Origin of the sequence: Caloramator sp. ALD01 (genome assembly GCF_000472625.1) — a bacterium.
Classification (GTDB): domain Bacteria; phylum Bacillota; class Clostridia; order Clostridiales; family Caloramatoraceae; genus Thermobrachium; species Thermobrachium proteoclasticum.
Genome location: NZ_AXAA01000016.1, coordinates 1 through 57671, shown reverse-complemented (window position 1 = coordinate 57671; position 57671 = coordinate 1). Strand labels below are relative to the sequence as shown.

Sequence of the window (57671 nt, the reverse complement as noted above, 5' to 3'; positions counted from 1 at the left end):
AGTTCTTAAATTCTTTAGAAGTGGTTTTATTTTTATATGTTCTTTATATTTTATGTCAAGGAATTTCTTCTGTTTTAAGGGATAGAGGACTTTTAAAAATAGAAAAATCCATAAATAATGCATTTAGAACATTTTTTATATTTTCAGTTTTAGTTATATTTTTTGATCCATTTTCCTTAAATCTTCCTTTGGAATTTGGGTATATTGCCATTATTTCTGCAATTGTATGTTGTATTATAGGGCTGTATTTAGGGTATCTTTTTAAAAAGATTGGAGATGCGATATAAGAATAAATTGAAATTTTAAAATAATTAGTGATAGATGTTTCTTAACTTTAGTAAGTGATTGTTAAACTATAATTAGTAAGTAACATAAAATTTATTTAGTCTATTATTAAATATATAGGTGGTTTGATTTTAAAAAAGCCCCATGAAAGGATTTCAATAGGCTTTTTCATGAGCTTTAGCAATTCTTAGCTTTTCGGCTTTGAAAAGTCCGTAATTCGGCACAGGACGTGCCGAGCCGAGCGGCCATCAGGACGATGGCATCGCGAGGGTAGGACTTTTTCAAACAAAGAAAAACTTAGAATTGCTTAGCGAAATGAATGAATGCCTTAAAATCCTTCATGGGGCTAATCAATATATAACTTTTTCAACAATCTATAATTTATATATAAATTATAGCATATCTATTTACCCATAATTTTATATATTGCATCAAGGGTATATTTTACCTCTTCTTCTGTATTCATATGGCCAAAGCTAAACCTTACTGTTCCCTTTGGGAATGTGTTTAGTGTCTTATGGGCAGATGGTGCACAGTGTAGCCCAACCCTTGTCATAATTCCATAATCTCTATCTAATAAAAAGGCAACCTCTGAATTGTCTATATCTTCAAAGCAGAGTGAGACAACAGGAGCCCTATTTTTAATATCTTCGTATCCAATTAGCTTTATTCCATCTATGTTCTTTACCCCATCTATAAATAATTTAGTTAAATAAAGTTCTTTTTCTCTAATTGCCTTTGTTGTTTCCTTCTGTATGTATTTTAATGATGCATTAAGTCCATATATTGCAGGAAGGCAAAGGGTTCCTGCCTCAAATTTATCGGGAAGATATTCAGGTTGCTCTTCGGATTCAGAGAGGCTTCCTGTTCCACCTTCAATTAATGGGGTTATTTTTGATGCAAATTCGTTTGTTATAATAAAACCTCCTATTCCTTGAGGTCCAAGAAGTCCCTTGTGACCTGTAAAACATAATGCACTTAGATTTGCTTTTTTAAAGTCTATGTCAAATACTCCTGCAGTTTGAGCACTATCTAAAACAAAATGAATATTATATTTTTTAAAAATAGAGCCAAGTTTTTCTATATCCTGCATTGTACCACAAACATTTGAGGCGTGGGATATTACTGCCATCTTTGTATTTGGCTTGATTAAGCCTTCAACCACATCATAGTCTATTTGACCAAATACATCACAGGGTATTTTCGTGAATTCAATTCCTAATTTTTTAAGGCTATTAAGTGGCCTCATTACTGCGTTGTGTTCCATAGAAGATACCAGAATATGGTCACCAGGTTTTAAAAATCCCTTTAAAAGCATATTTAAACTTTGGGTTATGTTCATAGTAAAGACTGTGGATAGAGGATTGTTAAATTTAAATAGGTTGCATAGAAGTTCCCTTGTTTCATATACTATCTGTGCCGCAGAGTAGGAATTTTGATAGCTTCCACGTCCAACGTTACTTCCTATATTTTCTATAAAATCACATACAGCTTTTGAAACACATTCTGGTTTTGGGTATGTGGTAGCAGCATTATCTAAGTATACTCTTTTCACTGTATCACTCCTTTAGGTAAATGTGTCAATTATATTTTAACATATTATTAATATTAATTTGTAATTTTTTATATAATGTTATAAAATAAAAATAAAAAGGGGTTGATAAGATGAGCAAGCCGCTAATAGGGATAACTTGTGACTATATGATTTCAGATAAGGATTTATCTTTAGGGCAGGAGAGAAATTATGTTGCAAAGGACTTTATTGATGTAGTTATGGAGGCTGGAGGAGTACCAGTTTTAATTCCTATTATAAACAGTGAAGAGGATTTATTAAAGATAATGGATACATTAGATGGAATTATATTATCTGGTGGTTCAGATGTAAATCCAATATACTATGGAGAAGAGCCATCCCTTCATGTTGGTTTTACATATACTCCAAGGGATTTGTGTGAACTTTTTATAGTAAAGGCGGCAATAGAGAAGGATATGCCTATACTTGGAATTAGCAGAGGTCAACAGATAATAACTGTTGCCTTTGGAGGAAAGCTATATCAAGATATAAGTGATGTTGAGGGAACATATATTAATCACTTTCAAAGGGCAGGGATACACGATATAGGCCATTATGTTGATATAAAGAAGGGTACAAAGCTTTATGAGGTGTTTGATACTGAGAGGATATTAGTAAATAGTTTCCACCATCAATCTGCAAAGGTAGTGCCGAAGAATTTTATAGTATCTGCCTATTCATCAGATGGGGTAATTGAGGCTATAGAGCATGAAAGTAAACCTATTATGGCAGTCCAATGGCATCCAGAGCTTATGGCAAAGAAGCATCCAGTTATGACAAGGTTATTTGAGTATTTTGTAAAGCAGTGTGTATAAAAAAGAAGACACAAGGCGATACGTGCCTTGTCAATCTGTTGAAAAAGTTATTTATTGATTAGCCCCATGAAGGATTTTAAGGCATTCGTTCATTTCGCTGAGCAATTCTAAACTTTTCTTTGTTTAAAAAAGTCCTACCTTCGCGATGCCATCGTCCTGATGGCCGCTCGGCTCGGCACGTCCTGTGCCGAATTTAGGACTTTTTTAAAGTCGAAAAGCTAAGAATTGCTAAAGCTCATGAAAGAGCCCAATAAAATCCTTTCATGGGGCTTCTTCATACTTTAGCTAACAAGTGGGTTTGTCAACAATCTCACAAGGTGATGGGCACCTTATTATGCGTTAGTTGGAGGAGTAAATACTCTTGTGGAAAGTTGCTCGTCGACAGAATAAAGAGCACTTACATCATTTCCTATTCTTTCAAGCTTTTTAATTAGTGAATTAACGGTAGCTTCTTCCTCAACCTGTTCGTCAATAAACCACTTTAAGAGGCTCATTGTTGCGTGTTCTCTCTCTTCAAGTGCAATATCCATTAGTTCATATATTCTCTTAGTTACCTTCTTTTCGTGTTCAAGGGCTGCCTTTAGAGCATCAAGGGCAGAACTATATTCATTTTCTACATCTGGTATTCCTTTGAAGAAAATTCTTCCCTCCATTTCGTTTATGTAAGAATAGAACTTCATTGCGTGGAACTTTTCTTCTTCTGCTTGAACTCTAAAGAAGTTTGCAAATCCAGGTAAATCAATTGATTCAAAATATGCTGACATAGCAAGATAAATATGTGATGAATAGAATTCAAAGTTCATTTGGTCGTTTAGTTTTTCGAATAATCTTTGTGATACCATAATAGTACCTCCTTTGTAAAAATAATTTATGGATAATAATTATATAATAACATTAATTTTCTAAAAAGTACAGTTGCTTAGTTAATAAATTATAATATTACATATTATTCAGATTGTTGACAAACTTGTTTGGTAGCTAAAACCTGAAAAAGCCCCATGAAAGGATTTCAAAAGGGCATATTTCATGAGCTTTAGCAATTATTGCTTTTCGACTTTGAAAAAGTCCNNAATTCGGCACAGGACGTGCCGAGCCGAGCGGCCATCAGGACGATGGCATCGCGAGGGTAGGACTTTTTCAAACAAAGAAAAGCTTAGAATTGCTTAGCGAAATGAATCGATGCCCCAAAATCCTTCATGGGGCTAATCAATATATAACTTTTTCAACAGCCTGTATAATATTACATATTATTGTAAGCACAGAGGGTAGAGGTTTTAGTTTAATTATAAAATTGTGTTTGAAAGTATTATTAATGAAATTGGCTGAACTTCTATTGATGATTGGAAGCTTTTCTGTGGAGTATCGTATATATTGTTTTTATCTACATATAAGTACCAATTGCCTTCAGGAAGATTAAGCTTTACTGTATTATTGTTTGCATTGTAAATTATAATTATATCCTTAAAACTATCATAATTAGCATAGTCCTTTAGCATAAACATAACAGTATTTTTAGGTGTTTCAAAAAATTCAATGTGTTTTTCTATAAGTTCTCTATCCTTCATTCTTATGGCAGGGTGTTTTTTTCTAAAATTAACAAGTCCCTTTAGATAATTGTAAACATCAATGTTTTTAACCTTAAGACTCCAATCCACCTTATTTATTTCATCCTTTGCGTTGTAGCTATTTTCAACACCTTTTTTGGTTCTTAAAAATTCATCTCCAGAATGAATAAAGGGTACACCCTGTGATGTTAAAACAATGGAGTAGGCCAATTTATGCATACTTTTTAAATCTTCAAAACTATCCTTTGCATTAGATATATTAAGTTTATCCCATAAAGTATGGTTGTCGTGGCAGGATATGTAGTTTATGTTTTGGCAAGGTGTTACATAAAGATTAGGAAGTCCCTTTACACATTCCTTTATTGTATCTTCAAGATCTGAGGCTCCGCTTACAAACCCCTTTTCCTTATATTCAAATACACTACCACGAACGGAATTTCTTATTGTATCATTGAAGAATCCTATTCCTAAAAGTTTACTTGAGTTTTTCTGTATAGCTCTTTTTTCTTCTTCTATTCCTGTTGGTATATTCCAGCCCTCTCCATATATCATTGCATATGGATTTATTTTTAATACTTCATCTCTTACACGGTTCATCGTTTCTACATCGTGAAGCCCCATTAAGTCAAATCTATATCCATCTATATGATATTCTTTAGTCCAATATTTTACAGAGTCTACTATAAATCTTCGCATCATATAATTTTCAGATGCTGTGTCATTTCCACAACCGCTTCCATTTATAAAGCTTCCATCAAGATTTTTTCTGAAATAATAACCTGGTACTAATCCTTCAAAATGTGTCTGCTGTGCTTCATACATATGGTTATATACAACGTCCATATTAATTCCAATTCCAATGCTATGTAGTTTTTGAATTAATTTTTTTAGTTCTATTATCCTACTCTTTGGTGAAAATGGGTTTATTGAATAGGAACCTTCTGGACAGTTGTAGTTTTGAGGATCATACCCCCAATTATATTTATCAAGAGGGTATTTTTCATCAACACTTTTATAGCTAAAATCATACATAGGCATTATTTGTACGTGGGTTATACCAAAATCCTTTATATGGGAAAGGGCTGTTTGTACTCCCTCAAAGGCTGTATTTTCTTCTGTTAGGCCTAAAAACTTTCCTTTAAGATTTACACTACTTGTAGAATCAATTGTAAAATCCCTTATACTGAGCTCATAAACTATTGCGTCAACGTTTGCATTTAATTTAATATACCTATCTTCCTCAAACCCTTCAGGATTTGTTGATTTTAAATCAACTACTGCACCTCTTAGTCCATTTACTCCAACTGCATAGGCATATGGGTCAACTACAATGTTTCTTTTCCCAAATACAAAGGCTTCATAATTATAAAAAATTCCATCCAAATCACCGTTGACTTTTGTGTAATAAACCCCCTTATCTAATTTTTTCATTTCATATACTTCGGGTTCTTCATCTATAGTTGGGTCAAAATTTTTATAAAGTAGAAGGTTTATTTTTTCTGCCACAGGTGACCAAACATAAAACTCTGTAAATTCTTTATTATAAATATATCCCAGCGGACCATCATAGGCATAAATAAGATTAAATTCATCTGTTTTAAATAGAGGAGAGTAATTTACGTTAAGCAAATATCCTTCTATTAAAATATGGCATTGCTTTTTAATATCAATATGACCTTTTATGTTTATACATATGTCGTCTCCACAAAGGTTAATTCTTTGTATTTCGTGGTTTATGTCCTTTTGAAATATTTTTATTCTGGTATTCTTGTTTATTCTTATTTTATTTTCTTTGATTCCGTGTACTACTATTTGGCTAAAGCTCTTTAGGTATGAAAATAACATATTTATTTCTCCCTTCAAAATATAGTGTCTTTTACTATTTTATATTTTTTTTATAAAAAAAGGAATATACAAAGTTAATAACTTTTTGGCTGTTTAAAAAGTTATATATTGATTAACCCCATAAAGGACTTCTTGGGCATCCATTCTGCGGCTTTAGCAATTCTAAGCTTTTTTGTTAGAAATAGTTCTATATTGCAGTGTCAATGTCTCCCCCCTATTTTTTATACTAATATCAACAAATATTTGTTAAATTAAATTAATATAAAATATAAATACAATAAAAAATAATGCGAAAAATTAAAATTAGAGGTAAAATATTTATGGTGTGTTAACTATTTAACAAGTATTTAGGGGGGATTATATGATAAACCTAACCATTGATGGAGTTAAAATTTCAGTTGAAGAAGGAACGACCATACTTGAAGCTGCAAGATTGCTTGGGAAAGATATTCCAACTCTATGTCACGATGAAAGATTAAAGCCCCACGGTGCTTGCAGAATATGTGTTGTTGAGGTTGAAGGAGCAAAAAGCCTTTTGGCATCCTGTTCAACTCCTGTTCAGGAGGGGATGGTAGTACATACTGAGTCAAAGAGTGTTATTGAGGCAAGAAAAACTGTGTTGGAACTTTTAATTTCAAACCATCCATTAGATTGTTTAACCTGTGAAAAGGCTGGAGACTGCAAATTACAGGATTACTGCTATAGATATGACATAAAAGAGGACAAGTATGGTGGAGAAAAAATAAAATATGAATTGGATGATAGCAATGAATTTTATATTTGTGATCAAAATAAATGTATACTTTGTGGAAAGTGTGTTAGGGTATGTAATGAACTTCAATGTACTGGTGCCATAGGTTTTGCAAAACGTGGATTTTATACTCATATAGCAGTTCCATTTGATAGAAAATTATATGAGTCTGACTGTGTATCCTGTGGTAACTGCGTTGCAGTATGTCCAGTTGGAGCTCTAACTGTTAAAAAGAGGGACAAGTATAGAGCTTGGGAGGTTAAAAAGGTTAGAACAACCTGTTCCTACTGTGGTGTTGGATGTCAGATGTATCTACTTGTAAAGGATGACAAGGTTGTGGGAGTAGAACCTTGTTTTTCAGAGCCTAATAAAGGGCTTATGTGTGTAAAGGGAAGATTTGCATACAATTTCATAAACCATAGGGATAGATTGAAGAAGCCACTTATAAAGAAAAATGGAGAATTTGTTGAAGTTGAGTGGGATGAGGCATTAGATTATGTTGCATCAAGGCTTAAAAAGATTAAGGATGAGTATGGTTCAGATAGTATTGCAGGATTTGCTTCTGCAAGATGTACAAATGAAGATAACTATATGTTTCAAAAGTTTATGAGGGCTGTGATTGGAACGAATAATGTAGACCACTGTGCAAGACTTTGCCACGCTACAACGGTTACAGGTCTTGCGACAACCTTTGGAAGCGGTGCTATGACAAACAGTATAGGAGAACTTGAGAAGGCAGACTGTATATTTATAATAGGTTCAAATACTACTGAAACACATCCTGTTACAGCAACCTATATAAAAAGAGCAAAATTAAATGGAGCAAAGATTATTGTAGCAGACCTAAGAGAAATAGAATTAACAAAGGGTGCAGATGTGTTTATGCAGCTAAAACCTGGAACTAATGTCGTGCTACTTAATGCTATGATGAATGTAATAATTGAAGAGGGTCTTCAGGATAAAAAGTTTATTGAAGAAAGATGTGAAAATTTTGATGAACTTGTAGAGATAGTAAAGCAATATACTCCAGAGAAGGTAGAAGAGATAACAGGAGTGAAGGCCGAGCTTATAAAAGAAGCAGCACGACTTTATGCAATGAGCGAAAAATCAAGTATAGTATATTCAATGGGAATAACTCAACATTCATCAGGAGTAGAACACGTTTATTCAGTTGCAAACCTTGCAATGCTTTGTGGTAAGATTGGTAAGGAAGGCTGTGGAGTAAATCCTCTTCGTGGACAAAATAATGTTCAGGGAGCTTGTGATATGGGATGTCTACCAGATGTCTTCCCTGGTTACCAAAAAGTATTTGTAAAGGAAAACCTTGAAAAATTCGAAGAGGCTTGGGGAGTTAAACTTTCAGATAAGGTTGGATTGACTGTTCCTGAAGTATTCAAAGCTGCACACGATGGAAAAGTAAAGGCTCTTTATATTATGGGAGAAAATCCAATGGTTTCAGACCCAGATATAAAGCACGTAGAGGAAGCATTAAAATCTTTAGAATTCCTTGTTGTTCAGGATATATTTTTAACAGATACTGCAAAACTTGCTGATGTTGTTCTACCTGCTGCAAGCTTTGCTGAAAAGGATGGAACATTTACAAATTCAGAAAGAAGAGTGCAAAGGGTTAGAAGGGCAATAAATAGCGTAGGAGAAGCAAGAGAGGACTGGAGAATTATTAAGGAATTGATGATAAGATTAGGGTATGAATGCAGCCTAAATTCATCTAAGGATGTAATGGAGGAGATTTCAAAGCTTACTCCACAATATAGAGGTATAGACTATGAAAGAATTGAGGAAAAGGGACTACAGTGGCCTGTTTTAGATAAGAATCATAGTGGAACACCAATACTTCACGTAGAAAAATTTGCAAGGGGTAAGGGATTGTTTAAACCAGCCCATTATAAAGCGGCGGCAGAAACACCAGATTCTGAATATCCTTTGATACTTACAACTGGTAGAGTTCTATATCATTATCATACTATGACAATGACAGGCAAGAATGAAGGTTTAATGAATATAGTTGGTGAGCCATTTGTGGAAATAAACCCAATGAACGCCTCAAAGCTTGGAATTAAAGATGGAGAGATGGTTGAGGTAACATCAAGAAGAGGAAGTGTAAAGGTTAGAGCAAAGGTTACAGAGAGAATAGAAGAGGATGTAGTATTTATGCCATTCCACTTTAAGGAAGCAAATACTTTAACTAATACAGCATTGGATGAAGTTACAAAGGAACCGGAATTAAAGGTTTGCACTGTAAGAATAAATAGGTTATAATAAGGGAGGTTCTCTCCCTTGTTATAATTTTATCAATAGAAAGGAGATGCTGTATGGAAAAAAGAATGTTAGTACCAAATGAAATTGTTGATGAAACAATTGCTGCTGGTGTAAAAAAATCAAAGCTTAAGACTTTGCAAATGATTATTTTAGGAATTATTGGTGGTGCTTTTATTGCACTTGGTGGTTATTCTTCTGCTGTTGCCAGCCATTCAATAGAAAACTTTGGTGTAGCAAAGCTGGTAGCAGGTACGGTTTTCCCAGTTGGACTTATGATGATACTACTTGGGGGAGGAGAACTTTTTACAAGCAACACAATGATGTTAATTGGTGTTGTTGATGGTAAAGTAGAGCTTAAAAAGATGTTTAAGAATTGGTTTTTTGTTTATTTTGCCAATCTAATAGGTTCAATAATAATAGCATATTTGATATTTGCTTCAGGTGGACTTGATGTAAACGGAGGAAAACTTGGGGCCTATGCATTAAAGGTTGCAGCCTATAAGGGAAGTTTACCCTTTTATAGAGCCTTTACAAGTGGTATACTATGTAATATATTAGTGTGCATAGCAGTATGGATGTCTTATGGTGCAAAGGATATTATACATAAGATATTTGCTGTGTGGTTTCCTATTATGGCCTTTGTTGTTGCAGGATATGAACACTGTGTTGCCAATATGTATTATTTTTCAATAGGCCTATTTGCAAAGACTAACCCAGCCTATGCAGAAGTAGGGCATTTTACAGCTGAAAAATTATCCCATATATCAATTGGTTCAATGATACAAAATTTAATTCCTGCAACTTTAGGTAACATTGTTGGCGGGGCAGTATGTATTGGTCTTATGTATTATTTAGCATTAAAGAGAATACCAGCAAAAGTTGAAGTAAGTAAAGGATTAAAAATGTAATGATAATTTAAATTTTTAATGAGTGCCATGAAAAAATAGGTGTTTTTCATGGCACTTTGGTTAAGGGGTGGTTTTTTGAAAAAGGTTTCTACAGCAGCTATTCTCTGTGGTGGCAAAAGTTCAAGAATGGGTTTTGATAAAAGTAAAATAGTAATTAATGATAAGTTATTAATAGAACATATTGCAGAAAGGCTAAATACAGTATTTGATGATATTGTTTTAGTAACAAATGATAAAAATAAATTTAATACAAAATTTAGAGTTGTTGAGGATGTTATAATGGATTGTGGCCCAATTGGTGCAATTTATACAGCTCTTTTAAACTCTAAGTCACAGTATGTTTTTGTTATTGGATGTGATATGCCCTATGTTAACTTAGATTATATAAAATATTTGATTGAGGTTATAAATACAAGGGAGGTTGAATGTTTAATAACTCAAAAGGGTGGATACTTTGAACCTTTATACTCCTTTTACTCTATTGATATTAAGGAAAGATTAAGGGAGGCAATAGATAGAGGAAGGTTTAAGATAATGGATGTAGTAAAGGATTGTAGTGTTTTATATACAAACGATGAAGAGGTTGAAAAATATATATCTAATGAGGATATGTTTACCAACTTAAACTACAGGGAGGATTTAGAAAAACTAAAAAGCGGGGGAATTTTTGATGGATGTTATAAGCTATAAAAAAATATGTATTTTTAAAGACGGAGAAAAAATTGAAAAGGAAGATGGCATAATTGTTGAAAAGCCTATAAATTTATATATAAATAACTATTATTATGTTACACTTATGTGTCTACCTCAAAATCTTAAGGAGCTTTCTGTAGGATTTATAAAGACTGATGGAGTCATTGAGAAGTTTGATGAAATAGAAAGTATAAGTGTATTAAATGAAGGTGTTTATATAAATCTTGCAGATAAAAATAGAGAAATAAAAAGAAAAGAGAGTGCATTAACTTCAGGATGTGGAAGGGGAAGTGTTCATATAAGTTTAATGCATAGTGAAAATTTAAAAAAAGTAGAGAGCAATAAAAAGTTTTTATCAGGGGATATATTAAGTAATGTTAATAAATTTAATAAAGAGAGCAGCTTGTTTTTAGAGACAGGTGGAGTACATAGTGCCGCTTTATGTGGGAATAATATAATTGTTAGAATGGACGATATAGGTCGTCATAATGCTGTTGATAAAGTTATAGGCTATGGACTTGAAAAGGGAATTGAGTTTTATGATAAATATATAATCACATCTGGAAGGATATCATCGGATATGGTAATTAAGGCGTCAAGAATAAACCTTCCATTAATTGTTTCACATTCTGCACCAACATCTTTGGCAGTTGATTTGGCTAAGATGTGTAATATAACACTTATAGGTTTTGCAAGGGGAAATAGATTAAATGTTTATACTGGATTTGAAAGAATTGTGTAATGAATTTTATGTATCTTGTATAAATTTCTTGTATTTTAAAATTTTTTTGTATGCAATCGATTGCATTTTTTAAAAGTATGTTGTATAATAACCAATGTAAGATTAATTAAACGTTTAAGGAGGATAAGAAATGAGCAAGAAGTTACCAACTGCAGCATATTTCTGTATGGAATACGGTCTTGATACAAACTTTAAGATTTACTCAGGCGGACTTGGGATATTAGCAGGAGATATTATAAAGGCAGCAAAGGACTTAGAAGTTCCTATGGTTGCTATAGGTATTAAGTGGAAGCAAGGTTATGTTGATCAATACATAGGAGAAGACGGAAAGACTGTTGACACTTATCGTGTTTATGAATACGACTTCTTAGAAGATACAGGAGTTAAAGTGCCAGTTGAAATAAGAGATAGAAAGGTATGGCTAAAGGTTTGGAAGTGTGAAAAGTTTGGAAACATTCCATTATACCTACTTGATGCAGATTTAGATGAAAACTCAGATAGACTACTTACTGCACAACTATATGGATGGTTTGCAGAAGAAAGAGTTGCTCAAGAAATAATACTTGGTGTAGGTGGAGTTAGAGCATTAAGAGAGCTTGGAATAGACGTTGATGTATATCACTTCAACGACAACCACCCAGTATTTGCAGGACTTGAGCTTATAAGAGAAAAGATGGAAGAAGGAATGAGCTTCAATGAAGCATTAGAAGCAACAAGAGAAGAAATAGTATTTACAACTCATACTCCTGTTCCAGCAGGAAACGAAGTTCATCCACATAGATTACTTGAATATATGGGAGCTTATCTACATTTAGATTATTGGCAAATGAAGAAGCTTGGTGGAGACCCATTCAATATGACAGTTGCAGCACTTAGAATGGCAAGAATAGCAAATGGTGTTGCTCAACTTCATAAGGAAACAGCAAATGAAATGTGGTCATTTGTTGAAGGAAGACCAGAGATACTTGGTATCACAAACGGAGTACACAATGGTACATGGCAAGATGCAAGAATAAGAAGGGCATATGAAGAAGGTGAAGATCTACTTAAGGTTCACCAAGAAATTAAAAAGGAACTTATTGCATTTGTTGAAAAGAGAACAGGTGTTAAGCTTGATGCAGATAAGTTATTAATTGGTTTCTCAAGAAGAGCTGCTCCATATAAGAGAAGCAACCTTATATTCACTGATGAAACATTAATTGCTCCATATTTAGAAAGTGGAAAGATACAAATAATATTTGCTGGTAAGGCACATCCAAACGACTACACAGGAAAGGGTATTATAGCTGATATAGTTAAGTATGCTAAGAAGTATCCAAACAGCGTTGTATTCTTAGAAAACTATGATATGGAAATAGGTGCAATGCTAACAAGAGGATGCGACATATGGCTAAATAACCCAAGAAGACCACAAGAAGCATCAGGTACATCAGGTATGAAGGCTGCTATGAACGGTGTTCTAAACTGCAGTATATTAGATGGATGGTGGCCAGAAGCTTGCAACCATGGAGTAAACGGATGGCAATTTGGTGATGGTAAGGGAGTTGACGACTTCGAAACACTTGAAGAATTAGATGCACATGATGCTAAGTGCCTATACAATGTTCTTCTAAATGAAGTTGTTCCAACTTACTATGAAAACAAGGCTAAGTGGGCAGAAATGATGAGAGAAAGCATTAAGTCAACTCAAGAAAAGTTCTCAGCTGCAAGAATGGTTAAGGAATACTATGATTTAATGTATATAAAGAAATAAGGCCAATAGGCCTTATTTCTTTTTGTTGAAAAAGTTATATAATGATTAGCCCCATAAAGGATTTCTTTGGCATTCGTTCATTTCGCAAAGCAATTCTAAGCTTTTCTTTGTTTGAAAAAGTCCTACCCTCGCGATGCCATCGTCCTGATGGCCGCTCGGCTCGGCACGTCCTGTGCCGAATTACGGACTTTTTCAAAGTCGAAAAGCTAAGAATTGCTAATGCTCATGAAAGAGCCTATTGAAATCCTTTCATGGGGCTTTTTCATACTTTAGCTAACAAGTAGGTTTGTAAAACAATCTGAATAAGGTCAATAGGCCTTATTTCTTTATTTTAGTTTACCAACTGGTGTGAGTTTTGATAGGATAGCTTCTTTATTATCGTGGCAGCTATTTATCTCGTCTGTCAAATCGCGTCCTGCCACAAGTCCAAAATGCACCCCATCAAGCCAAGTTTTATTTTTTGTAACGTCATAAATAATTCCATCTATTGCAACATAAGCAGGGTTTCCATTTGAACCATCAAATTTCAATAATTCATCCTTTGTTAAAATTAGCTCGGCTCTTTCATCTTTAATTATTTCCTTAATTAAATTACATTTTATATTTATAAGTTTAGTTACTAATTTCTTTGTGTTGTCATCTTCTCCGCTTAAAATTTCTGTGTAACTATTAATGTCATCAATTAGGGTAATAATAGCTTCTTCTTTGCTTCTCCTTTCATAATGAGGTTCATCTATTTCTATGTTTATATCATATTGTGAGAGTAACTTTGCTAAGTTAAGTAGAATATAACTGTGTTCTATAGATATGTTTTTCATATCTATTCCCCTTTTGTCCATTGTAAAGAGGATATTTGAAGTATTTTTTTCTCTATTTATTATGTTAATTAGTGAGGATATTTTTTGTATATCCATACTACACCTCCAATAAAACTTCTATCATATTAAAATATGAAAAAAATATTGAAAATAGAATAGTAATATTCTTTTTGGTTGAAAACTATTAATATATTGTGATATTATTAGATTTGTGCTAATTGGAGGTGTGACAGGTGATAAAGGTAGCAGTTGAAAGTTTAGACTTAGTAAATAGAATAGAAAATGTTTTAAAGGGAAGAAAAAATCTAATGTTCTATGATGGGAGAAGAGATGGGCTTGATGAGAATGTAGCCTTTAAATATTTTTATTCAAGTCCTAAGAATGCACTGGACTTTATAAATGTTGATATATTTGAAAGTCCTAAGGACAGTCTTTTTGGTGTAATAAATGTAATAATGGATTATGATGGTGGTTACGAAGAATGTAGCAGTGATTATGGAAATATCACAGTAGAAAAACTACAAATTAGAGGCGTTGATAAAATAAAAGTAGAGCTTTTATTAAATAAATATGGCGTTTCAAACATAGAGAATGCAATAGAGTTTTTTGAAGGATACATATTCAATAAGACTTTGATATAAAAAAAGCCTTGGGAAATCAAGGCTCAGGCTGATGAAAAGTTATATATTGATTAGCCCCATGAAGGATTTTAAGGCATCGGTTCATTTCGCAAAGCAATTCTAAGCTTTTCTTTGTTTGAAAAAGTCCTACCCACGCGATGCCATCGTCCTGATGGCCGCTCGGCTCGGCACGTTCTGTGCCGAATTACGGACTTTTACAAAGTCGAAAACCTAAGAATTGCTAATGCTCATGAAAGAACCTATTGAAATCCTTTCATGGGGCTTTTCAGATTTTAGCTAACAAACAGGTTTGTCAATAATCTGAGCTTTGAGTTATCAAGGCTTTTTTTATACTGGCATAAACACAAGTCCAATAAGTCCTGGGCCTGAGTGAACTAAAAGAGCAGGGCTTATTTGACTGATTATTATATCCTCAATATTTCCAAGAGATTTTATCTTTTCTGCATATTTTAAAGCTTCCTCTTTAACACATCCGTGGGGTATTCCAACTAAATATTTTCCATTATCTATAACTGCCTTAAGTTCATCCAACATCCTATCAAGTGCTTGATTCTTGCCGCGGGCCTTATTAAAGGTAAAATATTTACCATTTTCATCAACAGATATAATGGGCTTTATATTTAAAAGGCTCCCAATTGCTGCTGTAACACGTCCTATTCTTCCACCCTTTTTAAGGTATTCAAGGGTATCTACTATAAAATATCCTTTAACCTGTTCTCTTACGGAGTATAATTTATCTATAATTTCATTAAAGGATAGTTTTTGCTGTATCAATTTTGCAGCCTGTAGAACTATAAATCCAAGTCCTAAAGAGAGTATCTTTGAATCAAAAACTTCAACTACCATATCCTGAATTTCACTTGTAATCATTTTAAACATATTGTAAGTTCCGCTAAGGCCAGATGATATTGTAATTATTATGCAGTGAGTATATCCTTCCTTCTTTAGGGATTCTATTTTATTTAAAACATCACTTGGTGATGGCATAGATGTTTTTGGGATTTCCACATCAAGATTTTTTGCCACTTCTTCCGGTGTAATATCTATACCGTCCTTGTATTCACGATTTGCATATATAACATTAAGAGGAATGACCTCAATGTTATTTTTAATCAGTATTTCCTTTGGTAAATCACATGAGCTGTCTGTGATCAGAGCAATCTTTTCCATAACATACCTCCAAATTAGGTTTATGACTTTATTATATATCGTTTTTAATTTTTTAACAATTAATTTTAGTTAATTTTTGCTATAAATCAAGCCTAAATATCTGCTTTTATAGTATTATTTACAATTATTTTGGAAATAATGTAATTAAAAATGTTTAGGGTGGTGAAAAAAGTGACTGATAAGGAAAAGTTAATTGCCTTTGAAAAATATATGAGGGATAAGGGATTAGAGGAAGAAACAATTGAATTTAATCTTCTTGTGGTTAAGCTTTTGATAAATAGGGTATTAGTGTATTTTAATGAAACTTTAGAGACAATAGATTCCTTCACATTTGAAGAGTTTACTGATATGGTGAGTGTTATAAATAGTGAGCTTGGAGGAAGAGATGGCATACCAAGGATGCTTGATGCAATGCTTGAGCTTACCGAGTTTTTAAAGATTAATAAATTTATTAAGGGTGGCAAAATTGCCCACTATAAACGTATGTTTAATAATGCTGAATACTATTTAGAGAAATATGACAGATTGATGGGCAAGAGGGATGATACAAAGGATTTTATAAAGGAAATTACAACAAATAACTTTAGCAAGTTTGTTATAAGAAACTGTGAATACGTAAACAACTATGACTTTAAAACAATGATTTTATTGGAGAAGATATTAAATGATATACCCCTTGAGAGCTATGAAAAAAACGAAGAAACAGATATTTTTATTAAATTTTTAATTCAAAACAATTTGGTTTTTTATGATAAAAATATCATCGAGGTAACAAAGAAGGGAAGAGCTCTTTCAAGATTAGATATAGACGAAAGATATGCAGGAATTCTATACCTTATGCTCTTTAAAACAAACTGGGGGAATATTGTAGACAATTCCAATTTTGACATATTAAAAATTAGAGACATTTTAATAAGTATTTTTAATAAAAATAATGAAATTAAGATAAATGTAAATGAGATGATTAAGATAGATGAAAAAAATAGTCTAATAGAAATTGCAAGCGAAAGATTTAGACTTGCCAGCATTGAAGCAATGACAAAGGGAGGATGTATATTAGATTTATGTTTTGTTAATATGGGACTTATAGAAATTAGGGCAAATAATGGCTGTTTAATATATAAAGTCACAGAGCTTGGTAAGCAGGTATTAGGTAATTTATATAAGGATATGGTATATCAAATGAAGAGTAGAATTGAATCAATAAATATTGCAATAAGGGATAAAAAATATGAGAGGGCAGAAAAGAAGATATTTGAGTTTTTAATGATTTATGGTGGAAATAATATCGTTTGGGACTATTTAGGCCAGCTTCTTATCTTTAATAAAAAATATGAAGAGGCGTATACTGTTTTAAAAAATGCCTATGAGAGTTCATCTAAAAGAGGTAATGCAGTAAAAACCGTACTTTATCATTTAGTGTTGGTTGCAAGGAAATTAAAGCTCAAGGATGAGGTGCAAATTTATGAGACAAAGCTAAGTAGTTTAGATAGAGTTAAGTAGCAGGAGAAATGATTAGAGATATAAAGAAATAAACAAAATATTATGAAAATTTAAAAATAATATAAATTGTTAATGTTGTTATTTTTTTATATTATATAATTAGAATGGGGGTTATGGAGGTGGCGTATGAACAAGATTAAAAAGATTGATGAGGTTATGGAGCTAATTAAAGATGGTCAAACTATTATGTTTGGCGGTTTTTTAGGAGTAGGAACAGCAGAGACTATTGTAGATGCAATCGTAAAAAAAGGTGTAAAGGATTTGACTATTATTTGTAACGATACTGCCTTTGTAGATAAGGGTGTTGGAAAGCTTGTTGCAAATAGACAGGTGAAAAGGGCAATAGTATCTCATATTGGAACAAATCCTGAAACGGGAAGACAGATGAACTGTGGTGAAATGGAAGTTGAGCTTGTGCCACAGGGGACACTGGTGGAAAGGATTAGAGCCTATGGTGCAGGACTTGGCGGAGTTTTAACACCAACTGGTATTGGGACAGTAGTAGAGGAAGGAAAGACTGTACTTGAAATTGATGGCAAAAAGTATATATTAGAAAAACCCCTAAGGGCAGATATTGCAATACTAAAGGGCAGTAGGGTTGATAAAAAGGGTAACATATGGTATTCAAAGACTACAAGGAATTTTAACCCTATAATGGCAATGGCGGCTGATATAGTTATTGTTGAGGCAGAAAAGATTGTGGAGGTTGGGGAAATAGAGCCAGAAAATGTAGTAACTCCCCATATATTAGTTGATTATATTGTTGAGGGGGGAGAAAGATGATAGATAAGGAAAGAGTTAGAGAGGTTATAGCAAAGAGGGTTGCAAAGGAATTTAAGGATGGAGATGTTGTAAACTTAGGTATTGGTCTTCCAACGGAGGTTGCAAATTACATAGATAAGGATGTAGAGGTAATCCTTCAATCAGAAAATGGATTCATAGGGCTTGGGCCAGCACCAGAGGAGGGTAAAGAGGATAAAGACCTTGTTAATGCAGGAGCAAAATTTGTAACTATAAAAGAGGGTGGTGCCTGCTTTGACAGTGCAATGTCCTTTGCTATTATTAGAGGAGGGCACGTTGATGCAACTGTACTTGGAGCACTTCAGGTTGATGAAGAGGGAAACCTTGCAAACTGGATGATTCCAGGTAAGATGGTGCCTGGAATGGGTGGAGCTATGGATTTGGTTGTTGGTGCTAAAAAGGTAATTATTGCAATGGAACACACTGCAAAGGGTGCACCAAAAATTCTAAAAAAGTGTACACTACCATTAACAGCAGCTAAAGAGGTTAATCTAATAGTAACTGAGATGGGAGTTATTGAGGTTACTGAAAAGGGGCTTTTGCTAAAGGAGATTGCACCTGATACAACAGTTGAGGAGGTTATTAGAGCTACAGAGGCAAATTTAATAATTTCTCCTGAACTTAAGGTTATGGAGGTATAATTTAATGGCAGTCATATCACTTATAACTTATTAAAGGGTGATATGATTGCTATTTTATTTTTTATAATAAAATTGTTATATTTGGTAAAAATAAATTGGGGTGATGTTAATGATTAGGAAAAAGAGACTTGAGAGTAACATAGTTGGTATTGGAAAAAATCCTGATGAAAAGGCAGCACTGAGGGAGGCACTTGGTTATCTTCCAATCCAAAGCTTAGTAGATAATACAACTACAGTAACTATAATTGCAAACCTTGTAAATATAAACCCTCCAAATAAAGGAGTTGTTGTTGGAGGAGAAACGTTAAGGGAACTTATACGATACATTAAGTCCAAAAATCCAAAGAGGCTTGTAGTTGCAGGGGGAGCAGGAGGTGCCAATACGCTTGATGTACTAAAGTCCAATGGCTATGATGTTATTTTAAACCAAGAGCAGGTGGAGTTTATTGACTTAAACTTTGGAGAATATTTTGATTTAGAGCTACAGCACAGCATAGTAAAAAGCACCAAGATTAATAAAATAATAAAGGAATCAGATGTTTTAATCTCCTTTACGCAGCTTAAAGTACACGAAGAGGCAACAATGTCTGCATCAATAAAGAATATGGCACTATCACTTCCACCAGCTGAAATACACGGTTATCCTAAAAAATCCCTTGGAATACACGAGGATTTGCACGGGTTTATATATGCAATGGCAAAGGAGATACCAATTGATTTGGCAATTGTAAGCCTAAGTCCTGCTATGATTGGTACAGGGCCCTCAAAGGGTGTTGCAGTACATACCGATATGCTAATTGCTGGATTAGATGCAGTTGCTGTAGATACTATTTGTGCAAGGCTTCTTGGTTTTAGACCACAGGCGGTAAACTATCTTTTTAGGCTGATTAAAGATGGAATAGGACAGGCGAATTTTGATAATATAGATATAAAGGGTGTAAAGCTTATTGATGCAGAAAAGGCCTTCTCTAAGATTGCCTATGGAAGCGAGTTCTCTGTAGATGAATAATACAAAAAGTGCCACCCAAGTGAAATGTGACATTTTCTATTTAGAACCATAAAAGTAATTTGCCTTTAAAGCAAATGTATGTTTGCTTAATTTTTAAATAGCCCTATGAAGGGATTTTATAAAATCCCTTCATAGGGCTTATCAATTATCACTTCTAAGCAATATATATCAAAACCCATTATGGGGTAAATTTGATTGTTTTTTATTTATAATTTTTGGTATATTTATTTAACAGTCTCTGCTTTAATCCCCAAACCTTAGTTGAAAGGTCTACATAGTATCTATGAGGATTTTCAAATCTTAGAACCTCATCCCAAAGTGTATCAAGTTCCCTTTGGGCATAGCTTCTTATTTCATTTACTGAAGGTGAAGTGTATACAAGGTCTCCCTTGTCAAATATTTTAGTTAACAGTGGTCTTGCATAAAAGTTAGTTACTGTTTTTCGCTTCCAAGTAAAAATAGGGTCGAATATTTCAAGTGGTTTATCTTCATCAATTACCTCGTCGTGGAAGGTTATAAGGTCTGCTATGGCTTTGTTTGTTTCCTTATCAAAAAGTCTATAAATTTGTTTAAACCCTGGGTTTGTTATTTTTTCTTCGTTTTCACTTATTTTAATCTTAGGCACTATCTTGCCATTGTCCTCTACTGCAACAAGTTTATAAACGCCTCCAAATACAGGTTCAGATTTTGCTGTAATTAATCTTTCGCCAACTCCAAATCCATCTATTTTTGCACCTTGTCTTAATACATCCTTTATTATATATTCATCAAGGGAATTTGAAACAATAATTTGGCAGTCTGGATATCCAGCCTCATCAAGCATTTTCCTTGCCTTTTCAGTTAAATACTTTATATCTCCACTGTCTATTCTTATACCCTTTGGTCTTATTCCGCGAGGTAGTAGTTCTTCGTTAAATACCTTTATGGCATTTGGTACACCAGATTTTAATACATTATAGGTATCAACTAACAATAGACAGTTTTCAGGATATGTTCTTGCCCAAGCTCTAAAGGCCTCAAGTTCTGAATCAAAAAGTTGAACCCAGCTGTGGGCCATTGTTCCAACGGCAGGTATGCCAAATTGTTTTTCTGCAATGGTACAGGCAGTAGCATTACTTCCTCCAATATAGGCAGCACGGGCACCAAATATAGCACCATCATACCCCTGGGCTCTTCTTGAACCAAATTCTAAAACAGTTCTCCCTTCTGCAGCTCTCACAATTCTGTTAGCCTTTGTTGCGATAAGTGTCTGATGGTTTATAGTTAAAAGAACCATTGTTTCAATAAACTGAGCCTGCATAATAGGGCCTCTAACAACAAGTAGAGGTTCATTTGGAAAAACCGGAGTTCCCTCTTTTATAGCATATACGTCGCAGGTAAATTTAAAGTTTTTAAGGTAATTTATAAATTCTTCGTTGAATATATTTTTACTTTTTAAGAATTCTATGTCATCATCACTAAATTTAAGATTCTTAAGATACTCAATTAGCTGTTGTAGCCCTGCTACGATACAATATCCCCCGTTATCAGGAACCCTTCTAAAATACATATCAAAATATGCTATTTTTTCACCAACACCATTTTTAAAATACCCGTTTGCCATTGTTAGTTCATAAAAATCAACCAACAAAGATAGATTTCTATCTTCCTTCCAATCGAATGTTAAGGACATTTACCTTGCTCCTTTCAACAAAATGTAGTAAAATCTTTACGCTAATATAATTTTATTACTTTAAGTAAATAAGTACAAGTATAATAAATTTAATATTTAGGATGGTGATTTTGTTGGCTTCAATTTCAGATGTAAAGAGAAGGCTTCCAGAGGAATTTATAGATTACATATACGAAGAGTTTTCAGTAGGAACAGCAGATAAAATGCTCTATTCCTTTATGGGAGATAGGTATACAACCCTTAGGGTTAATACTCTAAAGTATGATATAAGTAGCCTAATGGAGTATTTTAAAAGCATAAATATAAAATTTGATAGGGTTCAGTGGTATAAGGATGCACTTATAATAAAAAATGCAGATGAGAAGTCCCTTGAAAAGCTTGATATTTATAAGAATGGATATATTTATATACAGAGCCTCCCAAGTATGATTCCTCCACTTGTATTAGATCCTCAAAGGGGTGAAAAAATATTAGATATGACTGCAGCACCAGGAAGTAAAACAACACAGATGGCTGCAATGATGAATAATGAGGGATATATTTTAGCAAATGAACTTGATAAGATAAGATGTGAAAGGTTAAAATATAATGTAGAGCTTCAGGGGGCAAGTATAGTAGAGGTTGTAAACGGTAGGGGAGAGCAGCTTGGGGATAAGTATCCTGAGGAGTTTGACAGGGTTTTGCTTGATGCACCCTGTAGTGGAGAAGGAAGATTTAATATAAAAGATGTTAAGACATATAGATTCTGGTCACATAGGGAGGTAAATAGGCTGTCTAATCTTCAAAGAAAGCTTTTTTTAAGTGCATATAAGGCATTAAAAAAGGGTGGAATAATGGTCTATTCAACCTGTACATTAAATAGAAAAGAGAATGAAGAGGTTTTAGATTGGGCATTAAACAATCTTGATATAGAAATACTTAATATTGATCTTAAAATAAATGGTGTTGTGGAGGCATTTACTGATAGGTATGATAAAAGTATAAGTAAGGCAATAAGAGTATTGCCTTCTAAAGAACTTGAGGGTTTTTTTGTATGCAAAATAAAAAAGAATTAGATGGAGGAGATAAATGTTAAATAAAGTACAGGTTCTTGATGTATCAGCAAAGAGGGATGGTTTGTATAATTTTTTAAAGGAAAATAATTATATTTCACATATAGTTATTGATGATTTGATTATGCTCTTAGATACTATTGATGAGATATCTAAAAACAAAAGTATAGTAAAAAATGAAAAGCTGATTATAGATTTGGTAGCAAAACACTTTAAAAGAAGTTCAGCATATATAAAACTTTTATTAGATTTTTTAAAAATTCAGGGTATATTAAGTGATGGTGAAGATTTTAATCTTACTTCAAAGGAACTTTTAATAAGAAATATAGATAGATATTATTTAACTGCGGAGATAATAAGATTTTTACTTTTGAATGTAGATTGGAATACATATCTTAAATCTAAAGATATATATTTATCTTTAGAATCAAGAATGTATATATTTGCACTACTTTCACAGACAACAAAAAAATTAATAGAAGAAACAGATACCTTAAGGGAGAACGGAATTTACAAAATTTCCTATTTTGGTTCTATAAATAAGCTAAATTCAAGTTTAGCCTTTAAGAGAATTTCAGAAGAGGTGTTAGAAAGGTTAAATTTAGGTAGTGTTCAAAATGAAAGCTTTATCCCTAATGACATTGGAAGGAGAATATTTGAATATTTGGCAAAGGATTTACTTGAACAATATGATAAGCTCTTAGATGAGTGCTGGGATTATTATGATAAAGGAAATTTTGAACAGGCCTTTGATATTGCAAAGAGCATTATTAAAGTTTTATCCTTTGTACCAGAAGCCTATAATGTTTTAGGATGTGTATACATTAAAATGGGGGATATTGAAAGGGCCAGGGATATGTTTAATTTTGCAATAGATGTTTATGAAAAAACTTCCCTTGGAGATTTTGAGGTAGATTCCTATATATCCCTATACTATAATTTAGGATTATCCTACTACTATATGAATGAGTATTTTAGAGCTCTTAGTATTTTTAAGAGCTTAAAAAAGACAATCCCCTATGAAATAGACAACTTAGATGAATTAATTGAAGGTATAAAACATATGACAATAGTTGGGCCAATAAACTAATAGATTGTTAGTTTATTGGCCCATAAATTATATCCTAAAATTATTCATTTGTTCTTTTAGTTTGTCAGCTATTTTTTCAAGTTCCTTTGCATATTCGTGTATAACATTTATAGCATCAGATTGTGATAATGTTGTTGAAGCTACCTCATCTGTCGTCTTTACTGTTTCTTCTATTGATTGACTTATAGTATTTATAACTGCAGACATCTGTTGTGCAGATGCAGATTGTTCTTCTGCAGCAGCCGCAACTTCTTCTATATGCTTATTTAAGGTATTTATTTGTTTTTGTATAGTTGATAGTGCAGCCTTTAATTCCTCTGTTGCTCTGCTTCCTTCCTCAACAAGTTCTATTTCAGTTTTAGTTGTTGTAACGGCTGCTTCAACCTTTATCTGTATGTTTTCTATAAGTTTGCCGATATTTTTAGCAGCATTACTACTTCCTTCTGCAAGCTTTCTAACCTCATCAGCAACAACTGCAAAGCCACGACCAGCTTCTCCAGCACGTGCAGCCTCTATTGCAGCATTTAGAGCAAGAAGATTTGTTTGTGATGCTATATCTGTAATGGTATTTACTATTATATCTATTTGCTTTGAAGCTTCATATAGTTCAGTTACAACCTCCATAACTTCAGTTGCAGAGTGCTTAATCTTTTCCATCGCGTAAGTTGTATTTTCTACTGTTTGATAGCTGCTATTTGCCGCATTAACGGCCTCTTCGCTATTATCCTTAACCTTTGATACAGACTCTGCAACAAGTTGAGCATTTGATGCAATCTCTTCAATACCAGCATTTGCTTCCTCTATACTTGCAGCATTAGTTTGTGTTGATGATGCAATGCTTTCCATAGATTTTGTTATTACATTAATTGCCTTTACGCTGCTATCTGTAGAACTATTTATGTCGCTTGAAGCACCAAGAAGTTGTGAGCTTGTTGCTACAATTTCAGAAACTATTTGTCTTTGGTTTTTAACAAGTTGAGATAGGCTATTTTGTATTATTCCTATTTCATCATCTCTATCTATTTTAATATCAACAGTTAAGTCACCATCTGAAATTGATTTTATATTTTCAACTAAAATGTTTATTGGGTTTGTTATATATCTTACTATTAGTATTCCTATAACTATTGCTACAACTATGATTATAGCTATCAAAATAAGGGTTGTTATTAATGTGCTCTTATATGCTCTTGCGTATTCATCCTGTGATAGAGTTGCAACAAGTATCCATCCAGTCTTTTGAGAGTTTGCAATACCCATTATTTTATCTAAACCATTGAAATGATACTTTATATTTCCCTTTTTTTGTTCAATTATCCTTTTACCCCAGTCATATTTTTCGGCAAGGTTTAATCCAATGAGGGAGGTATCTGGGTGAACAAGAATTGAACCGTTAGGAAGAATTATTGAAGCATATCCCTTTTCTCCAACCTTTGTTTTTGACACAACCTCTGCAAGGGATGTCATATTTATGTCCTCTGCTACAACAGCAGTTTTACCATTATTTAGCTTTAAAGCCTTTGCAACTGTTACAACAAGTTGTCCACTTGCCGCATCTTTATAGGGTTCTGTAACAATGATTTTTCCAAAATTTGATTCTGCCTCTTTATACCAAGGACGAGAAGTTGGGTCATAACCTGCAGGGAATTCAACCTTTGGATAAATAAACATCTGCTTATCCTGTGTTCCCATATAAGAATAAAGGACAGTTGAGTCAGATTCCTTTGTTGATTGCAGTGTTGCATTTAGAGTTTCCTCATTAATATTTAAAGTGGCGGGATTTTTAATTATAGCTTCAATCTGTTTTTCATATTTTTCTATAAATTGGTCAACATATGCGGCCTTTTCTGTTGCAATCTGTGATGTCAGCTCATTTACCTTTCCCTCAATTACACCACCAAATTTTAGTATTGTAAAGGAGGAGGTTATAATTATAGGCAATATAGCCATAAGTAGAATGATTGGGATAAGTTTGAAACTTAGCTTTTTAGTTTTTTTCATATCAAACACCTCTCGACTTATTTTTAAAATTTTCGACAGTTTATACAAAAACTTGAGTGTTAATACAAAAATTTAATATTTAAATTATTTATAGTGAAAAATATTGTGGAATTTAGTAAAATATAAATAGCAAATAATTGGGAGGGAAATTAATGCAAATTATTGAAAGAATAAATAGGGCAGATTATACAGTTAACAACAAGGCTATAGATAAAAAATCATATATGCAGCAACTTAGCTTTAGATATTATGAAACTTTATATAAAATATTAAAGAATAAAAGAAGTACAATATATGTTGATGAAAATGGTGAAGTTAATTTTATAATAAAGCTTAATAAAATAGTTGATATAAAGGAAATACTTTATTATAAAAAATCATTGGATGTTAAGATGGATTTAGAAGGCCCAATAATGGAACTTATAGTAGATGGGCTTGATGGTTTTGATTTTCTTTTTAGCCTAAATGACAAAATGAGCATACTGGCCCTAAAGTATTTGTTCCTTAATAATTCTGTAAATGTTCATTTTGTTGTTGAATTGGCTGGAATACTACAAAAATTTTATTCTTCGTCTATGCCTATAGATGAAAGGGTAATAGAAAGAGTTGAGTATGTCTTAAAGTGCTTAGATGATTACTCATATCCTAAAATTGAGGAGGATATAACAAATAAAGAATCTATTTTATTTGAAGTAGAGTCAGGCTTTGAACTTTTAGAGGATTTAATACATATAGTTGATAATTTAAGAAAATGGAATAGTAAAGATAGTTTTTCTATTGTTGTAGATAGGGAGGATAATTTTAAAGTCCATTTTGTTGGACATCTTTTAAATAAAAACTATATAAAGGAGGAACTTAAGAAAAAATACAGTCTGCAAGAATCAAGTTCTATTTCAGAGGGAAAAGGATTCTTAAAATATGATAGAGGAATGCTCTATTTTTACAATTAGTTTTAATATGCCCCTTACTTAATATAAAGTTAATAGCTGATTGTTGATAAATCTACTTGTTATCTAAAGTATGAAAGCCCCATAAAAGGATTTTATTTGGCTCTTTCATGAGCTTTAGCAATTATTGCTTTTCGACTTTTTAAACAAAGAAAAGCTTAGAATTGCTTAGCGAAATGAAGGAATGCCAAAGAAATCCTTTATGGGGCTAATCAATATTTAACTTTTTCAACAATCTGCCCTTAATATAAAATTAAGGGGCATAATTAACATAACTTAAATTTATTGAAGAATATAATCAATCTCTTCTTCGTAAATAGTTTCTTTTTCTAACAATTCATTTGACAGCCTATGAAGTTTTTCAATGTTTTCATTTAACATATCTAAAACTTCATTATACAGCTTTTTAACAATATCATTTGCTGCATCTACTATCTGTTTCATATCAATATATGAATTTTCTTGTATCACAGAATAGCTCAGAAGTCCTGATACTTCAAACATACCAAAGTCCTTAATCATACTTATGATTATTTCTGTTACCTTTTTTATGTCGTTTGAAGCACCTGTTGTTATATTATCCTTACCAAATATGATTTCTTCAGCAGCTCTTCCCGCAAGATATATTTTTATAGTGTCAAGGAGCATTTTTTTAGTCTGATAGTTTGTATCCTTTGGCACTGTTAAAGTATATCCACCTGCACCCTTTGTGCTGGGTATAATCGTTATTTTTCTTACGCTTGAGTTTCCTGTAATTTTTGAAATAAGAGCATGTCCTGCTTCGTGATATGCTGTTATTTTTCTATCAAGCTCTGAAATTACATCTTTATTCTTCTTTTCAGCACCAGCAATTACAATTGATAGTGCACGATCAAGGTGTTCCATTGTAATATTTGGTGAGTTTTCCTTTGCAGCAATTATAGCAGCTTCATTAACAAGATTTTCAAGTTTAGCACCTGAAAAATATACTGTAGTTTTGGCGATTTTACTTATATCTACATCTTCAGCAAGTGGCTTGTCCTTTAAATATAGATTCAATATCTTTTCCCTATCCTTAACATCAGGTAGGTTTACCTCGATATGTCTATCAAATCTTCCAGGTCTTAAAAGAGCCTCATCTAAAGTATCAAGCCTATTAGTTGCAGCTATAACAACAATGCCATCACTGCTGTTAAAACCTGACATTTCAGATAGAAGTGCATTTAAAGTTTGGTCTCTTTCATCAGAACCGCTATCTGCCCTCATTGAACGCTTTTTACCTATTGCATCAATTTCATCAATAAATATTACTGCCTTTCCCTTTTCCTTTGCCTTTTTAAATAGGTCTCTGATTCTTCCTGCACCAACACCTACATATATTTGAACAAAATCAGAACCATTTACAGCAAAGAAGGGAACATTAGCTTCCGATGCAAGTGCCTTAGCAATTAATGTCTTACCTGTTCCAGGAGGACCATATAGTATAACTCCACGAGGCATTCTTGCTTTAAATTTTGCATATTTTTCTGGAGTTTTTATAAAGTCAACTAATTCCTTTATGCTCTCCTTTGCTTCTTCATTTCCTGCGATATTGTCAAAGGTAATTCCTGTTTCTGTTACTGCCTCTGTTTCTATCTTGGATAGCCTAAAGGCTCCCCCTTTACTTTTTGAATTTTTTGTTGTTAAATAAATAAAAGCAGAAATTAGAGAAACTACGATGGTTGCGAGTATTATTGTTTCTAAACTTTGATTTATGCTTTTTTCATAAACCTTAACACCACTTATTAGTAGATTTTCCTTTAGGGTTAGTGTTCTTGGATTTTCAGTTGTTAGAATTCTTCCGTCCTTTAATTTAAATTGCATAGTTTCTTTATTTGTAATATAAACTTCAGCAACATTTCCCTTTTGTACTTCTGATATGAAGTCTTTATACATCATTTGCGTTTGGGAGTTAGAATTTTTTGATGATATAAGTGATATTGTAATCAAAAATAATATTAAAATTATTGGAATTATGATATTCTTTTTTTTGAGCTTATTCATTATATCCCCCTCTCAAATAAGTTTACATAACATAAATATACACACAATTTTTAATCTTGTAAAATAAAATGGTAGAGAATTACCTTGTTAATTTGAGGAATGGAGGTTTTAAAATGAAGGAAGTAACAATATATACAGATGGTGGATGTAGAGGCAACGGAAACGAACAGGCGGTAGGAGGCTATGGATGTGTTTTAATATATAAGGACAAGATAAAAGAAATAAAAAAGGGTTTTGAAAGGACTACAAATAATATAATGGAGCTTACTGCGGTTATAGATGCATTAAGTATGTTAAAGGAGCCCTGTAGGGTTAAACTTCATAGCGATTCAGCATATGTTGTAAATGCCTTTAATCAAGGATGGATAGAAAAGTGGCAGAAGAACGGATGGAAAAACAGTAATAAGGAGCCAGTGAAAAATAGGGAACTGTGGGAAAAACTTATTGAGCTTACTAAGATTCACGAAGTTGAGTTTATTAAGGTTAAGGGGCATAGTGATGATTTCTACAATAATAGATGTGATGAACTTGCAAACTTAGCTATGGACGAAATCGAAGCAAATATGTTAAATAAATAACCAATTATGATTTACCAAATTGTCGAAATGAGAGGGAATGTGATACACGAAAAATAACATATATGTCGTACAATGAAAGAAAAAAATATTTACAAACTCTATATTGCAATTTTTACTGCAAAAGCGTAAAATAAAAATGAATAATTATATAGGGGGCAGGAATATGGAGTTATTAGATTATTTAAAGAAAATAGGTATAATAAATCCTAAAAATGTATTTTATAATCTTTCTGTTGGCGATTTAGTTGAACATTCTGTATCAAAAAATGAAGGAGTTCTTTCGGATACAGGTGCAATTTCTATAACTACAGGAGTATATACAGGAAGGTCTCCTGAGGATCGTTTTATAGTTGATACTGAGGATGTTCACGATTTAATCTATTGGGGTAAGGTGAATAAACCAATTTCAATAGATGTTTTCAACAGAGTATATGGAAGACTTATGGCATATTTGGAAAACAGAGATTTATATGTTTTTGATGGCTATGCCGGTGCGGATGAGAGATTTGGAATAAGGGTAAGGTTTATAAATGAAATGGCTGTACAAAATTTATTTGTTCACCAGCTCTTTATAAGAAAAGATGATTTAAAAGATTTTGAACCGGATTTTACTGTAATTGCAGTTCCACACTTTAAGGCGATACCAGAGGTTGATGGTACAAATTCAGAGGCCTTTGTTATTATAAATTTTGAAAAAAGGGTTGTAATTATAGGTGGAACTATGTATTGTGGTGAAATTAAAAAGTCTGTATTTTCTGTTATGAATTATCTATTGCCTCAAAGAAATGTCTTACCTATGCATTGTTCTGCAAATGTAGGTAAAGATGGTGATGTAGCACTATTCTTTGGACTTTCAGGAACGGGTAAAACAACTCTTTCAGCAGACGGAAATAGATATCTAATAGGAGATGATGAGCACGGCTGGTCAACAGAGGGTGTGTTTAATTTTGAGGGTGGATGTTATGCAAAATGTATTGGATTAGATAAGGATAAGGAACCACAGATTTATAATGCAATAAAGTTTGGTACTGTACTTGAAAATGTTGTTTTAAACGAAAATAGAGTACCAGATTACAATGATTCATCACTAACAGAAAATACAAGAGCAGGATATCCAATTGACTACATAGATAATGCCTTAAAGTCTGGGAAAGGTGGACATCCAAAGACAATAATATTTTTAACAGCAGATGCCTTTGGTGTTCTTCCGCCTATATCTAAACTTACTAAAGAGCAGGCTATGTATCACTTTATGTCAGGATATACAAGCAAGTTGGCGGGAACAGAAAGAGGAATAAAGGAGCCTAAGGCTACCTTTTCAGCGTGTTTTGGAGAACCGTTTATGCCGCTATCCCCATTGAAATATGCAAAAATGCTTGGTGAAAAAATAGAAAAGTACGATGTTAGGGTATTTTTAGTAAATACTGGTTGGAGCGGTGGTCCCTATGGGGTTGGTAATAGAATCAATTTAAAATACACAAGAAGAATGGTTGAGGCAGCTATAAATGGAGAGCTTGATAATGCTGAATATGTTGTTCATCCAATTTTCAAACTTAATATGCCATCATATATAGATGGTGTGCCTGAGGAGATTTTAAATCCTATAAACACTTGGAAGGATAAGGATGAATATATTAAATATGCAAAAGAATTGGAAGAAAGATTTAGAGAAAACTTTAAGAGATTTCGAAGGGAAGAGGAAGATAAAGTAGAAAAGGAACTTTGGGCATAGAGTATTTATTAGCAAAAGGGTGACACATAGGATTTTACAATCCTATTAGGCTGTTGAAAAAGGTATATTTTGATTAGCCCTATGAAGGATTTCTTGGGCATTCGTTCATTTCGCTAATCAATTCTAAGCCTTTCTTTGTTTGAAAAAGTCCTACCCTCGCGATGCCATCGTCCTGATGGCCGCTCGGCTCGGCACGTCCTGTGCCGAATTACGGACTTTTTCAAAGTCGAAAAGCTAAGAATTGCTAAAGCTCACGAAAGAGCCCATTGAAATCCATTCATAGGGCTTTTTCATAATTTATCTAAAAAGTAGGTTTGTCAACAATCTCATAGAATTTTAAATTCCTATGGCATCCTTTATTTTAGAATGTCCTTCAACTATTATATTATTTGTTGTATAATGTTGTTGAAACATTATTTGGGGTGATGATATGAGAGTTAATCGTATAAATAGAACAAATTCTGCAGAAACTAAGCAGGTAGCAAAAACATCTGTTTCATCAAGCTTTTCAGCTGCATTAGATTTGGCAAACAAAGACCAAACAGAGCAAAATTTACAAAATATGCTAAATGAGATAGATAAGTTAGGTAAAAAACTTATAGCAACAAGAAGCGTAGAGGATGCAAGGGAGTATAGAAAAAAGGTACAGGAGTATTTAAATTATGTGGTAAAAAATGCATATATTTTAAAAAGAGAGGTTGGGCCATATAGCTATGGTCTCCATATTAAAATTGAGATTATCAATGAAAAGGTGGATGCTATAACAAGGGAACTAATAGAACAGCAGAGGGAGACAATAGAGCTTGCAGATAAGATAGAGGAAATAAAGGGATTGCTTGTAGATGTTTACAAATAAATAAATTGAATTTGTAGAATATATTGACAAATTATAAAAATATGCTAAAATAAATAGTGTAAAGAAGATGGCCCTATGGTCTAGTGGTTAGGACGCCGCCCTCTCACGGCGGTAGCTGGGGTTCAAATCCCCATAGGGTCACCAGAAGAACCCGATTTTGGGTTCTTTTTTTATGAATAAATCTCCCTTTTGGTGAAAAAATAGTGTTGAAGGGAGGTTTTATAATGGCAAGAGAAATAAAACGAGAAGAAAATGCAGGAATTTTAAGTACATTATTAAAGTTTGTGGTAAATGCAGTGGTGCTTTTGGCAGTAAGTTTTTTAGTACCTGGATTTGTAGTAGTAGGATTTTGGACTGCATTTTTAGCATCAATTGTGATTACGCTGCTTGATTATTTAGCAGGAACAGTGTTTAAAATTGATGCTTCACCCTTTGGCAGGGGATTAAGTGGTTTTATTATTGCAGCAGCTATTATTTACCTTACACAATTTTTTGTGTCAGGTGTATATGTTAGTATAGCTGGTGCATTGATAGGAGCACTTGTGATTGGACTCTTTGATGCCTTGATTCCAACAGATGTGTTTTAAAAGAACCGTTTAGGGATGCCCTAAACGGTTCTTTTGTGTATAAAAAATATAAAAATGTGTTGATATAAATAATTAAATTATCAAAATAAGTTATACAATATAGAAAATGAATCGTATTAATGATATAATAATGGTGAATTTTATATATGGAGGTAACACTATGGTAAATCACGATATTGCTATGGGGATTGTCAGAGTTACTGAGGCTGCAGCACTAGCCTGTTCAAACCTTTTAGGTAGGGGAGATGTTGATTTAATAGAGAAGGCAGCGGTAGATGGAGTAAGGCATGCCTTTGATCTACTACCTATTAAGGGTAGAGTGGTTATAGGAGAATGTGATTTAGATAAAAAACCTATAATGTACATAGGAGAAAAGGTTGGAACTTGGGAAGATGGACTTAAGGAATACGATGTTGCAATAGATCCTTTAGATGGTTCAGTACTTGTTGCAAAGGGAAGGCCTAATGCTATTTCAGCAGTAGCAGTAAGCGAGAAGGGTAGGATTTTTAGGGCACCTCAAATATATATGAAAAAGATGGCTGTAGGTCCAAAAGCAAAGGGATGTATAGATTTAAATAAAAGCTTAGGTGAGAATATAAAATGTGTAGCTGAAGCTTTAAATAAAGATGTTGAAGAAGTAACTGTTATGATACAGGATAGACCAAGGCATAAGGAGTTAATCGAAGAGGCAAGAAGTGTAGGTGCAAGGGTAAAAATATTTGGTGAAGGTGATATTGCAGCAGCGCTTGCCACAGCCTTTGAAGAAACAGGTGTTGATATGTTAGTTGGTATAGGTGGTGCACCTGAGGGAGTACTTGCTGCAGCTGCATTAAAATGCTTAGGAGGAGAAATATTGGTAAGGCTTATGCCAGAGAATCAAAGACAGATTGATATGTGTAAAAGGGCAGGGCTTTTGGATGTTGAAAAAATTCTATCACAGGATGATTTAATTACATCCGATGATGTATATTTTGCTGCAACAGCAATTACTGATTCAGACTTATTAAAGGGAATAATCTATAAAGAAAATTATGCAACAACTCATTCAGTGGTTATGAGGTCCTCAAATGGAGTTTTAAGGTTTGTTGATGCAATTCATAAGCTTGATACGAGTCTTATAAAGGTACAGGAATAATTAAAAGTGTCGTAGAGGCTATTTTAAACCATCTACGACACTTTTGTTTATTGGGCTTAACTATTTTTGGAATATGTATTATACTAAAAAGTATAATATTAAGGGAGGTAGATGTGATTGCGTACCTTTATAACCTTTGAATTTAACAGAGATACTAAGGAAAAAATAGCAGAATTACAAAATAAAATAAGAAATGAAAGTATAAAGGGTAGGTTTAAATACATAGATAATTTTCATTTGACAATTAAGTTTTTAGGAGAAGTTGAAGAGAATAAGATTGAATTGATATATCAGGATCTGTTAAGAAAAATAAAGGGAAAAGAGAAGATTAATATATATTTAAAGGGATTAGGATGTTTTGGAAGAGGAGATGTTATTAAGACAATTTATTTAAAATGCCACGGTGATTTAGATAAGATTAAGGATATATATAATGAGGTGGATAAAATAACTTCAAACTATGGATTTAAGGTGGAAAATAGATTCACACCTCACGTGACCATTGCACAGGAGGTTATCTTAAAGAGCAAATTTGAGGATCTGCAGAAAAAAATTGAAGAGTATTTAATAGATAACATAGTATTTGACAGAGTGACAATAATGAAGAGTGAACAGAGGGATGGTAAGAGAATTTATACGCCTATTTATGAAATCCATCTTAAATAATGGAGATGAAGTATATGCGGTTAAAAAGGGCCTTTTCTTTTATAACATTACTTTTGATAACAGTGGTTGTGCTTTTATATAGAAAACAACTTTTGAATATGATAAAAAATCCAGAGGATATTAGAAATTTTTTATTATCCTATAAGGGATACGCAGTAGCAATTTTTTTGCTTTTATCAACTATTAGGTCGGTTTTTCTGCTTCCTGCTGGAACTTTTGCAGTAATTTCAGGCTTGACATTTGGCAATTTAATTGGCACACTACTTACATGTGTCGGTGTTACCTTAAGTGGTATATTAGCATATTTTATTGCTAAATACTTTGGCAGAGAGTTTGTAGAGTGTATTTTAAAAAGAAGGAAAATTGATATTAATAGTTTGATAAAAAAGGAAGGTCTTTTTTACATAATTTCATTGAGACTTATACCCATATTTCCCTTTGATGCAGTAAGTTATGCTTCAGGGCTTATGGACGTAAATTTTAAAGACTTTGTATTTGGTACTTTTTTAGGTAGCCTTCCGGGTGCATTTATATATACCTTTTTAGGAAATTCAATTATGGATATAAAAGGACCAAAATTTAAATTAGCATTGTTTCTTGTTATAATATCGTCTATAACACCAATTATATATAAATACGTTTTAAAGAAAGGATGATTGTATGATAACAAAGGAGCAAATACAAAGAATAAATGAACTTTACAGAAAATCACAGCAGGAGGGACTTACAGAAGAGGAAAAGAAGGAACAGGCCTATTTAAGAAGACTTTATATTGATTCTGTTAAGGAAAGTTTAAGATCTCAACTTGAAAATATAAAAGTAGTGGATAAGGATGAATATGATGAAATTATGAAAAATAAAGGATGTTCTTGTGGACATGAACATGAAAGTTGTGGTTGTGGTCATAAACATTAATTAGGTAGTGGTTTTATGAAAAATATTTTGAGAAAAAAATATATAAATATTAGAAATGAGCTTTCAAAAGAGGAAGTTATAAAAAGAAGTATAGTAATTACAAAACATATAATAAATTGGGATAAATTTTTAAATTCAAATTCAATAATGATATATTCTGCCTTTAGAAATGAAGTAGAGACTTCATTTTTGGCAGAGGAGATTCTAAAAGAAGGTAAAGTATTAATATATCCAAAGACAATAAAAAGCCAATTTAAATTAATACCTTGTATAGTAAATAAGATAGATGAATTAACTAAGGGAGAATATGGAATATTAGAGCCTAATCAATTTGAAGTTATTGATAAAAAGCAAATTGATTTGATTTTTATCCCAGGTGTTGCCTTTGATAAAAATGGGTATAGATTAGGATATGGTGCAGGCTATTATGATAGATTTTTAGAGGATTTTAAAGGTATAAAGGTTGGAATTTGCTACGATTTTCAAATAGTTGATGATGTATATAAGGATGAACACGATATAAAAATGGATTATTTAATCTGTGAAGAGGGAATATTAAAATTATAAGTAAAAAAATTTGAAAAAATTTTAAAAATAATATAGAATAGTGTTGTAATGTTTACCAAAAGGGGGTACATAAAAATGGATACAAAGGAATTACAAAACTTAACTAAAAAATATGAATATGTTTGGGATAAGCTAACAGAAGCTGAACTTAAGGAAGTAATGGATTTCAGTGAAGATTATAAGAAGTTTATGGATGCTTCAAAGACTGAACGTGAAGCTTGCAATGAAATTGTTAGAAGAGCAAAGGAGAAGGGATTCGTTGATATTAACGAATTAATATCACAGGGTAAAAAAATAAATGCTGGCGATAAGATCTATGCTGTAAATAAGGATAAGGCAGTTGCACTTTTTGTAGTTGGTAATGAACCAATGGAAAAGGGATTTAACATTGTTGGTTCACATATAGACTCACCAAGAATAGATTTAAAGCCAAATGCACTATACGAAGATGAAGCCTTTGCAATGCTTGAAACACACTACTATGGTGGAATTAAGAAGTATCAATGGGTTACAATTCCACTTGCAATACATGGTGTTGTAGTTAAAAAGGGTGGAGAAGTTATAAATGTTGTTATTGGTGAAGATGAAAATGATCCAGTCGTATACATAAGTGACCTACTAATACATTTATCAGCAAATCAAATGGAAAAGAAACTTGCCAATGGAATTGAAGGCGAAGATTTAAATGTATTAATAGGAAGTATGCCAATACAAGATAAAGAAGCAAAGGATAGAGTTAAATTAAACATTTTAAGACTTTTAAATGAAAAGTATGGAATGACTGAAGAGGATTTTGTTACAGCAGAGCTTGAAATAGTTCCAGCTGGTAAATCAAGGGACGTTGGTCTTGATAGAAGTATGGTTATGGCTTATGGACACGATGATAGAATTTGTGCATTTACTTCACTTGAAGCTATGTTTGATGTTGAAAATCCACAAAAGACTTGCTGTGCACTATTTGTAGATAAAGAGGAGATAGGAAGCAACGGTGCAACTGGAATGCACTCAAGATTTTTTGAAAATGTAGTAGCTGAAGTTATGGAGCTTAAGGGAGAATATTCAGAACTAAAATTAAGAAGAGCTCTTGCAAATTCTTGTATGCTTTCATCAGATGTAACTTGCGGCGTTGATCCAAATTATCCTGGTGTTGTTGAAAAGAAGAATGCTGCATATCTTGGAAAAGGAATAGTTTTAACAAAGTATACTGGTTCAAGAGGAAAATATTCCTGCAATGATGCAAATGCTGAATTTATGGGCAAGGTTAGAGATATATTCAATGACAACGGTATAGTATGGCAAACTGCTGAATTAGGTAAGGTAGATCAAGGTGGCGGCGGAACAATAGCGTATATTTTAGCAGAATATGGTATGGAGGTTGTTGACTGTGGTGTTGCACTACTTAGTATGCATGCACCATGGGAAATAGCAAGTAAGGCAGATATTTATGAAACATATAGGGCGTATAAGGCATTCCTATTAAATGCATAAGAACAATCAGAGGGTGGTTTTAAACCACCCTCTGATTATTTTCAAATACTATAAAACCTAAAAATAAAAAAATATAGGCATTTTTTAAATTTTTACGCATATTATGCATATAATGCATTAGGAGTGGTGGTATGGGTGAAGCAATTTTTTTAGCTGACAAATCATTGACTATAACAAATGAAAAACCAGAGGAAAATATAAATACAGATATAATCTGCTGTGGTTTCAATGGAAATTTTATATATAGAAGTTTTTTGAAATTTGATATATCTTCTCTTCCCTATAATGCTTTTATAACATCAGCAATACTTCAGCTATTTTTGATTGAGGATTATTTTAAGTGTTTAAGTAAAAATTTATATGCTTATATGTTACAGGAGGATTTTGGTGACTTCACAACATATAATCATCAGCCAAAGTTTTATAATGACTATATTAGAACAAATATATCCTATAAAAAGTATGGATTAATTAATATAAATATAACAAGTTTTGCACAACGGTGGATGAGTGGGGAAGTTATAAATAAGGGTATTTTATTAAGATGTGAAGAGAATAAAAAATCTCTTGTAGCCTTCGGTTCATCAAAAAGTAGCCAGTATTCTACAATTCCAAAACTATATATAAATTTTATAAAGCCAAGGGTATATGATGAGGGTAAGTTTATAGAAGTTAAAGAGGAGGTTATGGATTTAAATTTTATAAATACCGGTTATAGTAGTGTTTATGATGTAAGTAGAATGATTATAGGAAGTTTTTTTATAAAAAATACAGGATATAAAGACATTGATGTGTGCGTTGATGTAAGTGCAGATGGTTTAACTTGGGTTAGAGATATTGAAAAGAGGGTTTGTATAAGCCAATGTGAAATTCTTGTACCAAAGTACTATGGAAAATACTATAGAATATCTACATATACAAATGGTGAAGGAAGAGTGAATATTAAATTTATATATCAGGTATATAAATAGGGGGGATATATATGCCTAATAATGCTGTTTTTTCAAATAGTGCAAGTGATCTTAAGGTTCAGATTTTTGGATCAAGTGTTACTACGCCTATACAGGTAGATTCGAACGGTAAGCTACAAATTTCAACTGAAAATCCAATAAATGTAACTGCGACAGATTTGGATATTAGAAATCTCTCAAGTAGTCAAGATGGTGTAGCAGTCTACGGTAGTAATGATGGCGGAACTACTATGAAAATATTAAAAACGAATACTGATGGAGAACTATTTATTACATCTGATGAGACTTTGACAGTGCAGGCTACTGATCTTGATATAAGGAATTTAACAACTGATGATAGTGTTTCAATCTATGGTACCGATGGAACAGATAAAAGACAGATAAAAACAGATAGTAGTGGACGAATTGAGGTTGCATCGATTGCAAACGAAGTAGATATAAGAAATTTATCTAATTCACAGGATTCAATTTTAATCTATGGGTATGATGGTGAAAACAACAAGGTTATCACAACAGATAGCGATGGCTTAATTAAAGTAGTAAATACAAAGAGGAGTTTTGAAAGTCAACTGTTTGGTGATTTGAATACCACAGATAGTTTCACTTATCTTTCCTTTAAAGATGTATCAATGTATTCCGATTATGTATTTTATATAAAAAATAAGGGAAGTAACAGTGCAAGCCTAATAGTGCAGATTAGTCCTACAAATAATGCAAATGATGCAATAGACCATATAATTGACATTATTGTAACTTCGGGCGCCAAAGAACTCATAATACCAAGTAAATTTTTACAATATGTAAGGCTTGGATACAAATCAACATTAAGTGGACAATCAACTACATTGGATGTTTATTTTCAAGCAAGATATTAAATTTGTGGGTGGGAGGGTGGGATAAAGGGGGATATATGTCAATCACGTGTGTTATTTTAGGGGTTTGTAACTTGGAGGAGGAATTAATTGATCAGTTAAAATTTATATCAAAGGATATAATATATGTTCCTATTGTTATTAAGGGAACTAAAAGAAGTGATATTAAGATTTCAAACATAAATTTCGATGGGAATTTATCTAAACTTAAAAATATGGTTCTATCTCAAGTCACTGGAGAATATGTTTTATTTATTATGTCAAATGAGAGAATCTCAGATATAGAATATATAAAAAAATTAAAACTTGAGCATGATGCATACTCCTTTAATGTAATTCAAAATAGGGCAGAGGGAATTGTAGTTGAAAAACAAATAAGGCTCCATAAAAGAAATATTACATACATAGGTCATAATGGAAAAAGTGTGGCTTCTTTTGATTTGGAGGCATTAGATATATTTATTAATACAAAGACTTCTAAGGAAGAAAATATTAATATATATAAAGCTTTAAATAAGTATACAGATAATCTATCTAATTATGATTTTGTTGTCTATATTATGGAGTTATATTATTTGTCCTGTGAATTTGATGAAGTAATAAAGCTATATAATGTAATACATCATATGGGAGTAGATGAATATACTAAAAGATTAGTTGGTTTATCTTATTTTTATAAAAATAGGTATATAGAAGCTAAAATGTTCTTTGAAGAATTAAAACAAAAAAAATATGGTGATTCATCCTATTTTTCAGGATTGATAAATAAAAGGCTTGGAAATTATAATGAAGCTATTGAGGATTTTTTTAGTTGTCTAAAAAGTAAAGATTTTGACATTAGTGTATGGGGATGTAATAGCTTTTTGTGCTATTATGAGTTAGGAGAGGTCTATTATTTTTTAGAGGATTATTCTACCTCTTTAAAATACTATAGTTATGCTTATATGGCAAAAAAGGAATATATATTTTTAAACAAAATGTTTAGGATATTTAAGGTGCTCAAATTTAAAATAAATGTGATAGAAGGATACTTAAAGGACAATTTAAATATACAGGGAAGAGATTTGTATATTAATATGATGAGGGGACTTAGGGATACTGCAAGATGGGAGGAGGTAATTAAATATAGCATATTTGAAGATGATTTAGAATCAGTAGAATCAAGAATTATTGCCTATTATCATATAGGTGAATTTAGTAGGTGTTTTGACCTCATATATACTTATTTTAAATATTTAGATAAAGAATTCTTTCTAACATTGGGTATTTGCTGTATTTTACTTGATAGCAATCTGTATTTGACAAAATTTAAGGACTTTGTGGAAATAATCAAAAGGGAAAATTTGTCTGAGTTAATAGATGCCCACAATTACTTTTATTTTAATACCGAATACAAAGGGAACACTATTTACTTAGAAGCTATAATAAAATTGCTTTTAAGAAGCAGAAACAGCAAAGTTGAAGGCTATGTAAAAAGGCTTATATCCGATAAAATTGATATAAAGTTTTATGATGTTTTAAAAAGTTGTTATGAAAATAAATATTATGATTTATGCTTACAGATAATAGATGATAAATATAGAGATTACAAATTTGATTTCAATGTATTAACAATAAATGCAAAAATATGTTTTCTAAAGGGCAATTATTCAGATTGTGAAAAGTATATTTCCTATGCACTGATGCTTAAGGATAGTGAAGAGTTAAATAGACTACTTTGTATGTGTAGAATAAAAACATCTGTATTAAATATTTTAAAGTCAAAGGATTTGAGTGTAAAGACATCCTGTAGTAGAGCTGTTGATTATTTAGAGCTTGCATATAATAATTTAGATATTTTTAAAGATGAATGAGGTGGTATAGGTGGAAAAGGAAATGTTTAATTTTTTAACAGAAGAGGATGTAAAAAATGAGATAAACTCCTATCAATTAATTGTAAACTACATAAAGGAAAATTTTAAAGATGGAGAGGATTATGGTAAGATAGCAGAATACCCAAAACCAAGTTTATTAAAATCTGGAGCTGAAAAACTATGCTCACTTCTTAATTTTTCCGTTCAGGTTGAGATATTAGAAAAGGTAGAAGATTTTAAAGAAGGCATATTTCATTATGTTTGTAAGTGTACTCTTAAAAATAGTTTAGGACGCACTGTTTCAGAAGGATTAGGGTCCTGCAATAGCAGAGAAAGTAAGTTTTTAAATCAAAATCCATATGGAGTAGCAAATACTGTATTAAAGCTGTCGAAGAAGAGAGCACTTGTTGATGCTATATTAACTGCAACGAGGACATCGGGTATGTTTACTCAAGATATAGAGGAATTAGATGAGATAATAAATACAAATATAAAGGTGAATTTAGCTACAGCCAGCCAGAAGGCCTTTATTGCAAAACTTGCAAAGGATAAAGGGATGTCGGAAACACAACTTATGGATTTTACAAAAAAAGTAACAGGTAAGGAAAAATCAAAGGATTGGACAAAGGATGATGCAGCAAAAATTATAAAAACATTGAAGAATAAATAGAATAATATGAGTCCTTGTGCAAACAATAATTTAAAGGGGTGATATTGTGCAGCACAAGGACATTTTTAATTTTAATAATCCTGATTTTTCTCAACCTATTTCAATTTTAGAGGAGCAGGAGTTTATCAACTATAATTATGATGAATTGCCGTTGCAAAGACTCCCAGAAGAATTAGATAGGTTTACAAGCTTAGGAGCCATAGGTATTGCACTAAATGGTTTGGGGAAAAGAGTCGAATCAGAACACATTTTAAAAAGATTGTAGAGTTCCATTCTATTTCAAATAATTTTTTCGTAAAAATAAGTTAATCATTGACAAAATATTCGAAAAAGATGTAAAATATAAGCGAACCTCCACTTTTCACCACAATAAAAAGGGGGAGGGGTTCAAAATGCTAAAGGAAAAAATCGAAAATTTAAGAATTGAGTTGTATAATGCAATTTTAACAAATAAATTAGATAAAGTATTATATTTAAGCCAAGAATTAGATAAGCTTATAGTTGAGTATTATAATTTGACAACTCAAAATGCTTATCTTCCATCTTAATCACCATTTTAGCCAAGGAATTTTCCTTGGCTAAAAATTTTTTTTGAAAAAAATAAAAATACTATGGAAGGATTTTTATTTTTGTTATAGAATTATAATTGTAGTGGTGAAAAGTGGAGCAAAGTGGTTTGAAAGTGGAGGATAAGATGTTTATTGGGGAGTATAGTCACGCACTTGATGCCAAGAACAGAATGATTGTTCCAGCAAAGTTTAGAGAAGGTTTAGGTGGAAAGTTTATAATTACAAAGGGGCTCGATGGCTGTCTATATGTTTATCCTATTGATGAATGGAAGAAGCTTGAGGATAAGTTGAAGCAACTTCCTTTAACAAATAAGGACGCCCGTGCCTTTGTTAGATTTTTCTTTTCTGGAGCATCAGAGGTTGAAATAGACAAGCAAGGTAGAGCATTAATTCCCCAAAATCTTATCGAATATGCAAATATAGAAAAGGAAATAGTAAGTATAGGTGTTTCAAATAGAATTGAAATTTGGAGTAAAGATAAGTGGCTTGAATATAATGAACAAAATATAGACTACGATGAAATAGCAGAGAAGATGTCACAGCTTGGAATATAGTAATGAGGTGGTAATGTATATGGAATTTAAACATATTTCTATTATGCTACAGGAATGTATTGAGGGTTTAAATATAAAACCTGATGGTATATATGTTGATGGTACTTTAGGTGGTGCGGGCCACTCAAGTGAAATAGTAAAAAGGCTAAGTGGAGGATTGTTAATTGGAATAGATCAGGACAAAGATGCATTAAGGGCATCTATGGAAAGGCTTAAAGATTTTAATAATGTTAAGTTTGTACATAATAATTTTGCAAATATTAAGTATGTATTAAATGAATTGAATGTAGATGGTGTTGATGGTATTTTGCTTGATTTAGGTGTTTCTTCATATCAGCTTGATACTCCTGATAGGGGATTTAGCTATATGCATAATGCAAAGCTTGATATGAGAATGAATAGAGATGTTGATATAACAGCCTATGATGTTGTAAATGGATATACTAAAGAACAATTAATATATATTCTTAAAGAATATGGAGAAGAAAAATGGGCCTCAAGAATTGCAGAATTTATAGTTAAACAAAGAAATGTAAAACCTATTGAAACAACATATGAACTTGTGGATGTCATAAAGGCTGCAATACCAGCATCTGCAAGGCGTGAAGGACCACATCCTGCAAAGAGAACATTTCAAGCAATTCGTATAGAGGTTAATAAGGAGATTGAAATATTAGAAAAGGCTGTTAATGACTGTTTAGATGTTTTAAAAAGTGGAGGTAGACTCTGCATTATAACATTTCATTCCTTAGAGGATAGAATTGTAAAAAATGTCTTTAAGGAGAGACAAAATCCTTGTACTTGTCCACCAAGCTTTCCTGTTTGTGTTTGTGGAAAAAGGGGAGATATTGAAATAATTACAAAAAAGCCAATAGTACCATCGGATGAAGAAATAGAATATAATCCAAGATCAAGAAGTGCAAAACTTAGAATAGCACAAAAAATATAGGTTCTAAAGGTGTGCGGGGGTGAATAATTATGGTAATGGCAAGTAATAAGAATAGATATAAAACGCAGGGTAATGTTGCCTATAAGGTTGAAGTTAACGAGAAAAATAAGGTTAAAAAAGTAGAAAAACCCAAAAAAAGTACTAATAAAAATATAAAGGTTAAACTTAAAGTCTTAAGATTTATATTATTTACATTTGCACTTTCAATATTTACATTATCAAGGTTTGTACTTATATATAATATGAATACTGAACTTAGAGAATTAAAGAGTCAGGTTGCACAGGTGCAAAAGGAAAATCAAAATCTTCAGGTGTCACTTGCTGTTAAAAATAATATAAAAAAGATTGAAGGTGAAGCTGTAAAAAAATATAATATGGTAAATCCTAAGGCAGAAGAGGTAAAATACGTTGATGTCAAGATGTTATCTTCTGCTGAAGACAAAAAGGTTACAGCATATAAATTATTTCAAAAGTTCGTAGGTTTCATCCATTGATTTAGTAATAAACATAGGGGGGATGTATTTGTCAAGGACAACGCTGTCGATGAAAAGAAGAATAGTAGTTATATATATTATAATGATTATAGTTCAAACAGTAATAGTAGGAAGATATGCTTGGGTTCAGCTTGTATGGTCTCCCCAACTACAGAGAATGGCAAAGGAACAGTGGACTTATGAAATTATTATAGAAGCAAATAGGGGAAAGATTTTAGATAGAAATGGAAATGCTCTGGCTTTAAGTGGAAATGTAAATAGAGTCGATGTGGTTTTAAAGGATGTAAATGATGCAGTAAAAAAGAATAAGATTACTAAAGAGGAGATGGCAAGTAAGTTAGCTCCACTGCTTGATTTGAGTAAAGATAGTATTTTGAAAAAGTTAAATATGAATTATAATGCTGTCATATTAAAAAGAAGAATAGATAAAGACATAGGAAATAAAATTAGAGAACTAAAGTTGCCAGGGGTAATAGTGTCTGAGGATACAAAACGATACTATCCTAATGGCAATTTTTTAGCACATGTTTTAGGAACTACAGATGCAGATGGTAATGGAAGAGCAGGGCTTGAAATGTATTATAATAAAGAGTTAAAGGGTAAAACTGGTAGATTAATTATCCAAGGAGATGCGTATCACAGAGAATTACCCTATGATGCACCTACCTATATTCCTCCTAAAAATGGATATGATTTAGTTTTAACAATAGATCAGTCAATTCAATTTTTTGTTGAAAGGGCATTAGAACAAGGACTTGAGGAATATAAAGCAAAGAGAATAAGTGCAATAGTTATGGATCCAAAGACAGGAGAAATTCTGGCAATGGCAAACAAACCAGATTATGATCCTAATAATCCTTTTGCTGGTAAAACTACTGAGGAGGCACTAAATAGCTGGAGAAATAGAATGGTTCAAGAGAATTTTGAGCCTGGTTCAATTTTGAAGGTATATACTGCTGCAGCAGCACTTGAGGAAAATATAGTAAATGAAAATAGTAAATATGTATGTACTGGAGGCAAGGTGGTTGCAGGAAGAAGAATAAAATGTTGGAAGACTTCAGGTCACGGTACACAAACCTTTGCCGAAATTCTACAAAATTCCTGTAACGTAGGTTTTATGGAGGTAGGTCTTGAGCTTGGTGCACAAAGACTTCGTAAGTATTTTGCACAATTTGGATTTGGTCAAAAAACTGGTATAGATTTTCCAGGTGAAGAAAAAGGTATATTGATTCCGGTATCAAGTATGGGACCTGTGGAAACAGCAAACCAAGCCTTTGGTCAAGGTGTTGCGGTAACTGGAATTCAATATATTACTGCATTGTCTGCAATTGCAAATGATGGTGTAATGATGAAACCCCACTTTTTAAAGAAGGTATTATATACAGATGAGGATGGTAATACATCTGTTATAAGAGAATACCAACCTCAGAGTGTAAAACAAGTAATATCAAAGGATACAGCTGCGGAGTTGAGGAGTTTGTTAGAACTTGTTGTATCAAAGGGAGGAGCAAAAAAGGCATACTTAGAAGGTTATCATGTTGGAGGAAAAACTGGTACTGCACAAAAGGTTGCCCAAAACCCTAAATCTGGTTATGAGCCCGGTAAGTATATTTCGTCCTTTGGTGCTATCGTTCCTGCTAATAATCCAAGGTTTACTATATTAGTATCAATAGATGAACCAGATCCATCTAACTATTATGCAGGTAGTACCGCTGCACCTCTTGCAAGGGTTATAATTGAAGATATTGTAAAATACTTAAATATTGAACCAGATAGTGTTGAGGTGATAACACCTGAAATAGTTTTACCAGAAATTAGAGGTTTAAAATTGAATGAGGCTGTTAATATTTTGAAACAAAATAAGATTGACTATGAGAAGCAAGGGAATGGAGATATAGTGTATGATATGAGTCCAAAACCTGGAGTTTCTGTCAAACAAAATACAAAGATAACTTTATATATGGGATACGAACAAAACAAAGATTTAAAGGTGGTTGTTCCTGATTTTAAAAATATGACTAAAAAGGAAATTACGGAACTTGCTAAGGCTCTGGGAATAAAAGTTAATATTTCTGGTGAAGGTATCGGAGCAACACAGGATATTTTACCAGGACAAGAGGTTGATAAAAACACTACAATTAATGTACTATTAGAACAGCCGGAGGATTAATATATTTAGCACAATATGGTATTCCATATTGTGCTAAAAAATTAAAGGGGGTGTATTTATGAATCTTTTTTCTCTGCTTAATGGGTTGGATTTTGAGTTGTTACAGGGCGATGATGTAGAGATAAGACACCTGTCTTATTCAAGTAGTGATATTAGAAACGAAAGCCTTTTTTTCTGCATTGAGGGGTTTAAAACAGACGGACACTTATTTGTAAAGGAAGCTGTAGAAAAGGGTGCAAGGGCTGTAGTTGTCTCAAAGGATGTTTTTGTTGGTAAAGATATTACGGTTGTAAAGGTCAAGGATACCAGAGAAGCAATGGCAGCTATCTCTGCTAAATTTTATGGCACACCTTTAAATTCTTTAGAGGTTATTGGTGTTACTGGTACAAATGGAAAGACTACAACTACATTTATGATTAAATCAATTTTAGACGAGTTCAATAAAAAAACAGCCCTATTAGGTACAATATATGAAATTATAGGAGATAAAATAGAAGAAGCTAAAAGAACCACCCCTGAATCTTTAGATTTACAAAGGTATTTTTATGAAATGAAACAAAATAATATTACCCATTGCATTATGGAGGTTTCATCCCATTCCCTTGAGCTTAAAAGAGTTTATGGAATTAATTTTAAAGTAGGTATTTTTACAAACTTAACACAGGATCACTTAGATTTTCATAGGACTATGGAAAATTATTTTAATGCAAAAATGAAATTATTTAATTGTAGTGAATATTGTGTTATAAATATAGATGATGAATATGGGAAAAAAGCTTATGGCCTATTGAAAAATAAAAAGATAATAACATTTGGAATAGATAATAGAGCAGATATTATGGCAAAGAATTTAATAATAGATTCAGATGGGACAGAATTTGATTTAATATTAGATAATTATATTAGAAGAGTAAAACTACATCTGCCAGGTAAATTTAATGTTTATAATGCATTAGGAAGTATTGCTGCAGCACTTTCAATAAATATACCTATTGAGGTTGCAGTAAAGGGAGTTGAAAAATTAAAATCAGTACCTGGTAGAAGTGAAAAAATTAGTTGTAATATAGGCTCCACAATTGTAATTGATTATGCACATACTCCTGATGGAATAGAAAATATATTAAAAGCTGCAAGGGAATATACAAGAGGAAGGTTAATTACTGTATTTGGATGTGGAGGCGATAGAGATAGAGGAAAAAGACCACTTATGGGCAAGGCTGCAGGGCTACTTTCTGATTTTTGTATTATAACATCTGATAACCCAAGAAGTGAAGAACCACAGGATATAATAAAAGATATTATACCTGGTATTGTTACTACTAATTGTAAATATGTTATAATTGAAGATAGAAGAAAGGCAATAGAATATGCCATAAAAAATTCAGTAAAGGGTGATGTAATAGTGATTGCTGGAAAGGGACATGAAAAATATCAAATACTTAAGGACAAAGTTATAGAATTTGATGAAAGAAAAATTGTAGAGGATATTTTGAAGGAAGTAGTAACTCTGGAGGATATTATTACAGCTACAAAGGGGAAGGCGTATAATATAAAGGATACAAAAATAAAAGTAAATAAAATACAAACAGACAGTAGAAAAATTGAAGAGGGTGATGTTTTTGTTGCACTTATTGGAGAAAAATTTGATGGGCATAATTTTATAAAGGAAGTTAAAGGAAAAGGTGCTTTATGTGCTGTAGTTTCAAAGTTAGATTTAAATGTGGATATACCTCAAATTTTAGTAGATGACACATTAAGGGCCTATAAAGAAATAGCAAGATACTATAGGTTAAGATATGACATTCCTGTTGTGGCGGTTACTGGCAGTAGTGGTAAAACAACAACTAAGGAGATGATAGCTTCAGTTTTATCCCAAAGGTTAAATGTATTAAAGACTGAAAAGAATTTTAATAATGAGATAGGAATACCAATGACAGTTTTAAATCTAAATTCAAAACATAGGGCAGCTGTTTTAGAAATGGGAATGGATCGCTTTGGAGAGATTGAAAGTTCAGCATATGTAGCAAATCCCAATATTGCTGTTATTAGTAATATAGGAACAGCACATATTGAAAAGTTAGGTAGTAGGGAAAATATACTAAAGGCTAAAATGGAAATAACTACTTTTTTCAAAAAGGATAACATATTGATAATAAATGCTGATGATGATATGTTAAATAAAGTAGTTACAGATAAATATAAAGTTGTTAAATTTGCAATAAATAATGATGCTGAATATAAAGCTTATGATATAATAGATTTAGGTTCTGAGGGAATGGAATTTAAATGCTTATTATCAGGCATAGAAAGAAAATTTAAAGTTGCACTACCAGGAACACACAACATATATAATGCCTTATCTGCAATAGCAGTAGGGGATATTTTAGGTTTGAATTATGAAGAAATATATAATGGGATATTGGTATTTAATCCCGGTAATATGAGAATGAACATTGTTGAATTAGAGCAGGGTACTAAGCTAATAATTGACTGCTATAATGCTAATCCAGATTCTATGAAGGCTGCATTAGATGTTTTAAGTAAGTTTAATGGAAGAAGAATTGCAGTCTTAGGAGATATGTTTGAACTTGGAGATTACTCAGTTGAGTTACATAAGGAAGTTGGAGGATATGCTGCAAATAAGTGTGATATGTTGGTTGCAATTGGTGATTCTTCAAAATATTACTTTGAAGAGGCAAAAAATAAAATTGAATCCTATTATTTTAAAACTAAAGAGGAGGCATTAAATTTTATTAAAAGTAATGTTAAAGGAAATGATGTTATTTTAATAAAGGCTTCAAGAGGTATGGAGCTTGAGTATATATCAGACAATTTAAAAGAGCATAGGAAGTGAGGTTGTAAACATGGAGCTTACGATATTTGCTACAATACTTTCTTTCATAATTGTACTTTTGATAGGACCAATAGTTATTCCTCTTCTTAAGATATTTAAGTTTGGACAAAATATTAGAGAGGAAGGACCAAAAAGCCATCTTAAAAAGGCTGGAACACCAACGATGGGTGGACTGATGTTTATAATAAGTTTAATAATATCAGTATTGGCTCTTTCTTCAAAAATGAGCAGTGCACTATGGATTGCGTTGATTACAACTGTTGGATATGGTTTTATAGGACTTCTTGATGATAGCTTGAAGATAATTCGAAAGCAGAACTTAGGATTAAGAGCCTATCAAAAATTAATAGGTCAAATAACCTTTGCATTAATTCTTTCAATTTATGCCTATAACAATCCAGATATTGGCAGTATGGTGCACATACCATATACAACTAAATTTATTGATTTAGGTAGTTTCTATATACCGTTTATGGTTTTTGTTGTTGTTGGAACTACTAATGCAGTTAACTTAACTGATGGATTAGACGGTTTAGCAGCCAGTGTTACTTTAATTATCTGTGTTTTCTTTGCTATTGTGACCTATGGATTAAAAAGGCAGGATCTATCATTGTTTTGTGGTGCACTTGCAGGAGGTCTTTTAGGATTTTTAAAATATAATGCATATCCAGCACAGGTCTTTATGGGAGATACAGGATCCCTTGCTTTAGGTGGTGCTATATCTGCACTTGCAATTTTACTAAAGATGCCCTTCATAATAGTAATAGTTGGGCTAATATATGTTGTTGAGACACTTTCAGTAATTATTCAGGTGATTAGTTTTAAACTAACAAAGAAAAGAGTATTTAAAATGGCACCACTTCATCATCACTATGAACAGTTAGGTTGGCATGAAACTAAAATTGTTGCTTGGTTTAGTATATTTACTGCCATATTTTGTTTAATTGGTTTTTTAGCAATTAGTTTTTAGGGGGTTTAGCATGAAGGAAAAAAAAGGGCCTATTGACTTTGTTCTCTTTGCAGATATACTAATATTACTTTCCATAGGTATTTCTATGGTTTTTAGTGCCAGTATGCCTGAAGGAGAGATATATTATGGTAATCCACACTATTTCTTGATTAGACAAAGTATATGGGCAGTATTAGGAATTATTGTTATGTTGTTTACATCAAATATAGATTATAGGTTTTGGAGAAATAAAAACATCTTAGTTTTTGGATTTTTTACTGTTGTACTTATGTTAATTGGAGTTTTCTTTTTTCCACCTGTTAAAGGGGCAAGAAGATGGCTTGGGTTTGGATTTGCAAAAATTCAGCCATCTGAGATAGCAAAGATTTTTATAGTTTTATTTTTGGCTAATATGATTGAAAAAAAGGGCCAAGATAAAATGAAAAGCTTTTTTAAAGGATTATTTCCAGGACTTGTTATTATGGGGATTTTTGTTGGTCTAATTATTAAGGAACCTAATATGAGTACATCGGTTATTATAGCTACAGTATCACTTATTTTGTTATTTGCAGGTGGTGCAAAGATAAGGCATATGCTCCTTTTATTTTTATCGGGTGTAGTTTTGGCAATTATTGCAATTATTAGAGAACCCTATAGAATGAGAAGATTTACAGGTTTTTTAAACCCTTGGGCTGATAAATTAGAATCTGGATATCAAGCAATTCAGTCCCTTTATGCATTGGGTGCTGGAGGGCTATTTGGTAGAGGACTTGGTCTTTCAAAGCAGAAGTTTTATTATATACCAGAAGCACAAAATGACTTTATATTTGCTATAATTGGTGAGGAATTAGGTTTTATTGCTACCTTTATTATAATTCTATGCTTCTCTGTACTTATATGGAGAGGAATTAGAATTTCAATTAAGTGTAAAGATAAATACGGAAGCCTTGTAGCCTTAGGAATTACATCAATAATAGCAGTTCAATCATCTGTCAACTTTTTAGTTGTATCATCATTTATGCCAGTTACTGGTGTTACACTACCACTAATTAGCTATGGCGGTTCATCGTTACTTTTTACAATGGCAGGACTTGGGATACTGTTAAATATATCCAGATATATAACAAAGGATGGAGTTGATTAATATGAAGGTAATAATTACTGGTGGGGGTACAGGAGGACATATATATCCAGGTGTAGCAATAGCAAAAAAAATTCAGGAAAAGTATAAGGGAGCAGAGATAATTTTTGTTGGAAGCGAAAATGGGCTTGAAGGTAAATTAGTTCCAAAGGAAGGATTTAAAATAAAACTTATACCTGTTGAGGGACTTAATAAAAGAATTTCTTTTGGTACCTTCAAGTCAGTGATAAAGGTATTAAAGGGATTTGGTAAGGCTGGCAAAATTATAAATGAATTTAAGCCAGATGTTGTTATTGGAACTGGAGGTTATGTATGTGGTCCTGTGGTAATGCAGGCAGCACTAAAGGGGATACCAACAATAATTCACGAACAGAATGCTTTTCCAGGCGTTACTAATAAAATTCTTTCACACTTTGTTGATAGAATTGCTATTACATTTAGGGAATCTGAAAAATATTTTCCTAAGAATAAGGTTGTGTATACAGGAAATCCAATAAGGAAGCAGATACTTATGGCTAATAAAGAACAGGCAATTTCATCAATGGGGCTTGAGAAAAATAAGCCAATTGTGTTAGTGGTTGGAGGAAGTAGAGGAGCAAAAAATATAAATATTGCAGTTGTTGATATTATAAATGAACTATATAAAAATGGTATACAGCTTATATTTATCACAGGTGAAAACAATTATAATGAGGTAATTGAAAAAGTAAAGTCTAAATATCAAATAAACAATATGAAGGGAATTAAAATTTTACCATATGTGTATAATATGCACGATGCATTAGCAGCCTCTGATTTGATTATAAGTAGAGCAGGTGCTACTATTATATCTGAGATAACTGCATTAGGAAAACCATCTATTTTAATACCTTCACCCTATGTTGCAAATAATCATCAAGAATATAATGCAAGGGCATTAGAGGAAAAAGGTGCCTGCATTGTAATAAAAGAATCAGAACTTAAAAATGATATATTAAAGGAACAGGTATTAAATATAGTTAAAAATAAAGAGATATTATTGAATATGGCAAATGCATCTAAAAAACTTTCAAAATTAGATGCTGCAGATAATATAGTAAATCTTATAGAAGAGATTAAAAAATAATGTTGCAGGAATCTTCCTGCAACAAATTTATTGAAATACAAGGGATGGTGTTATGGAGGAAAAACTTATTAAAAGACAAAAACAAAAAAGGTTCTTATCATTTTTAATCATTTTTATAATTCTTTCAATTACAGTTGTAATTTCATTAAAATCAGATTATTTTAAAATAAAGGAAGTTGAAGTTAAAAATAATAATTTGATATCAAGGGATGAGGCTATCATTTTAGCAAATGTAATAGGAGAAAATATATTTTTTTTAGATAAAAATAAAGTAAAAACAAACATTCTAAATAATCCCTACGTTAAAGACGTAAAAATAAATAAAAAACTTCCTTCAAAGATTTTATTGACAATTGAAGAAAAGGATATAAAGGGAATTATAAGAGTAAAAAATTATTTTGTAGATATCGATAGTGAAGGAAGAATGGTTCATACTATAAACAAATTTCCTAATGGTAAGCTTATATATTTAGAAGGAATAGATGCAAAGGAATATGTGTTTAATGAATATGTTACCAGTGATTCTGTAAAATTAAAAAGTATTGTTGAGATATTAAAGATTTTCTCGTATATAGATATAAAATCCCAAATTGAGAAGGTAGATGTTAAGGACCCTTATAATGTTAATATTATAACAAAAAGTGGAATTAATATATGTGTAGGAGATTGTTCTAATTTAGAATATAAACTTTCCTTTGCAATGACTCTTTTAAAAAGCCCTGAATTAAGTGGTAAGAAGGGGACTATAGATATAAGTTCTGATGGAACAGCTGTATTTAACGAAAAGAGGTGATTAGATGAAAAAATTAAAATCACAGTTAAGCTTAGCCTTTATTTGTCTTATATTAGGTTTTATGATAACTTATCAGTATAGAATTTCCTATTCTAAAACAAAAATTGTAGATACAAGACAAATAAGTGACTTAGTTAAGCAAAATGAAATTTTGAAAAAGCAGAAGGAAGAATTGGATTTGAAGGTTAGAGAGTATCAATCAAAAATTGATGAAATTGAAAAATCAGTTACAATAGGTAATGAGGCTGCTGAAAAGTTAAAAAACGAGCTTGATAATTTAAGAGTTCTATCGGGACTTAATGATGTTGAAGGCCAAGGTATTGTTATTACAATTTCTCCAGTAGATAATGTTAAAAATAATTATATAAACCAAGTTTATGCTACTGATATTTTAGATATTATAAATGAATTAAACTCATCTGGTGCAGAGGCAATATCAATAAATGAAGAAAGGTATATAGCAAGAACTCAAATAAGAGAGGCAGGTGCCTATATAAAAATAAATGAAACAAAGTTTAGTCCACAGGATAAGTTTGTTATAAAGGCTATTGGAGATCCAAGTATATTAGAAGGTGCATTTAAAATGCCAGGAAATATTTTAGAACAGAATGCAGATAGAATAGCTTATACAATTGAAAAATCAGATAATATTAAAATATTAAAGTACAACAAAAAGATAGATTTTAAATATGCTAAACCAGGAAGGTGATGAGATGGTACCTTTAATAGGATTATTGATAGGTGTGTTATTGGGTATATTTTTAAAAATAGATATTCCAACATCGTTTACAGCGTATATTCCCGTAGCGATACTTGCAGCCCTCGATTCTGTTTTTGGAGGAGCAAGGGCATCACTTGAAAAAAAGTTTGATTCTGATATATTCATATCAGGCTTTTTCAGTAATATTGTACTTGCTATAGGGCTAACTTATCTTGGGGATGCATTAAATGTACCTATTTATTTAGCAGCTGTAGTAGTATTTGGTAGCAGGCTTTTTAATAACTTTGCAATTATAAGAAGAATAATATTAGAGAAGCTAAGGAGTAAGATGAAGGAAAGGGAGGAGTAGTGAAATGAAATTTAATGAATCAAAACTTCTCCTTATGATGTCAGGTATATTCACTGGTATTGTAATTACATCTTTTTTAGTCAAATCTACTCCTACTAAAACAATGTTTTTGACTTATAAGGATTATCAAAAACTTAAACACGAAAATTTCACATTAAATAGAGAAGTGGCAGCACTATCTAAAAATTTAGTTGAACTTCAGGTAAAATATAATCAATATACTACAAGTGAAAAAAGGACAAAAACAATCCTCGAATCTTTAAAAAAGGAATATGAAGAGGCCAAAATGTTATCAGGAATGGAGCAGGTTAAGGGACCAGGAATAGAAGTAAAGGTTGATGATGCACGAAGGAGTACTTACTTAAATGACTTTGAATTATGGAATAGTATAGTACATGATTTTGATTTAAGACAGCTTATTGTTGATTTAAAAAATGCAAATGCAGAAGCAATTGAAGTTAATGGGTATAGAGTAGTTGCTAATACTTCAATAACCTGTGAAGGTCCTATAATTATGATAAATGGGAATTATATAACACCACCCTTTACAATTAAAGCAATAGGTGATAAAGACGCACTTTACTATGCTATGTATAATCCTGATAGCTGGTATAAAACAATGGAATTGAGAGGATTGAAATTGAATTTAATAAAGCAGGATGAAATTACAATAAAGGGTGTTAATGAAGATATTGAACCTAAATACTTAAAAATAAAAAGATAAAAATTATTATAGTTTAGACTAAATTTTTTAAAAAATGTTACGATAATAAAAAAGTAAAATAAATTTTATTTTGTAAAAAGGGAATTTAAAATTTTTGTTGAATTATATTAATAATATACTAATGTTGGGAGGTTAAAATTTAAATGAGCAATGTAGTTGCAGCCTTAGATATAGGTTCATCTAAAGTGTGTATAATTATTGCTGAGATGAAAAATAAGCAGTTTAATGTTTTAGGTGTTGGAACCTCCGAGTGTAAGGGTGTTAAGAAGGGAATTATAGTTGATATAGATTCAACTGTTGAAGCAATTAATGGTGCACTAAAACAAGCAGAACATATGTCAAATAAAAAAATAAAATCGGTATTTGTTAATATTCCTGGAGGATATACTAACCTATATAAAACAAAGGGAGTTATAGCTGTTTCAAGGGATGATAAGGAAATTACAAAGGAGGATGTAAATAGGGTACTTGAGGCAGCAAAGGTTGTGGCTATACCTCAGGATAAAGAGATAATAGATATTATACCAGAACAATATATAGTAGATGGATATGATGAAATAAGAGACCCTATTGGTATGGTAGGGGTTAGACTTGAGGTGGATGCTAATTTAATTGTTGCATCCTGTACAACTGTTCAAAATATAATAAGAAGCATACAAAAGGCAGGATTAGCCTGTGATGGAATAATTTTAGAACCACTTGCAACATCAAGTGTGGTTTTAAGTGATGATGAGAAGGAACTTGGTATAGCTTTAATTGATGTTGGTGCTGAGACAACTGACATCTCTGTATTTAGAAAGGGATCACTAATATTTACCAAGGTTATACCAGTAGGTGGAAATCATATTACAAATGATATTTCTATTATATGTAAAATAACATCAACTGATGCTGAAAAAATTAAGAGACAATATGGAGTAGCTACTTCAAATTTAATAAGAAATAATGATATAATAAAGATAAACAGTATTGGTGGTAAATCTGAAAAGGAAGTTTACCTTAAGGATATAGCTGAAATAATGGAGGCAAGAATTTCAGAAATGCTATATCTTGTAAGAAAGGAATTGGAGGATAGGAATCTATACAATTCAATTTCCGCTGGTGTTGTTATAACAGGAGGAGGGCTCTTTAATATCAAGGGTATTCAGGATGTTGCACAATCAAGTTTTGAATTACCTGTTAGATTTGGCTATCCAAATTATATTGGAGTTGCAAATCCAATATATTCAGCTTCAGCTGGGACTGCTTTTTATGCTTTAAAGGAAAAAAGGACAAGCACAGTGGAACTATCACATTCAGTTCCTAAGAAGGAAGAGGATAGTCACTTTGAAGATTATGTTGAAGACGATTCTTCAAGTAAAAGAAATATACTGGACAAAATTAAAGATTTTTTTGCAGATTTTTTCTAAAATACAAAAGGGGGTATAAATGTGCTAGATTTTGATTTTGAAATTGAGGCAGGAGCTAAAATAAAGGTTGTAGGAGTAGGTGGAGGCGGTAATAACGCTGTTAATAGAATGATTGAATCAGGATTACAAGGTGTTGAGTTTATATCAGTTAATACAGATAGACAAGCATTGCATCACTCAAAGGCACCAGTAAAGATACAAATAGGAGAAAAGCTTACAAAGGGACTTGGTGCAGGTGCAAATCCTGAGATTGGTGAAAAATCAGCTGAAGAGAGTAGAGAAATTATTGTACAAGCACTAAAGGATGCAGATTTAGTGTTTATAACAGCTGGTATGGGTGGTGGTACCGGAACTGGTGCAGCACCTGTTATTGCAGAAATTGCAAAGGAAATGGGAATATTAACAGTTGGTGTTGTTACAAAGCCCTTTGACTTTGAAAGAGGAACAAGAAGAATCAATGCTGAAAAAGGAATAGCAAAATTAAAGGAAAAGGTGGATACTTTAGTTACTATTCCAAATGATAGGTTAAAGCATATTATAGACAAAAAGACACCAATAACAGAGGCCTTTAGAATTGCAGACGATGTCTTAAGACAAGGTGTTCAAGGTATTTCAGACCTCATAGTAAAACCTGGAGTTATAAACCTTGACTTTGCGGACATAAAAACTATTATGTTAAATAGAGGTTTAGCTCATATGGGTATTGGTAGAGCTTCAGGCGAAAATAGAGCAATTGAAGCTGTTAAGATGGCTATATCAAGCCCATTGCTTGAGACAACTATTGATGGAGCAACAGGAGTTTTAATAAATGTTACAGGCGGACCAAGTTTAACATTGTTTGAAGTGGATGAAGCTGCAGAACAAGTAAGACAAGTTGCAGACCCAGATGCAAATGTAATTTTTGGTACTGCAGTAGATGAAAGCTTAGGTGATGAGATCAGTATTACTGTTATAGCAACTGGTTTTGATAAGGTAAGAGAAGTAAAAGTAGAAGAGAAGGAAAAGGAATCCCATGATGAAGAAAAGTCACCAAAGGTGATTAATTTTGAGCCAGATTCTGATTTAGATATACCACCATTTATACGCAATCAAAGAGCAAGAAGATAAGAGGATAGAAGAGATAGGTATGGATAAATACCTATCTTTTTGGCTCTTTGTCAATTGTTGGGGCGGGTATTCAATTAGAATGCCTGTCCTTTCTTGTTTGAGAGTGATTTTATAAAGATAGGTTGGATGGGGGAGAGTCCCCTGCAAAAAATTGCAGGACAAAAAGACCAACGGGAGTTGGTTTTCTAAAATTTGGTATTATAATTTACTTTAATTACAGCAATGAAGAATTCTATTTCTAAACCTATCAAAGTTTTTAAAGCCGAAGGCATTTCTTTTAATAACTTTAATTTTGTTATTAAAGCCTTCAGTACAAGCA

The 57671-nt window shown here is 32.2% G+C and carries 54 protein-coding genes, 1 tRNA gene and 1 pseudogene (1 of these 56 running past the window's edge); 47 read left to right on the top strand and 9 right to left on the bottom strand.

Features of this window, described 5'->3' with window-relative positions:
- Nucleotides 1-287, top strand: partial view of a hypothetical protein gene (locus A3M9_RS0107995; protein WP_027308763.1) — the 3' portion only. It extends 265 nt beyond the left edge of the window; 287 of the gene's 552 nt are visible here — the last part of the coding sequence; its start codon lies off the left edge, out of view; the stop codon is at nt 285-287.
- A gap of 401 nt (nt 288-688) precedes the next feature.
- Here A3M9_RS0107995 and A3M9_RS0107990 read toward each other — a convergent pair whose 3' ends face one another.
- The gene (locus tag A3M9_RS0107990; protein ID WP_027308762.1) at nt 689-1840 is read right to left on the bottom strand and encodes an aminotransferase class V-fold PLP-dependent enzyme; all 1152 of its coding nucleotides are present in this window, start codon (nt 1838-1840) and stop codon (nt 689-691) included.
- A 110-nt stretch (nt 1841-1950) separates the two neighbouring features.
- Between A3M9_RS0107990 and A3M9_RS0107985 the strand changes: the two genes are divergently transcribed.
- Complete coding sequence (locus A3M9_RS0107985) at nt 1951-2673, top strand: gamma-glutamyl-gamma-aminobutyrate hydrolase family protein (RefSeq protein ID WP_027308761.1); 723 nt, start codon at nt 1951-1953, stop codon at nt 2671-2673.
- Between the two features lie 332 nt (nt 2674-3005).
- Here the strand turns inward: A3M9_RS0107985 and A3M9_RS0107980 are convergent, their stop codons facing one another.
- The gene (locus A3M9_RS0107980) at nt 3006-3515 is read right to left on the bottom strand and encodes a ferritin (RefSeq protein WP_027308760.1); all 510 of its coding nucleotides are present in this window, start codon (nt 3513-3515) and stop codon (nt 3006-3008) included.
- 441 nt (nt 3516-3956) lie between these two features.
- Nucleotides 3957-6083, bottom strand: coding sequence for a type I pullulanase (gene pulA / locus A3M9_RS0107975; protein ID WP_084424711.1), 2127 nt, complete (start codon nt 6081-6083; stop codon nt 3957-3959).
- Between the two features lie 361 nt (nt 6084-6444).
- Between pulA and fdhF the strand changes: the two genes are divergently transcribed.
- The 5 genes from fdhF to glgP all read left to right on the top strand — a co-directional run bounded on the left by fdhF (nt 6445) and on the right by glgP (nt 13207).
- Entirely contained in the window at nt 6445-9111 is a 2667-nt protein-coding gene (fdhF, locus tag A3M9_RS0107970) for a formate dehydrogenase subunit alpha (protein WP_027308758.1), read from the top strand.
- 53 nt (nt 9112-9164) lie between these two features.
- Complete coding sequence (locus tag A3M9_RS0107965) at nt 9165-10019, top strand: formate/nitrite transporter family protein (protein WP_027308757.1); 855 nt, start codon at nt 9165-9167, stop codon at nt 10017-10019.
- A 75-nt stretch (nt 10020-10094) separates the two neighbouring features.
- Nucleotides 10095-10709: a molybdenum cofactor guanylyltransferase gene (locus A3M9_RS0107960; protein ID WP_027308756.1), complete on the top strand. Its 615-nt coding sequence runs from the start codon at nt 10095-10097 to the stop codon at nt 10707-10709.
- On the top strand, nt 10690-11454 hold the full coding sequence (fdhD, locus tag A3M9_RS0107955; RefSeq protein ID WP_027308755.1) for a formate dehydrogenase accessory sulfurtransferase FdhD: 765 nt from the start codon (nt 10690-10692) through the stop codon (nt 11452-11454). The genes A3M9_RS0107960 and fdhD overlap by 20 nt, the downstream gene beginning before the upstream one ends.
- Nucleotides 11455-11584: 130 nt before the next feature.
- Entirely contained in the window at nt 11585-13207 is a 1623-nt protein-coding gene (gene glgP / locus A3M9_RS0107950; RefSeq protein WP_027308754.1) for an alpha-glucan family phosphorylase, read from the top strand.
- A 326-nt stretch (nt 13208-13533) separates the two neighbouring features.
- Here the strand turns inward: glgP and A3M9_RS14215 are convergent, their stop codons facing one another.
- On the bottom strand, nt 13534-14121 hold the full coding sequence (locus tag A3M9_RS14215) for a cytochrome b5 domain-containing protein (RefSeq protein WP_051350657.1): 588 nt from the start codon (nt 14119-14121) through the stop codon (nt 13534-13536).
- Nucleotides 14122-14258: 137 nt separating this feature from the next.
- On the opposite strand from A3M9_RS14215, the gene A3M9_RS0107940 reads away from it, so the two are divergent.
- The gene (locus tag A3M9_RS0107940) at nt 14259-14666 is read left to right on the top strand and encodes a hypothetical protein (RefSeq protein ID WP_027308753.1); all 408 of its coding nucleotides are present in this window, start codon (nt 14259-14261) and stop codon (nt 14664-14666) included.
- A gap of 327 nt (nt 14667-14993) precedes the next feature.
- Here A3M9_RS0107940 and A3M9_RS0107935 read toward each other — a convergent pair whose 3' ends face one another.
- On the bottom strand, nt 14994-15836 hold the full coding sequence (locus tag A3M9_RS0107935) for a DegV family protein (protein ID WP_027308752.1): 843 nt from the start codon (nt 15834-15836) through the stop codon (nt 14994-14996).
- 171 nt (nt 15837-16007) lie between these two features.
- Here A3M9_RS0107935 and A3M9_RS0107930 point away from each other — a divergent pair, with 171 nt between their 5' ends.
- The 4 genes from A3M9_RS0107930 (at nt 16008) to A3M9_RS0107915 (ending at nt 19790) form a co-directional block, all read left to right on the top strand.
- Nucleotides 16008-17339: a M48 family metallopeptidase gene (locus A3M9_RS0107930; protein WP_027308751.1), complete on the top strand. Its 1332-nt coding sequence runs from the start codon at nt 16008-16010 to the stop codon at nt 17337-17339.
- A gap of 126 nt (nt 17340-17465) precedes the next feature.
- Entirely contained in the window at nt 17466-18122 is a 657-nt protein-coding gene (gene atoD / locus A3M9_RS0107925; RefSeq protein WP_027308750.1) for an acetate CoA-transferase subunit alpha, read from the top strand.
- On the top strand, nt 18119-18781 hold the full coding sequence (locus tag A3M9_RS0107920) for a 3-oxoacid CoA-transferase subunit B (RefSeq protein WP_156897886.1): 663 nt from the start codon (nt 18119-18121) through the stop codon (nt 18779-18781). The genes atoD and A3M9_RS0107920 overlap by 4 nt, the downstream gene beginning before the upstream one ends.
- Before the next feature lie 109 nt (nt 18782-18890).
- Entirely contained in the window at nt 18891-19790 is a 900-nt protein-coding gene (locus A3M9_RS0107915) for a DUF362 domain-containing protein (protein ID WP_035166161.1), read from the top strand.
- Nucleotides 19791-19992: 202 nt separating this feature from the next.
- Here A3M9_RS0107915 and A3M9_RS0107910 read toward each other — a convergent pair whose 3' ends face one another.
- Nucleotides 19993-21462 carry a nicotinate phosphoribosyltransferase gene (locus A3M9_RS0107910; RefSeq protein WP_027308747.1) on the bottom strand — a complete coding sequence of 490 codons (1470 nt, stop codon included), beginning with the start codon at nt 21460-21462 and terminating at the stop codon, nt 19993-19995.
- A 110-nt stretch (nt 21463-21572) separates the two neighbouring features.
- On the opposite strand from A3M9_RS0107910, the gene A3M9_RS13475 reads away from it, so the two are divergent.
- Nucleotides 21573-22517 carry an RsmB/NOP family class I SAM-dependent RNA methyltransferase gene (locus tag A3M9_RS13475; RefSeq protein ID WP_159431446.1) on the top strand — a complete coding sequence of 315 codons (945 nt, stop codon included), beginning with the start codon at nt 21573-21575 and terminating at the stop codon, nt 22515-22517.
- Between the two features lie 13 nt (nt 22518-22530).
- Nucleotides 22531-23604, top strand: coding sequence for a tol-pal system YbgF family protein (locus A3M9_RS0107900; RefSeq protein WP_027308746.1), 1074 nt, complete (start codon nt 22531-22533; stop codon nt 23602-23604).
- A gap of 27 nt (nt 23605-23631) precedes the next feature.
- On the opposite strand, the gene A3M9_RS0107895 is transcribed toward A3M9_RS0107900, so the two are convergent.
- The gene (locus tag A3M9_RS0107895) at nt 23632-25605 is read right to left on the bottom strand and encodes a methyl-accepting chemotaxis protein (protein WP_027308745.1); all 1974 of its coding nucleotides are present in this window, start codon (nt 25603-25605) and stop codon (nt 23632-23634) included.
- A 152-nt stretch (nt 25606-25757) separates the two neighbouring features.
- Between A3M9_RS0107895 and A3M9_RS0107890 the strand changes: the two genes are divergently transcribed.
- Nucleotides 25758-26555, top strand: a complete 798-nt coding sequence (locus tag A3M9_RS0107890) for a hypothetical protein (protein ID WP_027308744.1) — start codon at nt 25758-25760, stop codon at nt 26553-26555.
- 279 nt (nt 26556-26834) lie between these two features.
- Here the strand turns inward: A3M9_RS0107890 and ftsH are convergent, their stop codons facing one another.
- Complete coding sequence (ftsH, locus tag A3M9_RS0107885; RefSeq protein WP_027308743.1) at nt 26835-28574, bottom strand: ATP-dependent zinc metalloprotease FtsH; 1740 nt, start codon at nt 28572-28574, stop codon at nt 26835-26837.
- A gap of 113 nt (nt 28575-28687) precedes the next feature.
- On the opposite strand from ftsH, the gene rnhA reads away from it, so the two are divergent.
- The 32 genes and pseudogenes from rnhA (at nt 28688) to ftsZ (ending at nt 57352) form a co-directional block, all read left to right on the top strand.
- Nucleotides 28688-29152 (top strand): ribonuclease HI, encoded by a 465-nt coding sequence (gene rnhA, locus A3M9_RS0107880; RefSeq protein WP_027308742.1) that lies wholly within the window; start codon nt 28688-28690, stop codon nt 29150-29152.
- 163 nt (nt 29153-29315) lie between these two features.
- Complete coding sequence (gene pckA, locus A3M9_RS0107875; protein WP_027308741.1) at nt 29316-30884, top strand: phosphoenolpyruvate carboxykinase (ATP); 1569 nt, start codon at nt 29316-29318, stop codon at nt 30882-30884.
- Nucleotides 30885-31314: 430 nt separating this feature from the next.
- Entirely contained in the window at nt 31315-31740 is a 426-nt protein-coding gene (locus A3M9_RS0107870; RefSeq protein ID WP_027308740.1) for a YaaR family protein, read from the top strand.
- Nucleotides 31741-31809: 69 nt separating this feature from the next.
- Nucleotides 31810-31884, top strand: a tRNA-Glu gene (locus tag A3M9_RS0107865).
- 80 nt (nt 31885-31964) lie between these two features.
- Complete coding sequence (locus A3M9_RS0107860) at nt 31965-32327, top strand: phage holin family protein (protein WP_027308739.1); 363 nt, start codon at nt 31965-31967, stop codon at nt 32325-32327.
- A 160-nt stretch (nt 32328-32487) separates the two neighbouring features.
- Nucleotides 32488-33462 carry a class II fructose-bisphosphatase gene (gene glpX, locus A3M9_RS0107855; protein ID WP_027308738.1) on the top strand — a complete coding sequence of 325 codons (975 nt, stop codon included), beginning with the start codon at nt 32488-32490 and terminating at the stop codon, nt 33460-33462.
- A 117-nt stretch (nt 33463-33579) separates the two neighbouring features.
- Nucleotides 33580-34128 (top strand): RNA 2',3'-cyclic phosphodiesterase, encoded by a 549-nt coding sequence (thpR, locus tag A3M9_RS0107850; protein ID WP_027308737.1) that lies wholly within the window; start codon nt 33580-33582, stop codon nt 34126-34128.
- A gap of 14 nt (nt 34129-34142) precedes the next feature.
- Nucleotides 34143-34784: a TVP38/TMEM64 family protein gene (locus A3M9_RS0107845; protein ID WP_027308736.1), complete on the top strand. Its 642-nt coding sequence runs from the start codon at nt 34143-34145 to the stop codon at nt 34782-34784.
- Nucleotides 34785-34788: 4 nt separating this feature from the next.
- The gene (locus A3M9_RS0107840; RefSeq protein ID WP_027308735.1) at nt 34789-35043 is read left to right on the top strand and encodes a DUF896 domain-containing protein; all 255 of its coding nucleotides are present in this window, start codon (nt 34789-34791) and stop codon (nt 35041-35043) included.
- A 15-nt stretch (nt 35044-35058) separates the two neighbouring features.
- The gene (locus tag A3M9_RS0107835) at nt 35059-35610 is read left to right on the top strand and encodes a 5-formyltetrahydrofolate cyclo-ligase (protein ID WP_027308734.1); all 552 of its coding nucleotides are present in this window, start codon (nt 35059-35061) and stop codon (nt 35608-35610) included.
- Nucleotides 35611-35685: 75 nt separating this feature from the next.
- Nucleotides 35686-37098: an aminopeptidase gene (locus tag A3M9_RS0107830; protein ID WP_027308733.1), complete on the top strand. Its 1413-nt coding sequence runs from the start codon at nt 35686-35688 to the stop codon at nt 37096-37098.
- A 131-nt stretch (nt 37099-37229) separates the two neighbouring features.
- Nucleotides 37230-38069, top strand: coding sequence for a DNRLRE domain-containing protein (locus A3M9_RS0107825; RefSeq protein ID WP_027308732.1), 840 nt, complete (start codon nt 37230-37232; stop codon nt 38067-38069).
- 11 nt (nt 38070-38080) lie between these two features.
- Nucleotides 38081-38944, top strand: coding sequence for a DUF6385 domain-containing protein (locus tag A3M9_RS0107820; RefSeq protein ID WP_027308731.1), 864 nt, complete (start codon nt 38081-38083; stop codon nt 38942-38944).
- A gap of 35 nt (nt 38945-38979) precedes the next feature.
- Nucleotides 38980-40794: a lipopolysaccharide assembly protein LapB gene (locus A3M9_RS0107815; RefSeq protein ID WP_198011953.1), complete on the top strand. Its 1815-nt coding sequence runs from the start codon at nt 38980-38982 to the stop codon at nt 40792-40794.
- A gap of 10 nt (nt 40795-40804) precedes the next feature.
- Nucleotides 40805-41464, top strand: coding sequence for a hypothetical protein (locus A3M9_RS14210; RefSeq protein ID WP_051350656.1), 660 nt, complete (start codon nt 40805-40807; stop codon nt 41462-41464).
- A 46-nt stretch (nt 41465-41510) separates the two neighbouring features.
- Entirely contained in the window at nt 41511-41729 is a 219-nt protein-coding gene (locus A3M9_RS0107805) for a hypothetical protein (RefSeq protein WP_027308729.1), read from the top strand.
- Nucleotides 41730-41856: 127 nt separating this feature from the next.
- Nucleotides 41857-42012, top strand: coding sequence for an aspartyl-phosphate phosphatase Spo0E family protein (locus A3M9_RS14445; RefSeq protein ID WP_084424707.1), 156 nt, complete (start codon nt 41857-41859; stop codon nt 42010-42012).
- 146 nt (nt 42013-42158) lie between these two features.
- Entirely contained in the window at nt 42159-42587 is a 429-nt protein-coding gene (mraZ, locus tag A3M9_RS0107795; protein ID WP_027308728.1) for a division/cell wall cluster transcriptional repressor MraZ, read from the top strand.
- Nucleotides 42588-42606: 19 nt separating this feature from the next.
- Nucleotides 42607-43536 (top strand): 16S rRNA (cytosine(1402)-N(4))-methyltransferase RsmH, encoded by a 930-nt coding sequence (gene rsmH, locus A3M9_RS0107790; RefSeq protein ID WP_027308727.1) that lies wholly within the window; start codon nt 42607-42609, stop codon nt 43534-43536.
- A 29-nt stretch (nt 43537-43565) separates the two neighbouring features.
- Entirely contained in the window at nt 43566-44030 is a 465-nt protein-coding gene (locus tag A3M9_RS0107785; RefSeq protein ID WP_027308726.1) for a hypothetical protein, read from the top strand.
- Between the two features lie 28 nt (nt 44031-44058).
- Nucleotides 44059-46200 (top strand): stage V sporulation protein D, encoded by a 2142-nt coding sequence (locus tag A3M9_RS0107780; protein WP_370882851.1) that lies wholly within the window; start codon nt 44059-44061, stop codon nt 46198-46200.
- A gap of 58 nt (nt 46201-46258) precedes the next feature.
- Nucleotides 46259-47701, top strand: a pseudogene (locus tag A3M9_RS14895) (UDP-N-acetylmuramoyl-L-alanyl-D-glutamate--2,6-diaminopimelate ligase); the annotation flags it as partial.
- Nucleotides 47690-49054 (top strand): UDP-N-acetylmuramoyl-tripeptide--D-alanyl-D-alanine ligase, encoded by a 1365-nt coding sequence (murF, locus tag A3M9_RS14890; RefSeq protein WP_242826192.1) that lies wholly within the window; start codon nt 47690-47692, stop codon nt 49052-49054. The pseudogene A3M9_RS14895 and the gene murF, both read left to right, overlap by 12 nt.
- 10 nt (nt 49055-49064) lie before the next feature.
- Nucleotides 49065-50024 (top strand): phospho-N-acetylmuramoyl-pentapeptide-transferase, encoded by a 960-nt coding sequence (gene mraY / locus A3M9_RS0107770; RefSeq protein ID WP_027308724.1) that lies wholly within the window; start codon nt 49065-49067, stop codon nt 50022-50024.
- Nucleotides 50025-50034: 10 nt separating this feature from the next.
- Nucleotides 50035-51147 (top strand): putative lipid II flippase FtsW, encoded by a 1113-nt coding sequence (ftsW, locus tag A3M9_RS0107765; RefSeq protein ID WP_027308723.1) that lies wholly within the window; start codon nt 50035-50037, stop codon nt 51145-51147.
- Between the two features lies 1 nt (nt 51148).
- Nucleotides 51149-52249 (top strand): undecaprenyldiphospho-muramoylpentapeptide beta-N-acetylglucosaminyltransferase, encoded by a 1101-nt coding sequence (murG, locus tag A3M9_RS0107760; RefSeq protein ID WP_027308722.1) that lies wholly within the window; start codon nt 51149-51151, stop codon nt 52247-52249.
- Between the two features lie 52 nt (nt 52250-52301).
- Nucleotides 52302-53042: a cell division protein FtsQ/DivIB gene (locus A3M9_RS0107755; RefSeq protein ID WP_027308721.1), complete on the top strand. Its 741-nt coding sequence runs from the start codon at nt 52302-52304 to the stop codon at nt 53040-53042.
- Nucleotides 53043-53046: 4 nt separating this feature from the next.
- The gene (locus A3M9_RS0107750) at nt 53047-53751 is read left to right on the top strand and encodes a DUF881 domain-containing protein (RefSeq protein ID WP_027308720.1); all 705 of its coding nucleotides are present in this window, start codon (nt 53047-53049) and stop codon (nt 53749-53751) included.
- A gap of 4 nt (nt 53752-53755) precedes the next feature.
- Nucleotides 53756-54112: a small basic family protein gene (locus A3M9_RS0107745; RefSeq protein WP_027308719.1), complete on the top strand. Its 357-nt coding sequence runs from the start codon at nt 53756-53758 to the stop codon at nt 54110-54112.
- 4 nt (nt 54113-54116) lie between these two features.
- On the top strand, nt 54117-54836 hold the full coding sequence (locus A3M9_RS0107740) for a DUF881 domain-containing protein (protein WP_027308718.1): 720 nt from the start codon (nt 54117-54119) through the stop codon (nt 54834-54836).
- 143 nt (nt 54837-54979) lie between these two features.
- On the top strand, nt 54980-56245 hold the full coding sequence (gene ftsA / locus A3M9_RS0107735; RefSeq protein ID WP_027308717.1) for a cell division protein FtsA: 1266 nt from the start codon (nt 54980-54982) through the stop codon (nt 56243-56245).
- A 21-nt stretch (nt 56246-56266) separates the two neighbouring features.
- Nucleotides 56267-57352, top strand: coding sequence for a cell division protein FtsZ (gene ftsZ, locus A3M9_RS0107730; protein WP_027308716.1), 1086 nt, complete (start codon nt 56267-56269; stop codon nt 57350-57352).
- A gap of 210 nt (nt 57353-57562) precedes the next feature.
- Here the strand turns inward: ftsZ and A3M9_RS14435 are convergent.
- Nucleotides 57563-57671 (bottom strand): transposase (locus A3M9_RS14435; protein ID WP_156897870.1); only part of this gene is annotated, 109 nt, incomplete at its 5' end.

Excerpts from the sequence above, each read along its gene's own strand:
- A3M9_RS0107860 (WP_027308739.1), top strand. The coding sequence starts at position 31,965 with ATGGCAAGAGAAATAAAACGAGAAGAAAATGCAGGAATTTTAAGTACA.
- mraY (WP_027308724.1), top strand. The coding sequence starts at position 49,065 with ATGGAGCTTACGATATTTGCTACAATACTTTCTTTCATAATTGTACTT.
- ftsA (WP_027308717.1), top strand. The coding sequence starts at position 54,980 with ATGAGCAATGTAGTTGCAGCCTTAGATATAGGTTCATCTAAAGTGTGT.
- A3M9_RS0107910 (WP_027308747.1), bottom strand. The coding sequence starts at position 21,462 with ATGTCCTTAACATTCGATTGGAAGGAAGATAGAAATCTATCTTTGTTG.
- fdhF (WP_027308758.1), top strand. The coding sequence starts at position 6,445 with ATGATAAACCTAACCATTGATGGAGTTAAAATTTCAGTTGAAGAAGGA.
- murG (WP_027308722.1), top strand. The coding sequence starts at position 51,149 with ATGAAGGTAATAATTACTGGTGGGGGTACAGGAGGACATATATATCCA.
- rnhA (WP_027308742.1), top strand. The coding sequence starts at position 28,688 with ATGAAGGAAGTAACAATATATACAGATGGTGGATGTAGAGGCAACGGA.
- A3M9_RS0107820 (WP_027308731.1), top strand. The coding sequence starts at position 38,081 with ATGCCTAATAATGCTGTTTTTTCAAATAGTGCAAGTGATCTTAAGGTT.
- mraZ (WP_027308728.1), top strand. The coding sequence starts at position 42,159 with ATGTTTATTGGGGAGTATAGTCACGCACTTGATGCCAAGAACAGAATG.
- A3M9_RS0107740 (WP_027308718.1), top strand. The coding sequence starts at position 54,117 with ATGAAATTTAATGAATCAAAACTTCTCCTTATGATGTCAGGTATATTC.
- glgP (WP_027308754.1), top strand. The coding sequence starts at position 11,585 with ATGAGCAAGAAGTTACCAACTGCAGCATATTTCTGTATGGAATACGGT.
- A3M9_RS14215 (WP_051350657.1), bottom strand. The coding sequence starts at position 14,121 with ATGGATATACAAAAAATATCCTCACTAATTAACATAATAAATAGAGAA.
- glpX (WP_027308738.1), top strand. The coding sequence starts at position 32,488 with ATGGTAAATCACGATATTGCTATGGGGATTGTCAGAGTTACTGAGGCT.
- A3M9_RS0107825 (WP_027308732.1), top strand. The coding sequence starts at position 37,230 with ATGGGTGAAGCAATTTTTTTAGCTGACAAATCATTGACTATAACAAAT.
- A3M9_RS0107980 (WP_027308760.1), bottom strand. The coding sequence starts at position 3,515 with ATGGTATCACAAAGATTATTCGAAAAACTAAACGACCAAATGAACTTT.
- A3M9_RS0107895 (WP_027308745.1), bottom strand. The coding sequence starts at position 25,605 with ATGAAAAAAACTAAAAAGCTAAGTTTCAAACTTATCCCAATCATTCTA.
- A3M9_RS0107840 (WP_027308735.1), top strand. The coding sequence starts at position 34,789 with ATGATAACAAAGGAGCAAATACAAAGAATAAATGAACTTTACAGAAAA.
- A3M9_RS0107985 (WP_027308761.1), top strand. The coding sequence starts at position 1,951 with ATGAGCAAGCCGCTAATAGGGATAACTTGTGACTATATGATTTCAGAT.
- ftsH (WP_027308743.1), bottom strand. The coding sequence starts at position 28,574 with ATGAATAAGCTCAAAAAAAAGAATATCATAATTCCAATAATTTTAATA.
- A3M9_RS0107965 (WP_027308757.1), top strand. The coding sequence starts at position 9,165 with ATGGAAAAAAGAATGTTAGTACCAAATGAAATTGTTGATGAAACAATT.
- A3M9_RS0107915 (WP_035166161.1), top strand. The coding sequence starts at position 18,891 with ATGATTAGGAAAAAGAGACTTGAGAGTAACATAGTTGGTATTGGAAAA.
- rsmH (WP_027308727.1), top strand. The coding sequence starts at position 42,607 with ATGGAATTTAAACATATTTCTATTATGCTACAGGAATGTATTGAGGGT.
- A3M9_RS0107750 (WP_027308720.1), top strand. The coding sequence starts at position 53,047 with ATGAAAAAATTAAAATCACAGTTAAGCTTAGCCTTTATTTGTCTTATA.
- pulA (WP_084424711.1), bottom strand. The coding sequence starts at position 6,083 with ATGTTATTTTCATACCTAAAGAGCTTTAGCCAAATAGTAGTACACGGA.
- A3M9_RS0107815 (WP_198011953.1), top strand. The coding sequence starts at position 38,980 with ATGTCAATCACGTGTGTTATTTTAGGGGTTTGTAACTTGGAGGAGGAA.
- A3M9_RS0107785 (WP_027308726.1), top strand. The coding sequence starts at position 43,566 with ATGGTAATGGCAAGTAATAAGAATAGATATAAAACGCAGGGTAATGTT.
- A3M9_RS0107870 (WP_027308740.1), top strand. The coding sequence starts at position 31,315 with ATGAGAGTTAATCGTATAAATAGAACAAATTCTGCAGAAACTAAGCAG.
- A3M9_RS0107920 (WP_156897886.1), top strand. The coding sequence starts at position 18,119 with ATGATAGATAAGGAAAGAGTTAGAGAGGTTATAGCAAAGAGGGTTGCA.
- pckA (WP_027308741.1), top strand. The coding sequence starts at position 29,316 with ATGGAGTTATTAGATTATTTAAAGAAAATAGGTATAATAAATCCTAAA.
- atoD (WP_027308750.1), top strand. The coding sequence starts at position 17,466 with ATGAACAAGATTAAAAAGATTGATGAGGTTATGGAGCTAATTAAAGAT.
- A3M9_RS0107935 (WP_027308752.1), bottom strand. The coding sequence starts at position 15,836 with ATGGAAAAGATTGCTCTGATCACAGACAGCTCATGTGATTTACCAAAG.
- A3M9_RS0107745 (WP_027308719.1), top strand. The coding sequence starts at position 53,756 with ATGGTACCTTTAATAGGATTATTGATAGGTGTGTTATTGGGTATATTT.
- A3M9_RS0107845 (WP_027308736.1), top strand. The coding sequence starts at position 34,143 with ATGCGGTTAAAAAGGGCCTTTTCTTTTATAACATTACTTTTGATAACA.
- A3M9_RS14445 (WP_084424707.1), top strand. The coding sequence starts at position 41,857 with ATGCTAAAGGAAAAAATCGAAAATTTAAGAATTGAGTTGTATAATGCA.
- A3M9_RS0107830 (WP_027308733.1), top strand. The coding sequence starts at position 35,686 with ATGGATACAAAGGAATTACAAAACTTAACTAAAAAATATGAATATGTT.
- A3M9_RS0107890 (WP_027308744.1), top strand. The coding sequence starts at position 25,758 with ATGCAAATTATTGAAAGAATAAATAGGGCAGATTATACAGTTAACAAC.
- A3M9_RS0107835 (WP_027308734.1), top strand. The coding sequence starts at position 35,059 with ATGAAAAATATTTTGAGAAAAAAATATATAAATATTAGAAATGAGCTT.
- A3M9_RS0107900 (WP_027308746.1), top strand. The coding sequence starts at position 22,531 with ATGTTAAATAAAGTACAGGTTCTTGATGTATCAGCAAAGAGGGATGGT.
- ftsW (WP_027308723.1), top strand. The coding sequence starts at position 50,035 with ATGAAGGAAAAAAAAGGGCCTATTGACTTTGTTCTCTTTGCAGATATA.
- A3M9_RS0107755 (WP_027308721.1), top strand. The coding sequence starts at position 52,302 with ATGGAGGAAAAACTTATTAAAAGACAAAAACAAAAAAGGTTCTTATCA.
- fdhD (WP_027308755.1), top strand. The coding sequence starts at position 10,690 with ATGGATGTTATAAGCTATAAAAAAATATGTATTTTTAAAGACGGAGAA.